The sequence below is a fragment of the Flavobacterium sp. B114r genome (genome assembly GCF_056824125.1).
Map to the genome: position 1 here is coordinate 403700 of NZ_CP124858.1, position 57671 is coordinate 461370.

The following is a 57671-nucleotide window of genomic DNA, read 5'->3' on the forward strand; positions in this document are numbered from 1 at the left end:
GACAATGGTGGCAAACCAATACTGACGTCCAAGCCCAGAAAGACGTTTATTTCGCTTCGGGCGGTCAAAACATAACATGGAACTGGACTGACCCAACAACCCCCGAAGGCCTTGTACCAGCATATTGGGACAATCCATACTTTACACGTTATCAAAATTATTCCTCAGATGACAGAACACGTCTATTTAGCTACGCCTCCTTAAACTATGAAATCACTCCTTGGTTAAGCGCCTTGGGAAGAGTCTCCCTAGATACTTACAAACAACTTCAGGAAGAACGAAGAGCAATAGGATCTGTTGCAACCGGATTTGGTCTTTCACCAGTAAACGAAGCATCAGGCTACCAAAGAAACGACATCAACTTTCAAGAAATCAACTATGATGTAATGTTGAATTTCAACAAAAAATTTGGAGATGACATCAGCCTAAACGGAGTCGTTGGTATGAACATAAGAAGAAATGACAGGGACAATGTTCTATCCTCTACAGTAGGTGGTTTAGTAGTTCCTGGAATATATGCATTATCAAACTCTCGTTTAGATTTACCTTTTCCTAAAGAAGCCAAAATATCTTCCGGCGTTAACGGTTTATATGCTCAGGGATCAATTGGCTACCTAGACACTTATTTTCTAGATGCCTCTGTTAGAAGAGACGTTTCATCAACATTACCATCAGACAATAACTCTTACGTTTATCCAGCGGTTTCAGGATCTTTCTTATTCTCAAACCTAGTTAAAGCCAGTTGGTTAAATTTAGGAAAATTCAGAATCAATTACGCTGAAGTTGGAAATGACGCTGATGCCTTACAACTCAACAATACTTACACAAGAGCTTCAAACTTTCAAGGACAACCTTTATACACGAATGCATTACTTAACCCATTCCGCAGTATCAACAAAAATCCAGACCTTAAACCAGAAAGAACTAAATCATTCGAAGTAGGTCTGGAAGCAAGTTTACTTGACAGACGCTTAGGGTTTGATGTTACTTACTATAAAACAAACTCCGTTGACCAAATTGTTTCGGCCGCAGTTTCTTCCGCATCCGGATACACTAATGGAGTTGTAAATGGTGGAGATATCGAAAACAGAGGTCTAGAGATTCAATTATACGGAACACCAATAAAAACAAAAGACTTCAGCTGGGAAATTATCATAAACTGGTCAAATAATAAAAGTAAAGTTATCTCTTTACCAAATGGACTAGACAACCTTCAATTAGGTTCATTCCAAGGAGGAGTAACTGTAAATGCAGCACCTGGTGAGGCATACGGAGCGCTTAAAGGAACAGATTACGTTTACACAAATGGCCAGCCAACAATCGACCAGGCTACCGGAAAGTATATGATAACTACTTCTGCAACTAACACAATCGGAAATGTTACTCCGGATTGGATTGGTGGACTTAGAAATAAATTCAATTACAAAAACATCTCTTTAGGATTTTTAATTGACACTCAAAAAGGAGGAGATATTTTCTCATTAGATATGTATTACGGACTTTCTACAGGATTATACAAAGAGACAGCAGTAGGCGATATTAGAGAGAATGGAGTCTTAAACCCTGGAGTTGCTCCAGACGGAACCCCAAATACTGTAAAAACAGGAGGAGGAAATACTGAAAACAGTTTTGGATACAAAGCTGCCCCTAACAAAGCTTTTGTTTATGATGCCTCTTTTGTAAAATTAAGAGAAGTTTCCATAACATATAATTTCCCTAAAAGCATGTTCGAAAATACATTCATCAATGCAGCTTCACTAAGTATCTTAGGTTCCAATCTATGGATAATCAGTAAAAACCTCCCTTACGCAGATCCTGAAAGTGGATTATCTTCAGGAAACAGCTCAAGAGGTTATTCTGTAGGATCTCTTCCAACCACAAGAGATATTGGATTTAACTTAACTTTCAAATTTTAATACAAAAGAAAATGAAAAAATTAATATACGTTTTAGGAATCTTCATCCTCACAGTTTCTTGTGACGATAATAGCCTAACAGATTTAAACGTCGACGAAAAAAACCCCTCTGTAGTTCCTGCAAGCACATTATTTACTAATGCTGAAAAAGACCTTACGGAACAACTCATTAATACGGACGTAAACAAAAACATATTCAGACTGGTAAATCAGCAATGGACTGAGACAACTTATCCTGACGAATCTTTCTATCAATGGGTATCCCGTAAAATTTCAGACAATCATTGGGACAGACTTTACGCAGGACCATTAGCCAGCTTAACGGATGCCAAGAAATTTATTGAGAAAGAAGTAATATCACCTACTGATGTAGAATTCACCCAAAAAACTATCACTAAGAAAAACCAATTAATACTAATTGACATCTTAACAGTTTATACCTATCAGATATTAGTTGACACCTACGGAGATGTTCCTTATAGTGATGCTCTAAAAGGATCAGCGAATTATCTTCCAAAATACGACAAAGCGATTGACATCTATAAAGATCTAATTGTTCGTTTAAATGCAGATATTGCAGGAATCGACACTTCATATCCTGGATTTGGAACCGCAGAAGTTATATATAAAGACGACTTAAATGCCTGGGTTAAATTCGCCAATAGCATTAAACTTAAATTAGGCGTAAATTTAAAAGCATCTGGTTTAGAAAGCGCAATCGCTGACGCCGCAATTATATCTGGTGCAGCAGGAGGATTTACATCTAATAGTGACAATGCCAAACTACCATACATGCTAAACCTACCAAATACCAACCCTCTTTATGTAGATATGGTATTCTCAGGTCGAAATGATTTCGTTGCCACAAAACCAATTGTTGATGCATTAGTAGCCTTAAACGACCCACGAAAAGAAGCTTATTTTTTCCCAACTTACAGAGCTGTTGACCCAGTAACCGGAGCGACAACAATAGTTACAGGATATCTTGGCGCGCCGGTTGGAGCAAAAAACATTTACGCGAGATTCACCCACATGAGCGATAAAATTAAAGCTCCGGATTTCAGCGGAACTATATTAGATTATGCCGAAGTGGAATTTTTATTAGCAGAAGCTGCCGGAAGAGGCGTTGCCGTAGGATCTATTGCCTCACATTACGAAGCGGGAATCAGAGCATCTATGGAGGACTGGGGCGTAGCGACAGCAAAAATTGACACATACTTACTTCAACCTAGTGTAGCATATGCTACAGCACCAGGAACCTGGCAGCAAAAAGTTGGAGAACAAGCATGGTATGCTTTATTCAATAGAGGTTTCGAAGGATGGACATCTACCAGAAGATTAAACTTCCCTGTATTGGTAGCTCCATCAAATGCAGATCCGGCTGCCGAAGGACAAGTGCCATCAAGAATGGCATATCCTATAAGAGAGCAAACACTAAATGCTACAAATTATAATGCTGCTTCTACTTCAATTGGAGGCGACAAATTAAGCACCAAAATATTTTGGGACAAATAAAACGTTAATCCTAACATAATTTAACAGAAAACCACTCCGTAAAAAAGAGTGGTTTTTTTATGCATAAGTTAAAAAAAAACACTCTTTTGTTAATTCCCAGAATCTGTATTTAAATAGTAGAAGTTATATTTCAAAATAAACCATTTCGATTTGAAAGACTAAATTCAAGCAGACGTAAAAAATAAAAAGAAATAATACCTACAAAAATATTTTAATTCTATCATGTACTATTAAATATAAAACTCTATCCATAAACGCAACAAACTAATCATCTTCAACCAGCACACGTACTGCTACCTCAAAATAATTAAGAACAGGGACCAATGTTTTTTATGCCCTTACAACAACTTAAAGATCCTTTCCAGAGAAAACTTTAAAAATCAACAACAAGAAAACATAAAAAAAATTCAATTTCAAAGAACCCGATCATAAATAGAACCCCTAAACTTGAACATTGAAACACTGGTCATTCCAATAATTTTGACATACCTACACCAATTACGCAGAAATTAACATTCAATTATTAAAAAGACAGAACAAAAAAAAGATATTCAGAAGTAATATATTAACACTTTTCGTCTAGAAAAATTAAAAACAAAAAGAACTATTTAACTAATTACCAAGTAAAGAAAAAACCTCATAAAAAAGCAATTATTCATAATTTAGCTATTAAAAAATTTAACAAAAATAAACTATATTCATAATTATATCATAAAAAGTGAGAAATATAAAAAAACGAATAATTGATACCAAAAACACAAATTAACTAAATTTACCAACATATTTAACAATAAACATAATATATCACACACAAAAAACATAATTTAACTAAAAAAAATACTCTACTTATTAGGTATATTAACAATTTATTAAGATTTTTGTTGGACTAATTCAAAATATTTAAAAATGAAACTAAAGTTCAATGAATTCTTAGTACTAGTATTAGTACTAGTTGCGCAAGTAACCTTTGCGCAAGAAAGAGTTGTTTCAGGAACAGTTTCCGACAATAGCGGAATGCCCCTACCAGGCGTTAGCGTGTTAGTCAAAGGAACAAAAACCGGAACACAAACAGATTTTGACGGTAAATTCTCCATCAAAGCATCTTCAACACAAGTTTTGGTATTTAGCTACATCGGGATGAAAACCCAAGAAATACAAGCAAGTACCGCAAAACTGAATGTAAAATTACTAGATTCAGGCGCACAAGAACTAGATGCCGTTGTTGTAACTACTGCATTTGGAATTAAAAGAAATCCTAAAAAACTAGGATATTCTGTAAGCACCATAAAAGCAGAAGAAATCACACAAAATTCTGAGCCAGATTTATCAAGAGCCCTAGCTGGTAAAGTTGCAGGGGTAAACATTAATACATCAACAGGTGTAGCAGGAGCTGCCAATCAAATTACAATTAGGGGTGTAAATTCCTTAACAGGAGAAACAGATCCTTTGATTATTGTTGACGGTATTGCCTACAGCAATGTATCAGTAACTAGTACAAGCCAAATAACTGGTGGTGGTGGTTACGAATCAGCATTATCTTCATTAGATCCAAATGACATTGCCAACATCAGCGTACTTAAAAGTACTGCTGCCGCTGCACTTTATGGCTCCAGAGCGATGAATGGTGTTATTGTGGTAACCACAAAATCAGGATCTTCAAAAACATCTCGAGCAGAAAAGCTCAGCGTAAATGTTGGTATCGGAACCTATTTTGAAACCATTGCGAATTTACCAGATTACCAAAACTCTTATGGAGCAGGATCAAACTTTGAATACTCAAATGCAAATGGTTCTTGGGGACCACGTTTCGGCACTATACAAACAATTCCAACCTGGCCGACACTTTTAGCAGCTTTTCCTGATCAATTTGGCGCAACTGTTCCTTATGTTGCAAAACCAAACAATGTAAAAGATCTTTTTAGAACAGGAACTGTACTTGACAAAACTATTGGTTTTAATTACGCTGGACCAGACGGTACTTTTAATGCCACTGTTTCAGACCTGCGTCAAGACGGCTACATTCCTTACAACACATACGACAGAACATCAATGTCTGCAGGAGGAAATTTTAAATTGAGTAAAAAATTCACAGTAGGCGCAAATTTATCCTACTCAAAAACAAAACAAGTTGGAGCATTTTTTGGAGAAAATCAATTCGACGGAGCTTCTTCTTCATTTGCGAGGACTTTATTTCTGGCAAGAAACTGGGATTTAAATTTACCATATGTAAATCCAGTTACTGGTGCTTCAGTTACTCCAAACGGAACACAATTCGATCACCCGCTTTGGTCTTGGCAACATGATCAGATTATCACCAATACAGAAAGAATTGTGACAGGTATCAATTTAAATTACGCTTTCAACGATAACATTTCAGCATCTTACAGAGCAGGTCTAAATAAATATTCATTAAATAGAATTCAAATTCGTGATCTTAATTCAAGAGCAAATAATGGTTTAGGAGATTTATTAAGTGACAACTATACAAACCAAGATATAGAATCTACTTTTTTACTGAACTTTAACTACAATTTAAATGATGACTTTAATTTAGTTGCCATCTTAGGTAATAACGTTCTACAAAATGAATACACACAAATTCAAAATGAAGGAAAAGAATTTATCGTACCTGATATTTTCACATTCCACAACGTTAAAAACATCTCTAACCTAATAGATCAAAGAGCAATAAAAAGAAATGTAGGTGTTTTTGCCGATGTAACTTTATCATACAAAGACTATTTATTTTTAAATGCTACAGCTAGAAACGACTGGAGTTCTTCTTTACCAAAAGCCAACAACTCGTATTTCTATCCATCAGTGAGTGCTTCCGCAATCATAACAGAGGCTTTCAACATTAAAAACGATGTATTAACATTTGCAAAACTAAGAGCCAGTTTTGCAAAAGTAGGTAGAGATGTCCCGGCAGAATTCCTAAAAATATCTTTCTTTCAAGAGCAACCCTACAATGGGAATCCACGTATAGGAAACAACACCTTTCTAGGAGATCAAAATGTAAAACCAGAATTCTCTGAAGAATTTGAAGTAGGTACAGATTTAGAATTCTTCAACAAACGTGTAATTGTAGACTTAAGTTTATACAACAAAAAAACTAAGGATTTGATTACCCCTGCAAACACACCTGCTTCATCAGGTTTTACTGAATTTAACACAAATGCAGGTTCAATTAGAAACAAAGGTATAGAGCTTGGACTAACAATAGTTCCAGTAAAAACTAATAATTTCAAATGGACTTTATTAACTCAATTTACAAAAAATGAAAATGAGGTACTAAGCTTAAATGCTGGTCAAGAAAGACTTCAATTGGACCCTAACTCAATTGCCTATGCTATTCCGGGACAACCTTTTGGCGTGTTTTACGGAACAAGGTTTGCACGAGATGCCAATGGTAACTACCTAATAAACAAACCAAATGGAGCCGTAATTATAGACCCTTCACCAGGCATAATTGGAGACCCTAATGCAAAGTTCAAGCTAAGTTTTGCAAATACTTTTATCTATAAAGCATGGAGCTTAAGAACCCAATTTGATTGGAAGCAAGGTGGAGACATTTCATCTTCTACAATTCAACAATTATTAGGTAGAGGAGTAACCAGAGACACTGAAGACAGAGAAAAAACTTTTATTATTCCAGGATATTATGGAAACAACGCAGACGGAACGCCAATTTTGGACGCAAGCGGAAACCAAATCCCAAATAGTACTCAAATATCAATGTTTGAAATGTATTTCTCACCATCTGGGGCAGGAAGTACTTTCGCAATAAACGGAGTTAACGAAGCTTCTGTTTATGACGGTACAACTTTTAGATTAAGAGAGGTAAATTTAACATACGACGTTCCTTCTAAAATTTTAGAAAAAACACCATTTGGAAAAATTAGCTTTAGCCTTTTAGGAAGCAACTTATGGTATTACGCACCTAACGTTCCTAAATATACCAACTTTGATCCTGAAACAACAAGTTATGGAAAATCTACATTACAAGGTATCGAAACATCTGCTGCACCAACAGCAAAAAGATGGGGATTCAAGATCAATTTAACATTTTAACACAAAAGACATGAAACTATACAACAACATAAAAAATAATAAAACCGTATTAGTTTTATTATCCCTAACTACCATTTTCAGTAGTTGCAGCAATTACCTGGATGTCGATAAAGATACTGATGATCCTACTATCGCCCCTTTGAACTACCTATTAACCAATATCGAAACTAACATTGCAGAAATAGGCGACTTTAACACAGGTACAGGCAGCATATACGCCACCTATACTCACCAAATGACTTCGAGGGAAGAACAGGATCAGTATGGAGTAAAAGTAGACAACATAGCTCTAAACAATGATTGGACTTCTATTTATTTATCTTTAACAGATATTGAAACATTAATCAAACAAGCACTCGAAAGTGGCGATTTAGCTTACGCAGGCATTGGTCAATTACAAAAAGCTTATGTTATGGCATATGCTGTTGACATGTGGGGAGATGTGCCATATACAGAAGCAACACAATTAGCAACAGGTGTAATTGCACCAAAATTCGACAATCAAAAAGCTATTTACGCGAGTGTTTTCGAATTGATTGATAAAGCAAAAGTCAATCTAAAACTTAACACCGGAACACAAAAACCAGGAACTGATGACCTTATCTACAAAGGTAACATCAGCAAATGGATTCGATTTGCAAATACGTTGAAGTTAAAACTTTATAATCAAACCAGACTTACCTCAGATTTTGACCAAACAGGTTTTAATGCATTAATCAACGAAAACAATTTCTTCACATCAAATGCAGATGATTTTCAACTGGACAGATTCAATAACATCTCTCCTACAAATGAAAAAAACAGATTGTTTAGAGAATCTTATGAAAGCACCCAATTTGGAACTTATCAAAGTCCATGGATGTATGAAATTTTAAAAGGTGTAAACCCTCTAATTCACAACGGAAATCCAGATCCCAGAATGAAATTTTACTATTTTAATCAATTAAAAGCTGGCGAATTTCCTAAGGATGGTAATACCACAACACAAAATCCACTTGCAGACTATTGGGACGAATCAACTGGATTCTTCAGTATAAGATTCGGAAGTACTGGCCCAGACCGAGACAAGAGCACAGAAACATCATACACATACCCAGGGATTTTCCCATCAGGAGGACGTTATGACGATGGAAAAGGTGCAGATTTATCCACTTTATCCTTAGCGTCAGGCACAGGTATTTCGCCCAAACGTATATTAACCTATGATGAATTTTTATACATTCAGGCAGAATTAATTCAAGTAGGTAAATTAGCAGGAAGCGCTGCTGCCAAACTAGATGAAGCCGTAAGAGCCAGTTTCGCTAAAGTTGATCAGGTTGTCTCCAACAATAAATCACAACAAATAGGAATTCCAACACTAATTGGCTCACCTGGCGTAAATACTTTTATGACAAAATTAGCGGCAGAATTCAACAGTGCGAGTCCAGAGAAAAAATTAGAAATTATTATGACTCAAAAATGGGTTGGTACTTTTGGAGACCCAACAGATCAGTACACTGACTACAGAAGAACAGGATACCCTGTACTAGCAAATCCAAATAGCACCACTAAAGAATATCAATTAAATAACGGCGATGCCTTTCCTTTAAATGATTCCCAAACGGTACTAACAAATCCTTTTCAAATATCAATGTTCTGGCCACAAAACGAATTGAACGCTAATAAAAATGCGCCAGCACAAAAAAACCCAGCGACCTATAAAATCTTTTGGGATAATTAATAATTAAAACTGATAAAATGAAAAACATAAAAATATTATTCACTTCATTGCTATTTATACTAATAGCAGCATCCTGTGATAACGATGGAGGAACTTCGGTTATTGATGTAATTGAAGGAGCTACTCCAGATTTCCGAAAAGAACCCACAACAGATCAAGGAATAAATATTATTGCACTTCAAAATAACGAAGACATAAATATAGGCCTAAATTTAAAAGTAGCAACAGGACAGGTTAAATCAATGAACATTTTAGGTTATTTTACCCAAAATGGGGTAGTCACAAAAGCAGTAATACAATCAAATGTATCTTCCTTCCCTGCAAAGTTAAACTACAAAACTGCTGATTTAGTTAAAGTCTTTCCCACTTTTACAAGTTTCGGACTTAATGACAAACTAACAATTAGCGCCGACCTAACACTTACAAATGGTACCGTAATTAAAATATTTAATGATGACGGAACACCAAATTATGGTGCCGATATCGCAAATTCAACGATATGGAAAGTTTCACAAACCTACACTGCTCTTTGCCCTTTAGACGACGCGTCTCTATTTAATGGCAATTACGAAGTTATTGCTGATGATTGGGAGGACTATAAACCAGGGACTATAATTCCTGTAGTGTACAATGGGACAGACGGAACATACACATTTAGAATTTTAGAAACCAAAAACCCAGCTATAGATAATCCAACAACCGCATATTTATTAGTTACTATAAATCCTGCAACTAATGCCGTTACAGTAAAATCAAATATAGATTTCGATTACGGAGGTGACACAACACCTGTAACCGGAACAGGAACTGTAGGCTCATGTACTGGAGACATTAACTTAAAATTAAATTTTCCAGGATTTGGTCAATCAGCCTTAAATTTTGATTTAGTAAAATCTAATTAAGCAAAAGAGATTTAAAGCTCAACATTTACTAAACCATCCCATTTATTTGGGATGGTTTTTTTATTGCATAAATAATATTACAAAACAAAAGCGCATTTAAATTTTCCAGAAACTACAATTACTTTAGCGCATTATTATAAAAAACTTAGAAAGAAAAACAAACAATTAACAAACATAAGAAAAGACCAAGAGAAGCCGAATCGACTATAGTTTTTTTTTAAGATGAGTAAAAGCAAAATCGCTAAACATTTAGCTCAATAAAGAAGACAAAACATCCCCGATAAAGTATTAATACGGTAGTAAACAAAACAATAACCAACTTAAAAAATACTCACATTCAAAGAGAACAATTAATTAAGTATTTTATTCTTAACTCATCTTTTAAATTACCACATTTTTAAACGCCATTTAAAATATAAAAAAGAACTAAAACTTACGTGATTTTTTATTTTTTAACCAATTTACACATAACAACACCCACCTCGTTAACAATTGTTTTTGTTAAAAAAGATAAGAAATTGCTAATTTTTAATTAATTAACAATTAAGTGGCAAAATGTTATAAATCTTAAAAACACTCGAATCTTACCTCAAAAAAAAAACAAAATATCCCGCTAAAAAAACACATAAATCACAGATATTAAAACTCTCAAATTCAAAAACTTAAAGAGCAAAAAAAAAACCAGAAAAACTTAAAAACCACGTTAAAAACACTGCCAAATCCAGAAAAATTTGCAACTAACATTATAACGAGAATAATGTTAAAGTTTAAACTATCATCAAAAAAAGCATCAAATCCATTAGGAAAGTTAACGAATAATTAAGAGTTTTGTCACACTAATTCAAAATATTTAAAAATGAAACTAAAGTTTAATGGATTCTTAGTGCTATTGTTAGTACTAGTTGCGCAACTTACTTTCGCGCAAGAAAGAGCTGTTTCTGGAACAGTTTCTGACAATACAGGAATGCCTTTACCGGGTGTTAGTGTATTAGTTAAAGGAACAAAAACAGGAACACAAACTGATTTTGACGGAAAATATTCTATCAAAGCAGCACCAAATCAAATATTAATATTTAGCTACATTGGGATGAAAGCCCAGGAGCTTCCAGCTAGTTCAGCTAGTGTTAATGCAAAACTAAAAAACGATTCAGTAGAACTGGAAAGTGTTGTAGTTACAGCATTAGGTGTTAAGAAAAGTACACGTGCACTTGGATACGCGACACAAGAAGTAAAAGCAGCGGACATTACAAGAGCAAACAACAACAGTCTTTCTGGTGCTTTGCAAGGTAAGTTAGCAGGGGTATCAATCACTCCTTCTAGTGGTGCTCCAGGAGCTTCTTCTCAGATCGTAATTCGTGGTGCTCGTTCTTTTTCAGGAAACAATACTCCTTTGTATGTCATTGATGGAATGCCTGTTGCATCACAACCAGATTTCAGCACACAAAATGGTGTTACCGGATCTGACATTGCTAACAGAGCTGTCGATATTGACCCGAACGAAATTGAGTCAATCAACGTTTTAAAAGGACAAGCTGCATCTGCGTTATACGGTTTAAGAGCTTCTAATGGTGTAATTTTAATTACAACGAAAAGCGGAAAAAACTTAGCTCAAAGCGGCAAGCCGGTTATTACTTTCAACACTTCTACAAGTTTTGAAACAATTTCAAAAAAGCCACAAACTCAAAATGAGTATGCGCAAGGTTCTTATGGAGATTTCATTCCAAACTCTTCAATGAGCTGGGGACCAAAAATCTCAGAATTACCAAACGATCCTAAGTACGGTGGAAATGTTGCCAATGCAAACAATGGCGGAGTATTAAGACCCGGTAAATATTTTGTACCACAAAGAGTAAAAGCTGGTCTAGACCCATGGGTAACTCCTGAGGCTCATAACAATATTGATGACTTTTTCAATACTGGAATCACGATTAATAATTCCTTGAATATTGCACAAGCAACTGAAAAAACAAATTACTCTTTCGGTATAGGAAATTCAAAACAAGATGGTATCATTCCTTCAACAGGTATGAACAGATATACTGCAAAAGCAGTTGTAGACACAAAATTAAATAATGAGTGGAAAACTGGTTTCTCTGTAAACTATGTACAAACTAAAATTGACAAAAGTACAGCTGGAAACGACGCTGCTATTATAGGTGTATTTGCTGCCCCAAGAAGTTACGACTTAAAAGGAAATGGTTACTCTAATCCGTTTAATGATTACGACCAAATTTATTTTAGAGATACTAACTTCAACAACCCTTACTGGGCTGCTAAACACAATGAATTTAGCGAGAAAACCAATCGTTTTTACGGAAATGGATACATTCAGTACTCTCCTATCATAAGCGAAAGCGGAAGACAGAAACTAACTGTTAAATACCAGGCTGGTGTTGACTCATGGACAACTAGCTACAGAGATATCTTTGAGTATGGAAACAAACTTGACTTATCAGGACAAAGTAGTAGCGCACACCTTTATGGTACAACAAATGATGTAATCAACTCATTATTTACTATCAACTACAACTTAAATATTACTGATGATTTTAATGTAAATGTTTTAGTTGGAAATGAATACAATCATCAAAACACTAAAGAATATGATGATCGTGGAACTGCTTTCAACATTGGAGGATGGCCTACAATTGCCAACGCAAGAACAGTAACGTCAGAAGAGTACCGCAGACAAACACGTACTGTTGGTTTTTTCAGTAACGTTGAATTCTCATACAAAAACATGATTTTCTTAGGTGGTACTATCCGTAAAGATATTGCATCTAACATGCCAAGAGGAAATAGAGATTTCGTTTACCCATCAGCCTCTTTAGGTTTTGTGGTAACAGAATTAGAAGGACTAAAAGGAAAATCTTTTCTTTCTTATGCTAAAGTTAGAGGATCGATTGCTGAAGTTGGACAAGCGGGTGACTACGTAGGTAATTATTACACAACACCTTCTTACGTTGGTGGATTTTGGTCTGGATCTCCTATAAACTATCCATTAGCAGGAGGAACAAGCTCATTTATCCCTAACAACTTATTGTATGACCCAAATTTAAAACCACAAAATACAAAATCGTATGAGGTTGGGGTTGATTTGAAATTTTTGAATAACAGAGTTGGAATTGATTATACTTACTCTGAACAAAATTCAACAGATCAGATTTTCGACGTTCCATTAGCAGGTTCTACAGGATCAGCTTTATACAAGACAAATGGTGGAAAAATGCTTAACAAAGTACACGAATTAACTTTAAGTGTTAATCCTGTACGTACTGCAGATTTTAACTGGACATTCAATGTGAACTTCTCTCAAATCGACGCTACAGTACTAGCATTAAAAGAGGGCGTAGACAATATCTTTTTAGGTGGTTTTACAACGCCACAACTTAGAGCTAGTGTTGGAGATCGTTTCCCTGTAATTTACGGCACAAGCTTTGCCAGAGATGACAAAAACAACATTATAGTAGACTCAGATGGTCTTCCTATGGCTGGTGAATTAAAAGCATTAGGAGAAGTTGCACCTAAATTTACTTTAGGAGGTTCTACTCAATTAACATACAAAAGAGTTTCATTAGGAGCTGTTGTTGATTGGAAAAATGGTGGTAAAATGTACAGTGGTTCAAATAACTTAATGGCTTTCTACGGTGTAGATGCCAGAACAGCAGACAGAACTTCTGAATTTGTATACCCAGGTGTTAAAGAAGACGGAACTAAAAATGACATTGTAATTGGAGGTTCAAATGCAGTTCAACAAGATTTACAGGCAGTATTAAATGGAATTGCTGAGGCTTCTGTTTTTGATGCAAGTTTTGTAAAATTAAGAGAAGTTACCTTAGGATACCAATTTCCTAAATTACTAAACAACACTGTAGACCTTAGAGCTTCAGTTTTCGCAAGAAACATTTTATTATGGTCTAAAATGCCTAACCTAGATCCAGAAGCATCACAAGGAAATAATAACTTTTCTGGTGGATTCGAACAATGGTCAATGCCACAAACTAAGAGCATTGGTTTTGGATTGAACTTTACATTTTAATTAAAAAAAAATCAAATGAAGAATATAAAAATAACAATAACAGCTTTAATGGCTCTATTCTTATTCCAATCTTGTTCTGAAGACAAGATGGATGATATAAATAAGAATGTAAACAATCCTGCGGATATAGTTAGTCGACTAATTATTACAGATGTAATGGTAAACTCTTCTTTCACTGTAACAGGTTCTGACGCCTCTTTTTATGGAGGAATCTACTCTGAATTAAATGCAGGAAGTCACAACCAAATGTATAGCGCGCAGATTAGACGTAATGATCCAGCATTAGCATCAACTTATAGTAATGGATGGGATAATCTTTACGAACAACTAAGAACATTAGGAATAATTATAGACAAATGTTCTACAGGTGAAGAAAAAGGAAACTACCAGACTTTAGGTATCGCTCAAATCTTAACAGCTTATAATTTAGCGGTTCTTACAGATCTTTATGGAGATGTTCCTTACACAGAAGCTGGAAAACCAGGTGTAATCTACCAGCCAAAAGTAGACAAACAAGAGATTATTTATGTTGACATCTTCAAAAGATTAAATGAAGGTATTGCCAATCTGAACAAAACATCAACTTTTCCAACTTTGGGAACTCAGGATGTTATTTATGGCGGAAATTCTGCAAAATGGATAAAAGCAGCCAATGGTTTATTAGCAAGATACACTATGAGATTATCTCTTAGAAAAGCTGATTATCAAGGTGTAATTAATGCCGTAAATGCTTCTTTTGCTAGTGTCGACGACGAACTAAAACTTGTAAACGGTAGCGTTCCAAATCCTTTCGCAAGATTTCAATTGGACAGAGCTGCAATAAGTGTAGCTAAAAGTTTTTACGATACTATGGTAGCTAATGGTGCTGCTGACGCTCGTACTGCTGCATTTTTCACAAAAATAAATGGCGTTGTTTTTCCTTTTGACAATTCAAAAGCAGACGTAGAAGCACAAGGTAGATATTCTATCTCAGCTATTATGAGTTCGTCAAACCCTATCTATTTGTTAAGCTACCACGAATTATTATTCCTGAAAGCTGAGGCACAAGCTAGATTAGGTTTACCTGAGGCGCAAGAAACTATGAATGCTGCAATAAAAGCGGCTTACGCTAAAAAACAAGCAGTTACATTTACATCTGCTCAGGCAGATGCATATATTGCTACTATACCAACCTTAACTGGTAACGCATTATTGAAAAAAATAATGGTAGAGAAACATATTTCTTTCTTCGAAAATGAAGGTATTGAATCTTATAACGACATCAGACGTTTACAAGCAATGGGTAATGGAGACCTTATCCCTATGGTAAACCCAAAACCTGAATTGTTCCCACAAAGATTCGCTTACGGTTTATCTGACGTTAGTACAAATGCTAACATCAAAGAACTATTCGGAGACGGTACTTATGTATATAAAGAAAAAGTTTGGTGGGCTGGAGGTACTAGATAATAGTATTCCTAATTCCAAATAACTTAAAAAAGGGCACTTATCTCACGATAAGTGCCCTTTTTACAATTAGCAAACTTAACAAACTTATTTATTAAGATATAAAACAAATGCTAAACCACTCTGTTCATTCAGTGTGGTTTTTTTTTGGAAACATTATTCCTATATTTGTGCCATGGAAAAAGAACATCAAATATTTGGAATTAGAGCCATTATAGAAGCAATTCAAGCAGGTAAAGAAGTTGATAAAGTATTTATACAAAAAGAGATTTCGGGAGAATTAATGAAAGACTTAATGAAAGTGATGAAACGCGCTAACATTAATTTCTCTTACGTACCTGTAGAAAAATTAAATCGATTAACACCAAACAACCATCAGGGAGCAGTTGCAACTATATCCCCTATTGGATTTATAGAGCTGGAACATTTAGTTGAATCAACCATTGCTTCCGGAACAAAACCATTATTTTTAATATTAGATCAGATTTCTGATGCCCGTAATTTTGGCGCTATTATAAGAACTGCAGAATGTACTGGTGTAAACGGAATCATTGTACAAAAATCAGGTTCTGCCCCTGTAAACGGAGACACTGTTAAAACCTCTGCAGGAGCTGTATTTAATGTCCCTATTTGTAAAGTTGAACATATTAAAGATGCAATTTTTTATCTTCAGGGATCAGGAATTAAAACTGTAGCTGCAACTGAAAAAACAGATCAAAACATTTATGACGTCGCACTAAACGAACCGTTAGCCATTATCATGGGATCTGAAGAAAGAGGAATAAACCCTTCTGTACTTAAAATCGTTGATGAAAAAGCAAAATTGCCAATGTTTGGATCAATAGGATCATTAAACGTTTCTGTAGCTTGCGGAGCATTTTTATACGAAACCGTTCGACAAAGAAGTTAAATAGTATTGAGGAATTAGGATGACAAATTAATATAACAATTGATGTCTTTAAACCCTACTCATAACATATCTCTTAAAAAGCCTGGTTTAATACTTGTAATTTTTTTGATTACAAGTATTAGCTACGGACAAACTACTACTTATAATCAATTTTGGAATGAAGTTCAGTTCACACGAACCATTAATGAAAAGTGGTCGACTGAATTGGATTTAGCAGCTGCATACAGCAGCACGGAATCCTCCTCTAATATTTTTCAACAAAACATACAAAGGTCTGCACGATTATGGGGACATTACTACTCTCCCCGTTGGAAATTCTCTTCATTCTTAGCCTACAATTTCAATAAGGACGTTCCTGAAATTGGACAATTTAAATCTCCCGAAATTCGTTTTGCTTTACAGGGAATCTACTACTTTCATAAAACAGGATATACTTTAAGCACCAGAATGAGAATGGAGCTAAGACATATGCGAAGTGAAGACGGAATCTATGACAATGTATTACGATATAGGCAACAAATAAAATACTTACAACCTATAATACAGTAAAGTTCTAAGAGAAGGTGTAGTTTACGGGGTCGCTTCAGATGAGCTTTTTTTTAAATCTGGAACTAAAGTAACTGGCCTAAGCTTTTTTGACCGAAACAGACTAAACATTGGAGCTGGTTACTTATATACTGATGACATACAAATTGAATTAACTTATGCCAATGAATACCTCCCAAGAGATGAGGAAAATCAAATTGTAAATGCCGCATCATTGACTGTAACTTTTAATAATCTTTTTAAAAATATAAATAAAAAATTATTACATAAAAGTGAACCGACTAAAGAGGATTAACAACTATTTACCTTCCTTTTCCATAAAACAAGCCAGCTGTTTTACGATAGCGTCTTTATGCAGCTTGAAAGTGTAGTTATGCACAAAATCAGTTTCTTCTAAACTGATTTCAGCCATTAAAGCTTCAAATTTAGAAAATTAAGCAAGATCTTTCGCATCAATTAAATATAAAACTTGCATCACTGAATCGTTACGCATATATTGCGTATCATAATCAACTTATAAACTTTATTATCCGCAAGATGCATTACTAAATCATTCTTGATCTTTTTCCCATCTTTTTTAGGCGGGAATGGCGTTGGCTGCAACGAAACAAAATAATGTTCTTTATCAGTAACTATATTAATTTTTAAAGATTTAGATTTTGTTGTATAAAAAAAAGCAGGATCAAAATAGTATACCATAGAACCATCAGCCTGGATTTTATTTTTGACATCACATTGTCCAATTGCTTTTGAATTAAACAAAAACATAAAAAGCAGGATTATCAAACTTATCTTTATCATAACAAACAAGTTAAAATTAAGGTGTTCAAACAAAAATAGTCAATTATTATCAAATCGAAATTTACAGGTCTATAACGTGTCTTCAGATTCTGTTTTTCTTACAGTATAATTAACAGAAACATCTGAATTATAATAAGTGGGAACAGTCACAAATTCTTCATCTTCAATTTCTGTGTTTACAAAGTTTCCATCTTCATCAAAATGTTTCATAAACGCATCTTCCTCCGGATTAAAATCTGGTTTCTGCCATTCATAAACAATAGGTTTAGCATATTCGGGTGTTTTATAAAAGAAAGACATTACAAGTCCAGTTATAAAACCAGCCAAATGACCTTCCCAAGAGATGGTTTTGTCAACTTCCGGAAAAACATACCAAATCATTCCTCCGTATAGCAAAATAACCGATAATGAAAGTGCAACCAAACGATAATACCTGGTTTGAATTCCTTTAAAAAAAATAAAGCTCACCAACACATAAATTAGTCCACTTGCACCTATATGATAATTTGAGCGGCCAATAGTCCAGGTTATTAATCCTGAAAACAAAATTCCGAAGACAATCACAGACAAAGATTGCTTTGGATAAAAAAATTGCATCGCTGCCAATAATACTAAAAGCGGAATGGAGTTATTATATAAATGGCTTAAATTTTCATGAATAAAAGGACTAAATAAAACACCTTGTAAACCTGAGAAATCACGAGGATAAATTCCATATTGATAAAAGTCGTAATCGAAACGGATTTCTACCCAATAAACAATCCACAAAAAAAGAACAAAAAAGACAGGAAGACCAATAACGGTATTCGAAAATTTAAAGTGGTTGTCGTTCATAATGCTATAAATAAGTTATTTGAAGTTATCAAAAAACTATCCAATTACAATTTACTGATAATTTGTCAGCTAAAAGAAAAAACTACACAATACGACTCTAACCCTGATGCAAGGAATATCTTTCTTAGTCACTTTGAATTGTTATCAATAGCAACAAAAAACATAGCAGGCAGCACGAATTAACTCTAAAAATATAGATTTAAAATTGAAAATAGTAATTTTACAAAATGGAAGCACCTTTAGCCGAGCGTATTCGCCCACAGCAATTAGAAGACTACATTAGTCAAAGCCATTTAGTTGGACCAAACGGTTCGTTGACCCAACAAATTTCGAAAGGACTTATTCCTTCATTGATCTTTTGGGGACCGCCGGGAACAGGAAAAACAACCCTGGCCCAAATTATTGCCCAGGAATCTAAACGTCCGTTTTATATATTGAGTGCCATAAATTCAGGCGTTAAGGACATACGTGATGTAATTGAAAAAGCAAAGCAAAGCGGCGGATTGTTTACTGCCAAAAATCCTATTTTATTTATTGATGAGATTCATCGCTTTAGCAAATCGCAACAAGATTCGCTTTTGGCAGCGGTCGAAAAAGGCTGGATTACTCTTATTGGAGCAACAACAGAAAATCCCAGTTTTGAAGTTATTCCTGCATTATTGTCACGTTGCCAGGTTTACATTCTAAATGCTTTTACAAAATCAGACTTAGAAGCTTTGCTACATCGTGCTATGAAAAAGGACAGCTATTTAGCTTCAAAAAACATTACCCTAAAGGAAACAGAAGCTTTACTCCGACTTTCTGGCGGAGATGGCAGAAAATTATTGAATATTTTTGAACTTGTAATAAATGCTTCCGATGGAGACGAAATCATCATTACAAACGATCGTGTTTTTGAATTGGTGCAACAAAATACTGTTTTGTATGACAAAAGTGGCGAACAACATTATGATATCGTTTCGGCATTTATAAAATCAATTCGAGGCAGCGATCCTAATGGAGCTGTTTATTGGTTAGCAAGAATGATTGAAGGTGGTGAAGATGTAAAATTTATCGCCCGAAGAATGCTTATTCTATCCAGTGAAGATATCGGAAATGCAAATCCAACAGCTTTTATAATGGCTAATAACACGTTTCAGGCTGTGACCACTATTGGATATCCGGAAAGCCGTATCATATTAAGTCAATGTGCTATTTATCTGGCGACTTCTCCTAAAAGCAATGCTTCTTATATGGCGATTGGTAATGCACAGCAACTGGTAAAGCAAACGGGCGATCTGCCTGTTCCTATTCATTTAAGAAATGCACCAACCAAACTGATGAAAGAATTAGGTTATGGAGATGAATACAAATATTCGCACGATTATGCCAATAATTTTGCAGAGCAGGAATTTTTACCTGAAGCTGTAAAAGAAACGGTTCTTTATAATCCGGGAAGCAACTCTCGAGAGAACAGCAACCGCGAATTTTTAAAGAACCGTTGGAAAGATAAATATGGTTATTAAAACCATATTTTATTTTTAGAATTTTACTGAAACTTTTTCAGAAACTAATTGATCATTTTTATAATACTCAAAAAACCATTGATTGTCTTTTGCATTTAATGATCCCTGAATACCATCTTTTATAGCAATAAACGAATCCGGACGTGATGTTTTCAACAATTTCATCACCACTTTTGGCGTTTTATCGATTAACTGATATCCATTTTCTGTTGGCTGAGCAAACAATAAGTTAGGATCTTTCAAATCAGCAGTTGGAGTCGAAATTGCCGTAGCAGGTACAATCTGAGCTGCCGGAATCGAAGTGGTTGGTGCTTTTGTAGAATTTACAGTTTTACCATTATATTTATAATGCAAAGCGTTGATAGAAGCAAATGCCAAATCAAGACATTCTCTATAAGCTACTTCATATTCTTTTTCTTTACTTTTTCCTATATCTGAAGTATAAATTACTTTACCGTAGCAATCTTTAAATTCCACGAAAAGTTTAGTAACTAAAAAACCATTGTCTTTTTTTACATCAACGTATAAAAATTCACAACGATCACCCAAACCTGCCGGAATTTCTTCATTACCATAAAAAGCCTGAAAACCCGCTTTTACTAAATTTGCTTTAGTCATTGTTGCCGTTCTATATTGATTTTCCGACTTAAGGAAATCGTACTTTAGAGGTACAATAACGGCTTTGTAATCATTAACAGATTGCGAGAATCCAATAATAGAAGTAAGAAGCGCAATCAATAAAAATTTTATTCTCATAATTATAAATATTTTTTAAGTTCTAATAAATGGTTTATTTGTTTAATATTTTCCGGAGCTTCAACTTTTTTATCATTAAAAAAAATAGCATCCAAACCAGCGTTTAATGCACCGTTTATATCGGCATCAAGACAATCGCCAATCATTATACTATTCTCTTTTGAAGCCTTGGCTAAGTTTACAGCGTAATCAAAGATAATACTATTTGGCTTTTTTACGCCTGCTAATTCAGAATTTGTTATTGTATCAAAATAACCTGAAAGTGCAGCGTTATTAATTTTCTTATCCTGAGCGTTTGCAAAACCATTTGTGATGATATGTAATTTATATTTTGGTTTTAAATATTCTAAAACTTCTATAGCACCATCAAAGAGATGATTATTATCTGTCAAAAACTCAATATAATCAATTGCAATCTGATTGATATCTTCATCAGAAATTTCAATATTTAAAGCATCAAAAGAAAACTTCAATCTATTGTAACGCAGTTCGACATGCGTGATTTTATCATGTTGATACAATTTCCAGCACTCCTGATTTATTGGAGCGTACTTTGCAATAAAGTCTTGTATTTTAATTTCGGGGAACCTACTTTTAAAAATTCGGTCAAAAGCCATCTCAGAGTTTTTATCAAAATCCCAAAGTGTGTGATCCAAATCAAAAAAAACGTCGGTAATAGTGGTATTCATAAGCTAAAAAATTCCTTCATCTACAAAACTATAATATTTTGTTTCAGTAATAATCAAATGATCTAAAACTTTAACATCTAAACTATGTCCCGCTGCTTTTAATTTCTTTGTTATTAGTTTGTCAGCATCACTTGGCTGCAATGTACCTGAAGGGTGATTATGGCACAAAATCAAGCTTGTAGCGCCAATTTCAAGCCCTAATTTATAAACATGACGCACATCGACAATTGTGCCTGTGATACCACCCTTGCTTAATTGTGCTTTTTAAATCACTTTATTCGAATTATTAAGAAAAAGCGCCCAAAATTCCTCATGAGATAATTCGCCATTAATAGGCTGCATCATTTCCAAAACCATTTTACTGGAAGTAATTTTTCCTAATTTCGAAGCATCCTCTGTCCTTCTTCTGCGGCCTAATTCTAAGGCAGCAATAATTGTTATAGCTTTCGCTCGTTGTTTTTACAACTTTTATTTTTGAATTCATCTTTCTATAGTCTAAAAGGCTAATATATCTAAAAATAAGAAAAATCACTCATAAATAATAAAATAGTATTTCAAAAAAAAATGCCAATCACAAAACTGTAATTGGCATTTCAGAAATTTTTTAATTATCAAATTTTCTAAAGAACTAATTCTTTAACTTCATCAAAGTTTAAGCCTCCGTAATTTCCGGAACTCATCAATAACAAAGCCGAATTATCAAGATTTAAATTGAATAAATACTCCTTGAATTCAGTTGGATTGGTGTAAATAATTAAATCTTTACGATTAAAAGCCGTTGCAATCTGATCGTATGTAACTTCTTCTAATTGTTTAATTTTTACGGCATCCGGAGAATAAAAGACGACCGCAACATCTGCATATTCTAATGCTCCTTCATATTCTTTGAGGAACTCAGCATTTAAGCTACTATAAGTATGCAACTCTAAACAAGCTACTAATGTTCTGTTTGGGTATTGTTCTTTTACTGCTTTTGTTGTTGCAGCTACTTTACTTGGCGAATGAGCGAAATCTTTATAAGCTACTTTGCCTTTTCCTTCGGCTATTTTTTCTAGTCGTTTAGAGGCTCCTTTAAAACTGGCAATTGCTTCGTAGAAATCAGCTTCGTCAACCCCCATATTTTGGCAAATCCATTTTGCTCCGGCAAGATTATTTAAATTATGCGCACCAAAAACTTCGATTGGCATATCGCCTTCCGGAGTTTCTAATAAAGTTACGCCATCGCTTACAGTATATTTTGGAGTTGTATAAGCCAATTTACGAATTGGGTTTGTAGCAGCTTCAGCAACACGTTTTACTTCAGGATCTTCTTCGTTATAAACCAGGATTCCACCATTTGTAATTTTAGCAATGAAAATTTCAAATTGTTCCACATAATTCTCATATGTTGGAAACACATTAATATGGTCCCACGCAATTCCGGAAATTAACGCAATATTAGGTTGGTACAAATGAAATTTAGGACGTCTGTCTATCGGAGAAGACAAATACTCATCGCCTTCCAAAACCATAAAATCATTTTCTTCGGTAAGATGTACCATGGTATCAAAACCTTCCAGCTGTGCTCCTACCATATAATCGACTTCGATATTATGATAATGCATAACATGCAAAATCATCGAAGTAATTGTTGTTTTTCCGTGAGAACCTCCAATTACAACGCGTGTTTTATTTTTAGACTGTTCGTATAAAAATTCAGGATAAGAGTAAATCTTCAAACCCAATTCCTGCGCCTTCAACAATTCAGGATTATCTGCTTTTGCGTGCATTCCTAAAATTATTGCATCAATATCAGCAGTTATTTTTTCAGGAAACCAACCTAATTCAACAGGCAAAATTCCTTTTTTATCCAATCTTGATTTTGATGGTTCAAAAATAGCATCATCACTACCCGTTACCTTATATCCTTTATTATGTAATGCTAATGCTAAATTGTGCATGGCACTTCCGCCTATTGCGATGAAATGTGTTCTCATTTAAAATGTTTGATCGTTAAACTGTTTAATCGGTTAATCGAAATAGCAAATAACTAATAAAACCCGCTAATTATTTTTCAAAAATAAGGAAATATAAAATGTCTCATTTGGTTTTAGAGATAAATTAGTAATTTGTACGAAATTTATTTTTAAAGCTTCCCAACCTTTATCAAAAAATAACACTCTATATATTAAAATTGATTTATGAAAAATATTTTATTTGTTTTCCTTTTGCTTTCAACAGCATTATTTGCACAACAAAATGATAAGAAATGGAATAAGGTTATTGCCTATGAAAACGAAGGCAAAATAAAATCTGCTAACGAGATAGTATATAAAATCTACAAAAAAGCTGTTTCGAATAAAGATGAAGTACAAATGATAAAATGTTTTTTTTATCACTCTAAATATTTACAGGTAGTTGATGAAAATGCAAAAACTAAAATCTTAAGCAATCTTAAAACCGATATTAATAGGGTTTCAATACCGTCTAAAGCAATTTTGAATTTGGTGTATGCAAAATGCTTAAATAATTATTCTAATTATGATGATGCTGTCACAGTTGTTGATAGTGCTGCCGCAGTTGTAGACGAAGCAGCATATGCCGCAGCAGATAGTGTTGAAGTTCCTTCATCTGAGGATTATCAAAGTCCATCAACAGAATTTACATCTGAAAAGGAAGTTATTGCTGTTATGGAAAAAACACTTGAAAACGAATCAATTCTAAAAAATACTCCACTCTTAAATTATCAGGCTATTTTTGATTTTTTGTCTTTAGAAAAATTAAAAACGGAAAACTTATATGATTATCTAGTTAAAGAAAACATCGGTTTTTTTACTGAAAAAATACAAAGATGGCAAATTCAAAATAGTGAAATAGCACTACATAAAAACGAACTTTTAGGAAATTCGGAAGCATTTTTGAAACTTGATTTAAGTTTTATAAAAGATGAAAACCTAAGAAAAGTTATTGCTTTATATCAAAAGTTAGAATCAAGCAATCCTTCTTTAGAAAATCAATTTAACCGAGTTACATTCTGTAGTGATTTCATACCAGAATCTACGGAAGCTTTAACGAAGTTTTTAAATGATCTTCAACAACAGACAAAAGACAAAATTCTTACTCAAAAAATTCTGGTAAAAAAGGCCGAACTTCTACTTTCTCAAGCTTCAAAAGAATTACATCCGGATTATAAAATTGACGCTGTCAAAATGTATGACGATATTATAAAGATCAATGATAAAACGAATGAATCCCAAAACGCCTTACAGCAAAAACAAAATGTTATTTCTAAATCATTGGACATTCGACTTAAAAAATACAGTTATATAAAAGAGAATACCAGAGCTTTTATCAACTATAAAAATATTGATAACTTAAAAATATCATTCTATAAAATAGATCAAAAAAACCTAAAAAAATTCTCAGACTCACAAGTATTCGACAAACAAGATAGTTTAACTGAGATAATTATAAAAAATCAAAGTGCAATTGCCTCTAACGAGTACAAACTTCAAAACAAAAATGACTATTTTGACTATAGCACAGAAGTTCTATTGCCGCAATTAGAAACAGGAAGTTATTTAGTTTATTTCGAAAGCGATTCCGGATTAAAAGACAAAAAAGCTTCTACGTTTGAAACTATAACGGTTTCAAACTTAAGTATTCTGGCATCTCAAGGAGATAGTAAAGAAAACTTTCAGGTTTTGGATCGAAAAACAGGAAAGCCTCTGGAAAATGTGTCTATAAAATCGTCCTATTATACACTTAAAACAGATACAAACGGCCTTGCATCCTATGTTGGACGTATCAATCATTCTTATAATGATCATACTGAGTTTTCATTAGAGAACGATACCATTTTGCCACTCCAAAATTATATTCGATATACAGAGCGATACAATACAAACGAATACAAGACTTTAAAAGCAAAAGTCGAATTTTATTTGGATCGTTCTATTTACCGTCCCGGGCAAACTGTTTACTACAAAGGAATTGCAATTCAAAAGCAAGAAAACAAAACGAGCATCGTTGCTAATACTTCTTTTAAAATTATGATTAAAGATGTTAACTATCAGAATTTTAAAGAATTTGAAGTTACTACAAATGAATTTGGCTCATTTTCAGGCGAATTTGTTTTGCCAAAAAGCGGTTTAACTGGTAATTATAATATTTATGCTGTAAGACCTGAAGATTCTACAAACGGAAATTTTGATATAAAAAACAGTCCAAATGAATCTTTCTGGAAAGCGGTAATACTTGAAAGCGCAGGAATTAATTTTAGAGTTGAAGAATACAAACGTCCAAAATTCAAAGTAGATTTTGATCCTAAAAAAGAAAGTTTTCAGGTAAATCAGTCTATTAAGGTAAACGGAATTGCAAAAGCATTTGCAGGCAGCAATATTTCTGATGCAAAAGTGACTTATACTGTGAATCGATTTACAAGTTATTTTAGAAATTATTACGGTCAGGAACAAAATGAAACTATAGCAACTGGTGAAACCAAAACAGATGCTTCAGGGAAATTTGTAATTGAATTTAAAGCCGAACCTTCGAAAAATGCAATCAAAGAACAATTACCCATCTTTAATTACAGAATAACGGCTGATGTTATAGATATCAATGGAGAAACTCACACCTCAGAAACCATCATAAAAGTAGGTTATCATGATTTGATTATCAATGCAAGCATTCCAAGTCGTATTGAAACTAAAAACAAAAATGAAATCACCCTTACAAGTACCAATTTAAACGGAGAGTTTTTAGCAGCAAAAGGCGAAATTAAATTATATTTCGTACGCCCATTTTCTAATAAATTCAAAGAACAAGTTTGGCCAAAACCAGAAATCGAAACCATTTCGACAGCTGATTTTGAAAGATTGTTTCCTTATGAAATCCGTGAAATTAAAACCGAAAAACCTAGCAAAACTTTATTATTCTCAAAGAAAATAGATACCGAAAAAGATAAAAAAATAGCGCTGGATTTTATTTCAAATTATAAATCCGGAAATTATAAAATTGTTTTTTCAGCAAAAGACACTTTTAATACTCCGATAGAATCTGTTTCGACTTTTGAAATCAAACAAAGCAAAGACAAGTTTAATCCCAGTAAATTATTTACGGCAGAACAAATTAATAGCAATCCTAAAAAAGATGGTTTTGTCGAAGTCAAACTATCTTCTGTAATTCCGGATCTTTATATCATTACAAACGGAAATTATGGCAATCAAACCTATTTTGAAAACACATATCATTTACAAAACAATGAAGTCACAATCAAAATTCCGTTAAAAAATGAATTTGAAAATTCAATGCGTTTGGGTTTTCAAAGCATTTTTGAGAACGAAATTTTTGAAGATGAAATAAACGTTCCACTAAAAACAGAAGAATCTAAACTAGAATTCACTGTGGAGAGTTTTAGAAATAAAATCGAACCCGGAAGTACTGAAAAGTGGTCATTTAAACTAAAATCAATCAATGCCAAAACCGAAGCAGAAGTGTTGGCATCTATGTATGACAGTTCTCTCGATCAGTTTACAATAAGAGATTGGAATATTTTAAACATAAATAATTACCATTACAACTCCTCCAATTTTAAATCTGGTTTAGGTTTTGAAAGTATAAACGCTTCTTTAGAAAACTTAGATGAAGATCTGTCTATAGATAAATTCTATAAAGAAGAAACAAAATTAAACTGGTTTGGTTTTGACTTTTACAATAGTAGATATGGTGATTCTCTTAATTACTCTATAACTGAAATTAAAGACAAAAAAGTAGGTTCTGAAACTATCAAAGGAGATCCTGATGCTGTTTTAACAGTTGATTCTCCTGTTGGTGCTGGGGCTGCCGCTATGGTAGTTCAGGAAGATAATCAAGTCTATAATACCGCGGCAATACCCAAAGTAGACAGTGTTCGATTTGTAAAACCTGTGGTAGCCAAAGCTTCAGAAACTACAAATGATGCTGAATACTATTTTCAAACAAATAAAATCAAATTTATACCTGGAAAAAAAATCGTCAGCGGCTTAACCTCAATGGTTGTCAATGAATCAACTTTATATATAATTGATGGAGAAATCTCTTCTGAAAGTAATTTCAAAAAAATAAATCCTGATGATCTTTTAGACATAGAGTTTCTAACTGGAGATAAAGGCAAAGCATTGTACGGGAGCAAAGGCTCAAACGGGGTAATAATCATTACAACCAAAAAAGCCCTAGAAGTCTTAACACAAGTCAAAGCAAGAAAAAATCTTTCAGAAACTGCCTTCTTTTATCCTAATTTAAGAACAGATGCAACTGGAAAAGTAAGTTTCAATTTTACTTCTCCGGAAGCTTTAACTTCTTGGAAACTTCGTTTATTCGCGCATAATAAAAAGGCTGTTTCCGGTCTTTTAGAGAAAAGTGTTGTGACTCAAAAAGAGTTAATGCTTTTGCCGAATTTCCCACGTTTCTTTAGAGAAAAAGATACAATTGCAATCTCTGCTAAAATTTCGAATATAACAGATAAAGCCAAAACAGGAATTGCGATTTTACAGTTTTTTGATGCTGTAACAATGCAACCTATTGATACCAAAATCCTGAACACAAAAAACGTTAGAAACTTTACTGTTGGAGCTTTTGGAAATACAACAGCAACTTGGACAATCTCTATCCCTGATGGTTTACAAGGTGTGCAATATAAAATTCTGGCTAAATCAGGTAATTTTTCTGACGGAGAAGAAAATATACTTCCTGTACTTACCAATAATATATTGATTACAGAAAGTATCCCAATCTGGGTTCGTGAAAATTCTACTAAAGAATATACGTTTGAGAATTTAAAAAATAACACTTCTACTACTTTAAAAAATCATCAGCTAACATTTGAATATACTTCAAATCCTTCATGGATTGCAATTCAGTCTTTGCCTTATTTAATGGAATATGAACACGAATGTGCCGAACAGACTTTTGCGCGTTTTTATGCCAATGCTTTAGCTTCAGAAATCATTTCAAGTAATCCGAAGATTGCAACTGTTTTTGAAGACTGGAGAAAGAACGGAAAACCAAATTCAAAATTAGAAGAGAACGAAGAATTAAAATCGATCATTCTGGCAGAAACTCCCTGGTTAAATGACGCTCAAAGCGAAGATGAAAAGAAAAATAATCTCGCACTTTTATTTGATTTAGAAAAAATGAAAACTTCTCAAGAAGCTACTTTCGAAAAACTGAAACAAAAACAACTACCATCAGGAGGTTTTTCGTGGTTTGGAGGAAACTATGAAAGCGAATATATTACCAGACATATTCTGGCTGGTTTAGGTCATCTATCGAAATTGAATAAAACAAAAGACAATGAGGATAAAATTGATGCAATTGCTAAAACCGGAATTCCGTTTCTGGACAATAAATTCTTAGAATACTATAAAGGTCAGACAAAAAACTTAAAAACAACAGATAAACTAATTTGGAATAATCCTTATTCTGATTTGCATTTTTTATATACCAGAAGTTTTTATTTAGAAAAATATCCGTTATCAGATACTTTGAAAAAAGCAACTAAATTGTATTTGGAAACAGCCAAAAAAGATTGGTTAAAGTATTCTCTTTACGAAAAAGGATTGGCTGCTTTGACTTTAAACCGTTTTGGAGAAATTGAAACGGCTAAAAAAATAATAGAAAGCCTAAAAGAAACCTCTTCAAACAACGAAGATTGGGGCATGTACTGGATTGCCAACAAAGCAGGCTGGTATTGGTATCAAGCGCCTATAGAAACTCAGGCTTTATTGATTGAGGCTTTCGCCGAAGTGAATCACGACACAAAATCTGTAGAGGCAATGAAAGTCTGGTTATTAAAAAACAAGCAAAGCAAAAACTGGCCAACCACAAAATCGACGACTGAAGCTATTTATGCTTTATTGATGCAAGGAAATGATTGGTTATCCGTAAAAGACAATACTATCATTAAAATTGGAAACGAAAAAATCCTAACCAAAAAGTTAGCCGAAAACGAAAAAGAAGCTGAAACAGGTTATATTAAACTGAACTGGAAAGCGGATGAAATCAAAAAAGAAATGGCCTCTGTGAGCATTCAGAATAAATCGAAAGTTCCTGGTTTTGGTGGAGTTTATTGGCAGTATTTTGAAGATTTGGATAAAATCAAAACCAATTCGGGAGCAGTTTTATCGGTTTCAAAAGAATTATATCTTAAAATGAATACTTTAAAAGGGAATGAATTAGAAAGAATAACAACTAAAAATCCTTTGAAAATTGGAGATTTAGTTACGGTAAGATTAATTATAAAATCTAAAGAAGATATGGAGTTTGTTCATCTGAAAGATATGAGAGCTTCGTGTTTTGAACCTGTCAATGTACTTTCAGAATATCAATACAAAGATCGACTGGGTTATTATATGAGTACCAAAGATGCCGCAACTCATTTCTTTTTTGATACTGTCAACAAAGGAACTTATGTTATCGAATATGTCATTAGGGTAAACAACAGTGGTGAATTCTCAAACGGAATTACAACTATTGAAAGTATGTATGCGCCAGAATTTGCAAGTCATACAAAAGGAATTCGGGTAAAGGTGAATTAAAAACAGTATATAAAATTCAAAAATGAACCATTATTTCGTTTCGTTTTGTTCATTTCGACGCAAGGAGAAATCACATACGTTGAGAATATCCTATTTTTTAGGCACAAAAAAACCCGAGAGATCTAAAATCTATCGGGTTTACTTTTATAAATAAATTGAGATTATTTTACAATAGTCAACTCATCAATAATATTCTTAGCTCCTGCGTATTTGTCAATAATCCAAAGTACGTAACGAATATCTACGTTAATCGTTCTTTGTAATTTAGGATCAAAAATAACATCTCCGGCCATAGCTTCGATGTTTCCGTCAAAAGCAATACCTATTAATTCTCCTTTTCCGTTTAGAACCGGTGAACCAGAATTCCCTCCTGTAATATCATTGTCTGTAAGGAAATTTACCGGCATATATCCTTCTTTGTCAGCATATTGCCCGTAATCTTTTTTCTTATTTAATTCTAACAAACGTTTTGGCAAATCAAATTCCTGATCTCCTGCTTTATACTTTTTTACCATACTTTCCATGGTTGTATAATTGTTTATTTTCGCATCGTTGCGAGGGTCAGCAGGCAAAGCACGAACTTTTCCGTAAGTCAGTCTCAAAGTAGAGTTTGCATCCGGATATTGAATCGTATTTAATTTTGACTCTCTTAAACCTTCAACCAATTCGCGGTAAGCAGTTGCAAATCCGTCATCAGCTTTTGACTGATCATCAGTTTTAGAACGGTATTTTGTCATTAAATCATTAGAAATAATATACAAAGGATCGTGTACAATTGCCAATGGTTTTGGATCAGCCATAAATGCTAATACTTTTTCTTTAGTCGTAAAGTAACTGATCTCAGTTGCCTTTGCTACATCAGCAGCAAAATTACCATTATTCTCTGATTTCATTTTGGTAATTTGCGTACCTAAACCATATTCTGCACCTTTTGAAGTATATAAATTCAATTGTGCTGCGAATATATCTTTTTCAAGCGGGGCATAAAATTCACCGTAAATATTATCGATCAATGTGTTAATCTTAGGAAGCATCTCAGCTTTTTTAGCATCATTCTCATTATAATAAGCTATCAATGCATTTCCTAAATTTGCCGGTCCTGCAGCATAACCTGAAGTACGCAAAAGTTGCATTAAGTAATTATCGTGAGTCGCTTTTAGATTTGTTGATCTGTAATAATCATTAATAGTTGGAATTACATTTTCGTACTTCTCTTTATTGGCCGGTTTAGTTGCCCACTCATAGAATTTATCTTCTTGTGCCGTCTTAACATCAACTGTTCCTGCTTTTGTTAAAGCATCAATCATACCCTGACGGTTTTTCCAATAGTTTGCTGTCGAAGCATATTTAGACGCATATTGCAAACGAACTGTTGCATCTTTGTCCATGTACTTTTTCATTACATCCATTCCGGCTTTAGCACCTTCAACCCATGCAGGATATGCATATTTAATGTTTTGTTCGATTCCGCCAGCTGGCATCCAACGGTTTGTTCTACCCGGATATCCTAAAATCATAGCAAAATCATTTTCTTTTACACCTTTAATACTTACAGGCAAGTAATGTTTAGGCTGCAAAGGCACATTGTCTTTAGAATAAGCTGCTGGATTTCCGTCTTTATCAGCATATACTCTAAACATAGAAAAATCACCGGTTTGACGTGGCCATTCCCAGTTATCAGTGTCTCCACCAAATTTACCAACACTTTCCGGCGGTGTTCCCACTAAACGAACGTCGGTATAATCCTGATAAACGAAATAATAATATTCATTTCCCTGAAAGAAAGGACGAACGGAGACAGTATATTTTCCACCTTCATTATTTTCTTTTTCGATCAGGCTTATTTCTTGCTGAATGATTTTGTTTCTTTCAGTCTCAGTCATTTTATCATTTACTTTAGATAAAATTCTTTTAGAAACATCATCCATACGAACGAAGAAACGAACATATAATGATTTTGGTTTCATCTCAGCACTTTTCTCTTTTGCCCAGAAACCATCTTTCAGATAATTTCGTTCTGCCGAAGAAAGTTCTGCAATAGCATCATATCCACAGTGGTGATTTGTTAAAACTAAACCATTTTTAGAAACAATTTCTGCCGTACAACCTCCATTAAATTGTACAATCGCATCTTTTAAACTATGATGATTAATGCTGTAAATTTCTTCGGACGTTAATTGTAAGCCCATTTTTTCCATATCTCTATGGTTCAATCTTTCGATAAACATCAAAAACCACATTCCTTCATCAGCTTTTACAGGAAAAGCCATTAAGCACATGGTTAAGAATAAAACTATTTTTTTCATGTTATTTTGTTTAAGTTCTGCGAATATAACTCATTTTCATAATTATACCATTCTAATCATAATCAAAAATAAATATGATCCCGAATTTTTAGCATTTCATTACGAATTTAACATTTTGAAAAACAAAAAAAAGGTGCTCTATTTAAAGAACACCTTTTGGTATACAACTAGTATTTTATTATTCATTTAACATTTTCCAAAGCTTATCCTTGAGCTCCGTTAATCCTTGTTGAGCAACAGACGAAATAAACATATAAGGAATATCCTTGAAAGCGACATCCAATTCAACTTTCAGTTCTGCTTTTAGTTCGTCATCGAGCATATCACATTTTGAGATTACTAATAAACGTTCTTTATCAAGCATTTCAGGATTGTATTTAGTAAGTTCATTTACCAATATATCATATTCTCCTTTAATGTCCGGCGTATCAACAGGAACTAAAAACAACAATGTTGAGTTACGCTCAATATGACGCAGGAAATAATGTCCTAAACCTTTTCCTTCAGCAGCTCCTTCAATAATACCAGGAATATCAGCGATTACAAAAGATTGAAAATCTCTGTAAGCTACAATTCCTAAGTTTGGTTTTAGAGTTGTAAAAGGATAATCAGCAATTTTTGGTTTTGCAGAAGTCAACACAGATAATAAAGTTGATTTTCCTGCATTAGGAAAACCTACTAAACCAACGTCTGCCAAAACTTTCAATTCAAGAATCACATCCATCTCTACACCCGGTAAACCAGGTTGAGCATATCTTGGTGTCTGATTCGTTGAACTTCTAAAATGCCAGTTTCCTAATCCACCCTTTCCACCTCTTGAAAGAATCTGTTTTTCACCATCTTCGGTAATTTCGAATAAGGTTTCTCCGGTTTCTTTATCTTTTACAACAGTACCTAAAGGCACTTCGATAAATTTATCATCTCCATCAGCACCTGTACTACGATCTCCTCCTCCATCACCACCGTGACCAGCTTTAATATGACGAGCAAATTTTAAATGAAAAAGTGTCCAAAGCCCTTTATTTCCAACTAAATATACGTGTCCGCCTCGACCACCATCACCTCCGTCCGGGCCTCCTTTTTCAATAAATTTCTCTCTATGTAAATGCGTAGATCCTTTTCCTCCCTTTCCGGAAGAAACATATATCTTAACATAATCTACAAAATTTCCTTCTGTCATTTTCTTTTTTTGTTTATGTATAGTTTAAAGTTTAAAGTTTGAGATTTCAAGTTGGCGCAACACACTTAACTTGAAACCTGAAACAGAATAAAACCTGAAACAAATTTTTATTCTCAGCCGCAGTATCAGTTTTTAATGCATACTGCAACTAAAAACAGAAACTGAAAACTATTTTATTTTTACTCTTTTAGTGCTTTTACCAGCACTTTATCAATCTTTACGCCATCCATATCGATGACTTCTAACACAAATTTTTGCCAGATTAATTTTTCGCCTTCTTTCGGAATATGAGAAAGCTCAGTCATAATCATTCCGCTTACTGTGTTAACTTCGTAATCATTTGTTAATTCGTCTAACTCAAAATACGTTAGAAAATCATGTAATGAATAATGTCCGTCAACCAACCACGAACCATCTTCTCGTTCTACTAATTTAAATTCATCTTTATAAAAATCAGATGCATCTCCAACCAGAGCTTCGAGAATGTCATTTAATGTAATTATCCCTTGAAAAACACCATACTCATCAGATACTAAGGCGTAATGAACGCCTGTTCTTTTAAAATTTTCAAGTGCTTTATAAGCTGTTGTCTGCTCCATTAAATAGGGAGCATCTATCATTATTGCTCCTAGATCGAAATGATCATTTTCGATATTCGCAAATATATTTTTTAAGGTTACAATCCCTACTATATCGTCATAATTATCTCTGTAAACCGGGTAAATGGTATGTAAATCCATTAAAACCAATTCTTTTATTTTTGCTTTGTCTGCATTAAAAGGCAACATATCTACCGATTTGCGGTGTGTCATTAACGAACTTACTTTTCTGTCTCCAATATGAAAAACACGCTCTACGATATCTTGTTCAATTTCCTGAACTTCTCCGCCTTCAGTTCCTTCTTTTATTATGGCTTTAATTTCTTCCTCGGTTACTTTACCGTCAGCCGAAGGTTTGATTTGCAAAACATTCAATAAAAAATCAGTCGAAGTGGTAAGCAGCCATATAAACGGCGCTGTAATAATCGAAACAATCTTCATTGGCAATGCTACCATTTTTGCAATCGATTCTGGATAATTCAAACCAATTCGTTTTGGTAATAGCTCTCCTAAAACTAATGAGAAAAATGTCAAAACTACTACGACAATCCCAACTGCAACTGAATGTGCATAGGGTCTGAAAATCGCAAATCCGTTAACAAATGCCTCTACATCTATTGTGATTTTATCCCCACTGTAAATACCTGTCAAAATCCCGATCAAAGTAATTCCGATCTGTACCGTAGACAAAAACTTATTTGGCGAATTAGCCAAATCAAGTGCAATTTTCGCACTTTTATTTCCTTTTTTTGCAGCAGTTTCAAGTCTGTTTTTTCTTGCTGAAATAAGTGCAATTTCAGACATAGAGAAAACTCCATTTAATAGTATTAGAAAAAATATTATTAGTATTTCCAATTTGAGGGTTATTCGTTATTTAATAGTTCGTTAATGCAATTTGTTCTTAATATTTCATACCAATCCCATTGGGAGAAGAAAAAAGTCCGGAGCTAAAAAAACTAATTTTTCATTTCTTAAAACAATTGACTCCTAAAAGTATCAGAAGAAGTTTTGTTTTATCCCGAAACATTGGGATAGAAAAATATTTTTTTTAGTTTTGGACTTGAAACGGCAGCTGGAAAAGCTTCTACAAATTATCTATAACTGACGTTAATCGTTCTGTAATTTCTTCGATAGTTCCGATACCATTTACAGCATGAAACTTATTTTGTTCTTTATAATATCCAATTAGCGGAGCAGTTTTCTCATTGTATTCCTGATATCTTACACGAATTTTTTCTTCGTCCTGATCGTCTACTCTTCCACTTGTTTTTCCTCTTTCTAACAAACGCGCTACAAGAATTTCATCATCAGCTTCTAATGCGATTGTAGCCGTAACACTTGTCCCAATAGTTGGCAAGAATTTATCCAGGGCTTCTGCCTGATCTAAAGTTCTTGGATAACCATCAAACAAAAATCCTTGTGTATTAGGGTTTTTATTTACCTCATCTATTAACATTGCAGTTGTAACTTCGCAAGGAACCAATTCTCCATTGTCCATAAAAACCCTTGCTTTCTTACCTAAATCTGTATCATTTTTTAAATTAAAACGAAAAATATCTCCTGTTGAAAGGTGTGTTAATTTGTATTTTTCTTTTAAAAATTCTGCCTGAGTTCCTTTTCCTGCTCCCGGCTTTCCAAATAAAACAATGTTAATCATAATATGAGTGAGTGTTGTTACTTCTGTTTTTACAAGAAGTTTTAAATGAATATATAGTTGTGTGTGTTTGTAATTATTCTGCCAATTTATATACTTCGGCTAAATTTCGTCCCAAACCATCGTAGTCCAAACCGTAACCAACGATAAATTTATTTGGAATCCTGATTCCGATATAATCTATTTTAATATCTTTTTTATAGGCATCCGGTTTAAAAAACAAAGTTGCAATTTTAAAATGTTTTACATTTTGTTCTTTAAATATGCGTTTCAATTCTTCGATTGTATTTCCGGTATCGATAATATCTTCGATGATAATCACGGTTCTACCTGTCAAATCCTGATTAATCCCTATTAATTCTTTTACAGCATTAGTAGTTTCAGTTCCTTCATAAGATGCCATTTTTATAAATGAAACCTCGCAAGGACTTTTGTATTTTTTCAGAAAATCGGCAACAACCATGAATGCACCATTTAAGACACCAATAAAAATTGGGGTATCGTCTCCAAAATCATCTTCTACCTGAGCAACTATTTTAGTTAAAGCAAAATCAATTTCTTTGGCCGAAATAAACGGAACAAATTGTTTATCGTGAAGTTGTATCATTATTTTTATGTTTAAAATAATGCGCAAAGATACAGAATTACAACCAAACTGTAAGTATCAAAATAAGCTGGACACATATTTTTTTAAGAATGTTAAATATCACATAATATTTACAAATATTTTCTTGCAACTATTTTTAATTTTACTAAATTGTTGTTCTATAAACATTTAACCCTAAACCGAAATGAGAACTACTGCACAAATATTTTCGATATCCCTATTGGCAATAATGACAGCCTGCAACGGGCAGGTAAAAAAAGAAGAAAAAGAAGCTCTGGCAAAACAACCTGATATTATTGTAAAAACTGCTATTGGCGACCTCACTTTACCTCCACCGTACGCAACCGAATCGAAAACGAATAATAGCAAAGTGATTGGCTGGCCGGAAGGCAAAACACCAATTGCACCGGAAGGTTTTACAGTTACGAAATTTGCTGATGGTTTTGAGAATCCACGTTGGACCTACATTGCACCAAACAACGATATTTTTGTTGTGGAAAGCGGCACGAGAACAAGTAAAAATCAAATTATAATTCTTCGCGATAAAGACAAGGACGGAAAATTTGAAACTCGTGAAGTTTTTCTAAAAGACCTCAACAGACCATTTGGAATGTTAGTTCTTAAAGACTTTTTTTATGTTGCCAATACTGACGGCTTATATCGTTATCCTTATAAAAATGCTCCTTTAAAATTAGAAACAAAAGGAACCAAAATTCTTGAACTTCCTGCCGGAGGCTACAACAATCACTGGACAAGAAATATAATTGCTAATCCTGAGGGAACAAAAATTTACGTTTCGGTAGGTTCCGGAAGTAATGTTGGTGAAAACGGAATGGACAAAGAGGTGCGCCGTGCTGATATCTTAGAAATTAATCCTGACGGAACCGGTGAAAAAATCTATGCTGCCGGTCTTAGAAATCCTGTTGGAATGGATTGGAATCCTGTAAATAAGGAACTTTGGACTGCGGTTAACGAACGTGATGAATTGGGTGATGACTTAGTTCCTGATTATATTACAAGTGTAAAACGAGATGCTTTTTATGGCTGGCCATATTCTTATTACGGAAACAATCTTGATCCAAGAATGAAAGGTGAGCGCAAAGATCTTGCGGCCAAATCTATTGTTCCTGACGTTCCGGTTGGCGCTCATACAGCATCTTTGGGATTGGCATTTTATAACAAAACTGCTTTTCCTGAAAAATATAGAAACGGGGCTTTCGTAGGACAACATGGTTCCTGGAATCGTGCTAAAATATCAGGATATAAAGTTGTTTTCGTTCCTTTTGCTAACGGAAAACCTTCCGGGAAACCGGAAGATTTCTTAACTGGTTTTATTTCTAATGCTGACAAAGCTGAAGTTTACGGACGTCCGGTTGCGGTAACTGTTATGCAAGACGGGTCTCTTTTGGTTAATGATGATAGCGGAAATACAATTTGGAAGGTAACGGCTAAAAAATAAATTCCAAATTAGGTTTCTTAGAAACATAATTAATTTTACCGTAAAGAACGCTAAGTTTTTTTGTAGTTTTATAAAATGAAAAGTTCGCAAAGCTTTGTATCGAACTAGCTTTGCGAACTTTGTGTTTTATAAAGTTAACATAGGGTATAAATCTTAACGTTCTTTGCGGTTAATTTTTTTTTCATCCAGAAACTGCTCAACAAACTCTTTTATGATTTTAAAAAAATATTGTTTTCTTCTTCTTGTGTTTTTATGTTTCCATAACATCGAGGCACAAAAAAGAGAAAACAAAACTATTGATTCTTTAAAAACCCAAAAACTGGATGAAGTTGTCATTAGTTCACTTCATGTTAATGATCGATTGCAAAACACTCCTGCTTCTATTGGAATTTTATCTAAAAAAGACCTTTTGCAAAATAATGCCACAGATATTAGCACAGTCATCAATACAATTCCAGGAGTTTTTATGCAATCTTCTAATTTTACTACAACCCGAATTTCGATTCGGGGTATTGGCGCAAGATCTCCTTATGGAACTAATAAAATCAGGGCTTTTTATGGCAGTATTCCCCTGACTTCCGGAAATAGCGAAACGGTTATTGATGATATTGATCTGGAAAACATCGGACAAATTGAAGTTATCAAAGGTCCGCTTTCTAGTATTTACGGAGCCGGTTTGGGCGGTGCAATTTTGATCTCACCTCAACTTTCAAAGTCAAATGGAGAAAATGCCGGTGTCAGCAGTGTCTTTGGTTCGTTTGGATTACTCAAAAACAGCTTGAATTACAGCCTGAATGAGAAAAGTTCTAGTTTGAATATCAGTTATCATAATCTTAAAACGGACGGATGGCGAGAAAACAGTTCGTATAATCGGGAAGGTATAACGCTCGCCGGAGAATTATTTAAAAAGAAAAATAGCAAGTTGACCTATTTTTCGAATTACACATATTTGAAAGCTTTCATTCCAAGTTCGATTAGTAAAGAAGTTTTTGATAATAATCCAAAACTAGGTGCTCCAACATGGGTAGCTTCAAAAGGATATAAGGAATACAAATCGACTTTAGGTGGATTGGCTTATGATTTTAAAATTAATGATCATCTGCGCAATTCAACTTCGGTTTTTATTAATTATAAGGATAGTAATGAACCTCGTCCTTTTGATATTTTACGTCAATATACTTTTGGAACTGGCGGAAGAACGCAATTTTCGGGAGATTTTAAAATTAGTAAAATCGAGAATCAATTTATTGCCGGAATTGAATATTTCACAGATAATTATAACGGAAACACTTTTGAAAATCTATACAAAACCAATAATGGTCAAGGAAGTTTACAAGGCAATCAACTTACTGAAACAGACCAAAAAAGACATTTTTATAATATTTTTTCTCAAATCAGAACTTTGCTTTCGGATAAATTCGAATTACAAGCCGGATTGAATTATAATGAAACTCATTTTGAGCTAACGAATTCTCTTCCTAACAATATCTCTTCAACTGAAAAATACAGTTATGACGGAATCTTTTCGCCACAATTGTCTTTTCTCTTTAAACCCAATGAGCAAAAAACTTTGTACTTTTCGATAAGTCGGGGATTTTCATTGCCGGCCACCGAAGAAACACTTACAAGTTCAGGCAATATTAATCCGGATATAAAACCTGAAAGCGGTTATAATTTTGAAGCGGGTGGAAAATTCTATTTCTTCAATAAAAATCTCTATACAGAATTTGCTGTTTATCGAATGGAAATAAAAGATTTATTAGTGGCAAAAAGAATTGGTGATGACCAGTATGAAGGTATAAATGCCGGTAAAACATTTCATGAAGGAATCGAAATTTTAGCAAAACACAATTGGCCTATTAATCGGTTTTTCAATTTAAACTCTTACATCACTGCTTCCCTGGGGAAATATGAGTTTAACGATTTTGTCGATAACGGAAATGATTATTCAGGAAATAAATTAACCGGGGTCGCCGCAAATAAAGTAAATGCAGGAATAATTTTAAATACTGTTTTGGGCTTATATTTTTCTGCTGATTTTCAGTTTACAGATAAAATCCCTTTAAATGATGCTAATTCTCTTTATTCAGATTCTTATCGTATTATTAATTTAAAAACAGGTTATCGTTTTCAAATTCTTCCTAATCTAAACACAAACCTGGCTTTTGGCATTAATAATGTCACTGACGAAAAATATGCCTCTATGATTTTGCCTAATGCCGTTGCGGTTGGAAACGCAAGTCCAAGATATTATTATCCCGGACTTCCAATAAATTATTACGGAACTATTGCATTAAATTATTTATTTTAGATGTGTATTAAATGTAAAAAAATGTCGTCCGAACTTCATCTAAAACTGGATTATGTAAATGCTTACCGAGAAAACCGGCTAATGGGAGCTCAGTACATTTTAGAAAATCAACATTTATTTGATGAATTGGTTCAAATTTGTTTTTCTCCCTTAGATAAAAACAATCATAAAGCATGCTGGATTTTAGAATTTATATCTTACGAAGAATTAATCTGGCTGCAACCTTATCTTAATTTTTTCTGTTCTAGTCTGAAGGTTTTAAAAGATGAAAGTTCTATCAGGCCAATTGCAAAAGTGGTTCAGCTTCTGGTAAAATCACATTATAAGAAAAACGAAAACAGCATTTTACTTTCAGAAGAAAACCTGCAAGATTGTATTGAAGCTTCTTTTGACTGGCTAATTAATGATGTAAAAGTGGCGACAAAAGCCTATTCGATCAGAACTTTATATATATTAGGAAATCACTACGATTGGATTCATCCCGAATTGCAAATTATCCTGAACAAAGATTATGCAGATCATTCTGCAGCTTATAAAGCTGTCGCAAAAGAAGTTTTAAGAAAAATAGAAAGGCCTTAAATGATTTATATAAAATCAAAAGAGGACATCTGCAGATAGATGTCCTCTTTTTTACTACTCAAAAAAATAAAAAAAACGTTGTTTCAATTATTGTATTTTCCTTTTATTAAAATTTAAAGCGAAGAAAAAACTCGTTTGATTGTTTAGCACTTGCCATTACTTTACCCGTACTGGTTTCGTAAGCATAACCAATTGTCAGATGGCCACTAATTGTTAAACCTGCTATTGCGGCATAAGCGTTATCAACTCTGTAACTTGCCCCTATTTCCAAAAATTTCTCTATCTGAAGCATCAAATTAACATCTACTGAAAGTGGTGAACCATTTACATAACGCATCATAAATGATGGTTTTAGCACCAATTCTGTAGCTGTATTAAAATCATAATCATAACCACTACTCAAATAAACATGTGCTCTGTCTGTTGCAACAGAAGTATAACCGTCTTTGTTTTTTGCACGCTCCGTATTTAACATTCTTGGAACAGAAAGGGATACAAAAAATTTATCATTTTTCAATAAAGCTCCAATACCTACGTTTGGATTAAAATGATTTATTGTAATCAAAGATGGATCTGATTGAGGCGAATAAGTCTCAAGTCCAGAGGTATTTACATTGTAGAAATTACCTCCCGCTTTTATTCCTAAATACAAATCAGTAAGAGCCCCAACCTGAATTTTGTATGAAAAGTCAATTCCTAATTGTGTTTGTTTTTCGATAAAAGTTTTATCATAAACCATAGAAACCCCTAATCCCAAATGATTCCCTACCGATGTACCAAAAGAGACTGCTTGCGTTTGTGGTGCATCTTTAATCCCTGTCCATTGCTGGCGAATTGTGCTCATTAAAACAGTTTCTCCATCAACACCTGCATAAGCTGGATTTACAACATTCATATGGTAACGATACGTTGTAAAAAGGCTTTCTTGCTGGGCAAAAAGCATACTACTAAAAAGTAGTAATGCTCCCGCCAATATATTTTTAATTATTTTCATTTCTAAAATTTTATTTTATTTCAATTACCTGTTAATGTAGATCCATCCTTGTCTTTCGATAGTACCATCACCATCTAAATCAATTTGATAGTAATATGAACTTGACTCTGGCAGAGAACTGGAACTTCCTTTGTAATGTCCATCCCAATCATTTTGGTAATTTTTAGCAACAAACACTTCTGTTCCCCAACGATTAAAAACACGTACAATTGAATTAGGATGATTTTCGATATTCGAAATAACCCATGTATCATTGATACCATCTCCGTTTGGAGTAAAAGCTTCAGAAATATTCATCTGGTCTTTATCGCAGGCATCACCAATACCATTATTATTGCGATCTTCCTGATAAGGATTAGCAGTAATTGGACAGTTGTCTAACCAATCTTTGATTCCATCATTGTCATCATCATCGTCACAATTGTCTAAAATTCCGTCATTATCATTATCTCCAAATTTATTTACAACTGTAACTTTCGCAGTAGCTGTTGCCGTATTTCCAGCTTTGTCTTTTACAGTCAGAAGAACCGTGTTGATACCAACATTGGTACAATCAAAAGAAAGCTTATCAAGACTTACTGATACCACACCACAATTATCAGAACTTCCGTTATTGATTTGATTTACTGTAATTGATGCATTGCCTGACGCATCAAGTTCTACTGTGAGATCTTTAGTTTTAGCTGTTGGGAGAACATGATCCTGAACCGTCACGATTGCGATTTCTGTAGAAATATTTCCGTGCACATCGGTAACCGTAAGCGTTACTTCATTTTCTCCGATAGCATTACAACTAAAACTATTTGGACTAACTGTAAGTGAAGCAATTCCGCAAAAATCAAAACTTCCGTTATCGATTTGGGCTGCGGTGATTGACGCATTCCCGGAAGCATCCAGCTGAACGGTTACATCTTTAGTAAGTACAGTCGCCGCAACTTTATCTTCAATGGTTACTGTTGCCGCTTTTACTGAAACATTACCGTAGGCATCTGTAGCAGTCAACGTGACATTATTGATCCCAATATTAGCACAGGTAAAGACATTTGGAAAAACTACCAAAGTTGGAGTTCCACAAGCATATATTGATCCATTATCAATATCAGATGCAACAATAGATACATTTCCTAATGTAGTAAGTTGTCGTGTAATATTCTTTGTTAATACTTTTGGTACAATTTTGTTTTCTACAGTTATAATAGCTTCTTTAACATCAAAGTTTCCGTTTTTGTCTGTAACTTTTAGTTTAACCGTATTAGGTCCGATATTAGCACAAGTAAATTCTGTCTTATCTAACTCTCTTACTGCGATTTCGCAATTATCAGTTGAATTATCATCAACATCAGAAGCCTGGATTGTAGCAACACCAGAAGCATCAAGAAGAATGGTGATATTTTTTGTAATTACGATTGGTTTGATATTGTCTTCAACTATTACAGTTGCCTCCTTAGTATCAAAATTCCCGTTCTTATCTGTTACCGTAAGTTTTACAATATTTGATCCAATATTAGTACAAGTAAATGATGTTTTATCAATTTCGATTGTATCGATTGTACAATTATCAGATGAATTATTATCAACGTCAGAAGCGTGAATTATAGCATTTCCTGTTGCATCAAGTTGCACTGTTATGTTTTTTGTAATTACTGTTGGTACAATATTATCTACAACTGCTACTGTTTGAATTACCTCAACTGCATCATTTCCGTTAACATCTTTTACATTCCATTTGATTTCTGTAATTCCTACAGGATAAACATCTGTAAGTAATTTTGCGTCATTTCTCACTCCTATTGGAGTTCCAACTGTGCAATTATCTGTAGCCGTTGCCGAAACTGTTACGTTTGCACCACAGACATCTGTGTCGGCATTTACATTTTGATTTCCATTTGCAGTAATTACCGGAATTTGGTTATCGATTACTGTTACGGTTTGAATTACCTCAACAGCATCATTACTATTTACGTCTTTTACATTCCATTTGATTTCTGTACTTCCAACTGGATAAACATCTGAAAGTAATTTTCCATCATTTCTTACTCCTGTTGGTGTTCCAACTGTACAATTATCCGTTGCTGTTGCCGAAACCGTTATGTTTGCACCACAAGTAGCGGCATCAACATTTACGTTTTGATCACCATTTGAAGCAATTACCGGAATTTGGTTATCTACAACTGCTACTGTTTGAATAACTTCAGCAGCAGCATTTCTATTCACATCTACTACATTCCAAGTGATTGTTGTAGTTCCTACAGGATAAACATCTGTAAGCAATTTTGCATCGCTTCGTACTCCTGTTGGATTTGCAACTGTACAATTATCAGTAGCCGTTGCTGAAACTGAAACAACTGCGCCACAAATACCTGAATCAGAATTTACTGTTTGATCTCCGTTTGAAGCAATTACAGGAATTTCATTATCTGTTACTGTTACAGTTTGAGTTACTGTAACTGCAGCATTTCCATTAGCATCGTTTACATCCCATGTTATGGTTGTTGCTCCTAAAGGATAAACATCTGTCAATAATTTTGCATCACTTCTTATTCCTGTTGGAGTTCCAACTGTACAATTATCAGTAGCCGTTGCTGAAACTGAAACAACTGCGCCACAAATACCTGAATCAGAATTTACTGTTTGATCTCCGTTTGAAGCAATTACTGGAATTTCATTATCTGTTACTGTTACAGTTTGAGTTACTGTAACTGCAGCATTTCCATTAGCATCGTTTACATCCCAAGTTATTGTTGTTGTTCCTACAGGATAAAGAGCTGTAAGTGCTTTCGCATCACTTCTTACTCCCGTTGGAGTTCCTACTGAACAATTATCTGTAGCTGTTGCAGAAACGGTTACGTTTGCACCACAAACTCCTGAATCAGAATTTACTGTTTGATCTCCGTTTGAAGCAATTACTGGAATTTCATTATCGGTTACGGTTACGGTTTGAGTTACAGCAACTGCTGCATTTCCATTAGCATCGTTTACATCCCATGTTATGGTTGTTGCTCCTACAGGATAAACATCTGTAAGCAATTTTGCATCACTTCTTACTCCACTTGGAGTTCCAACTGTACAATTATCAGTAGCCGTTGCTGAAACTGAAACAACTGCGCCACAAATACCTAAATCAGAATTTACTGTTTGGTCTCCGTTTGAAGCAATTACAGGAATTTCATTATCTGTTACGGTTACGGTTTGAGTTACAGCAACTGCTGCATTTCCGCTTGCATCACTTACATTCCACGTTATGGTTGTAACTCCTATTGGATAAACATCTATAAGCAATTGGGCATCGCTTCTTACTCCTGTTAGAGTTCCAACTGTACAATTATCTGTAGCTGTTGCAGAAACGGTTACGTTTGCACCACAAACTCCTGAATCTGTATTTACATTATGATCTCCGTTTAAAGCAATTACTGGAATTTCATTATCTGTTACGGTTACGGTTTGAGTTACTGTAACTGCAGCATTTCCATTAGCATCGTTTACATCCCATGTTATGGTTGTTGCTCCTACAGGATAAACATCTGTAAGCAATTTTGCATCGCTTCGTACTCCTGTTGGAGTTGCAACTGTACAATTATCAGTAGCCGTTGCTGAAACTGAAACAACTGCGCCACAAATACCTAAATCAGAATTTACTGTTTGGTCTCCGTTTGAAGCAATTACTGGGATTTCATTATCTGTTACTGTTACAGTTTGAGTTACTGCAGTTGCTGCATTTCCGTTAACATCACTTACGTTCCACGTAATTGTTGTAGTTCCTACCGGATAAGGAGCCGTAAGCAATTTTGCATCACTTCTGACTCCACTTGTAGTTGCAACTGTACAATTATCCGTTGCTGTTGCTGAAACAGCAACGGTTGCGCCACAACTATTTGCACTAACATTTATAGTTTTATTTCCATTTGAAGCAATTACAGGAATTTGATTATCTGTGACTGTTACAGTTTGAGTTACTGCAGTTGCTGCATTTCCGTTAACATCACTTACGTTCCACGTAATTGTTGTTGTTCCTACAGGATAAATAGCCGTAAGTGCTTTCGCATCACTTCTTACTCCCGTTGGAGTTCCTACTGAACAATTATCTGTTGCAGATGCCGAAACTGTTATGTTAGCCCCACAAACTCCTGAATCTGCATTTACACTTTTATTTCCGTTCGAAGTGATTACAGGGACAATATTGTCCTGAATTGTTATTGTTGCATTTACTAACGAAACATTTCCACTATTATCAGTAACAAATAATACAACATTTTTTACGCCTACATCAGCACAAGAGTATGTTATTGAAGTCGTTTCTGCCGTTGCCGGAGCATAGTTAGCTTCTACGGCTAGTCGCTTTTGTGTTCCATTGCAAGGGTCTCCAAAAGTATCATTGCTAGAATAAATAATTCCGCTATTGTTATTAAGGAAAGCAGCTGTTACTAAACTTAAACTATTTGATGCACTACAACTACCATTAACAAAATTCCCACAAGTTCCTGTAGAGTTTCCATAATTAGCATAAACTATATTTTTAAAAACACTTCCCGCAGGTGCATTAAGTCTTAAAAAAGTTCCTTCACCGGCAACATTACAAACTGTGCCTACACTTCCGGCAGAGAATTTGTAATTATTAATTCCGCAATTATCGGTACTTCCATTACTTAGCTGACTCGCATTTACAGTTACACTTCCACTTGCGTTCAATTGCACTGTAATGTTTTTCGAGATTGCAGTTGGCTTTACATTATCTACTACGGTTACTGTTTGATTTACCGCAACTGCAGCATTTCCATTAGTATCTGTTACATTCCAAGTGATTGTTGTGGTTCCCAAAGGATAAGCATCTGAAAGTAATTTTGCATCACTTCGTAATCCCACTGGAGTTCCAACACTACAATTATCCGTAGCTGTTGCAGAAACTGTTACAGTTGCATCACAAACGCCTGGGCTTGTATTTACATTTTTATCTCCGTTTGTAGTAATAACTGGAGCCGTATTATCTGAAGGAACAATGGTAAAAGATGCAGTCGTTGTTAAACTATTTCCATCGGTTACTATTACACTATAAGTTCCTTTCCCAAGATTAGACGCAGTTGCACTGGTACTAACATTTGGTGACCACGCATATGTATAAGGAACAGTACCTCCATTTACAGCAACAGAAAGTGCCCCTGTTAAATCACCACTGCATACAACATTTGCAGTTTGAGATATAGATGCGGAGTATAGATTTGTTATTATAACAGATCCATTTCCTGAATTAACACCAGCAACATTGGTTTGATTTCTTCCAGAGTTGTATGAACCGCCGCCGCCGCCGGCCGTAGCATTGTTTGCTGCGCCATGTGTTCCCGCTGCGCCACCGGAATAGCCGCCACCGCCAGCACCGCCAAAGCCGCCGCCGCCGCCGCCGCCAAAGCCACCGTTTCCACCGGCATTAGAGTTAAAGGTCCCGCCTGTCCCTCCAGTACCATTATTTGAAAAACTCAATCCTCCTAAACAAGTCATTCCACTTGTCATATTACCACCGTTTGATAACCAGCCTGCGCCACCGCCACCGCCATAATAAGCGGAGGCTGTTCCGCCATTTCCGCCACTCCCTGGAGTACCGTTGGGCCTACCATTAGTCCCATTGGCCGTGTTCCCACTTGTTCCTGATAATGCTGGATTACCATTAAATCCGTTCAAATTACTCTCGCCTACACCCGCACCGCCGCCGCCGCCGGCTGCCATAAGAAGTGCAGAATTTAAAGTAATATAAGAGCCACCACCGCCGCCGCCGCCAAGATAATAGCCATCGTCGCTGCCGCCAGTAATACCAGCTTGTCCCACCAATACTTTAATTACATCCCCTGCTGTTAATGTAAACTCCCCGGTCATGTTGGCACCAAATCCACCAACATAAGTATTGGCGGATGAATTCCCTCCTCTTGCGCCGGAAGCATTGATACGGTAATTACCCGTCACCGGTACGATCCAGGACTGAATTCCTCCGGTCACTGTTACACTTCCGTTTAAATTAGTTGAAGCATAGGACGTATTTATTTGTGATTGAGTAGGTCCTGCAATTCCGGACGCCCCAGCAGCCGTAAATGTATAAACGGTTTGCGAAAAAGATATTAACGGAAATAGCAGCGCTAACATCGTAAGTATCAAATATTTTTTTATCGGTAAATGTTCTATAGAAATCTTTGACCAATAAGTTGTCTTTTTTTTCATTAATTGTTTGGTTAATTAATTATTATCACTTTATTTCAAACTTTTGATAAACAGCAATATTTATTTATTCCAAATTGTTAAAAACAATGGAATCTTTATTCATCAGGAGATAAATTATGTACTAAAAGGAAAATTAAAAACTGCTGAAATAATTATTCGCATCATTTAATATGCAAATTGGCAATAAAGAGTTTTTTGAAAATTGCGAAACACATTCGCGAAGTAAAGTAGTTTTGTTATCATTTGGCTGGTTTAGAATTACCAAACAAAATTATATCGAAATCCAAACGTCGAATAGCCCATTCGGACACATCTATAGCCCGAAACGACCAATACAATTTACTATGCAAAAAACAATGTTTAAAACTTGAAGAACAACACGATTAAAAAACTAAAAAACAACAAGTTAAAAACAAAAACAGGTATAAACACGGTGTTAATAAAAACATAAAAAAAACACAAAAAAGAAAACTTAAACAGCTGAAAAGAAAGAATTTTACACTGATTACAATCGAATTTCAGAAGGCATTTTTCCAAAACGTTTTTTGAAATTCGCCGTAAACTTGCTGGAACTTTTATAACCGGTTGCCAAGGCAATATTTTTTATCTGCATATCGGTATTTTGAAGCAGCTGCATGGCGAGAAGTAATTTTTTCTCTTTATGGTATTGCATCATCGAAATACCGTGAACCAATTTAAAAGTTAGTTTGAGTTTTGTTGGAGACATATCTACCTTTTTGGCAATATAGTCTACTCCTAAAAAAGGATTTGTTACTGTATCCAAAAGCAACTTTTCGGCTTCAGCTATTTTTTTATAATCAGGAGTTTCTTTTGGAGTATAATTACCAATAGGTTGCTCTATGTAAGCATTTTTAAAAAAGGTAGAAATCAATTGAAAAGTCTGCGTTTTTAAAATTGCTTTACTCAACAAATCGTGATTGTTCTTTTCTAAATTAATCAAAATTTCTTTAGATAATTCCGCTGCATTAGGCACAATATCCTGATAAGTAATAAAACCTTCATCAGAGGTAAGAACCTTTTTAATCTGATTCTCTACCGGTAAGCTTTCAAAAGAAAAATTGCGTTCTGCCCATTCTTTGCTAAATCCGTACAAATAAAATTCGCACACAGAACCTTTATAAAAATAAGCACCAAGTTCTGTTCCCGGTCTTTTGAAACCCCAATATTTACTTAAAAAAGGACTTTTATTGGCAAATGTATTTTGAAGTTTTACGTTGCTTTCAAAAACCGAATATGTAAGCATATAATAGTCAAGTGGAAATTCCCGATCATAAATAGCTTTAAGCATAACATTTTTCTTAAAAGTGATACTTGTAGCAACAATCCAGAAACCTTCTTCGATTTCACGATATCGCATAACTCCATTAGAAAAAGGATTATTGATATAAACAGCCTGTTCTTCTTCGACATGTTTAGCAGAAGGAGAGTTCACGATACTTTGCACGACTATCTGAGGAGAATTGTACAAATAAGGCAATTCGAAAAAACCATCTTTATAAAAGGTACTATTTCCTTTTATAAAATCAATCCACCTACCTATATTCATACTATGCTGCTTCAATTTAATTCTCCCTAAAAACAGAAGGTAATAAAGCAAATCGTTTCTTAAAGGCAGCAGTAAATTTACTGGCACTTTCATAACCTGTAATTGCCGCAATAATCTGAATTTCGACTTCAGAGTTTTGAAGTAATTGTTTGGCAAGAAGCATATTTTTTTCTTTATGGTATTGCAGCATCGAGAAGCCAAATACAATTTTAAAATTAGTCTTTAATTTTGTTGGCGATGTATTTACCTCATACGCGATTTGATCTATACCTAAAAAAGAAGACTGGAGATTGTGCAGAATCATTTTCTCTGCTTTGGCTACATTATAGTAATCTAAATTACTCAACGAAATATTATCTGTAATACGACTGTCTTCAAAAGAGTTATTGAAAAATTCCGTAATCAATTTCACGCAGTTTTTTTTTAACTCCAAAGTATTAAACTGAATATCATCTTCAGCTTCTAATATTTTTGATATTTTTTTAGATAAAGCATGTGCATTTGGAGCAATATCCAGCCAGGTATAAAATCCTTTTTGAGCATTAAAAAAACTTTCCAACACTCCTTTCCCACAGAATTTACCAGACTTAATATTTTGATCTACCCATTCCTTATTTATGGCGATATTAAAAAATTTGCCCTCAGTTCCTTTATAAAAATAAGTAGCGACTTCAGTATCCGGTTTATAAAAAGTCCAACATGTACTTAGTAAAGTAATAGGTTCAGAATCCTTAAAAGGAAATTTATATTCAAAAACTGAAAACGATAAAATATAATAGTCTCTTAGATGGTCTTTTGTATAAGTTGCTTTTGCAAGAACATTTTCTTTTAGATGAATGTTCGTTTCTAAAATCCAGAAACCCTCCTCTATTTTTCTGTAACGCATTTTACCTTTCCAAAAAGCATTGTCTGAAGAAATTACTTGCTTCAGAGCATTATGTTTTATTATAGGGATTTTTATAAGACTGTCTAACATCACCTGAGGAGAATTAGACAGGTATGGTAATTCGAAAAAGTCATCTTTTAACAGAAAAAGAAACTTTTGAATATGTTTTGCCCAATCGTTTGTGGTCATGTACCTTATTAAAATGTATGGATGTTAAAATTCTGGTCAAACCTACGCAATTCATATCCACAAAACAAAATTTTAAAACTAGTTATTTTAAAAATTTTAACATTTGAATCAATCCTTTTTTTCAACCTTACTTATATGAAAAAATAGCAATTCAATAGACAATAAATTGGCATTTCTATTTTATCAAGTATCTTTGCAAAAACACATCTACAATGAACTATTTTTCTTCTGATTTTAAATTGGGAATATTAGGTGGCGGACAATTAGGCAAAATGCTATTGTCTGACACTCGAAAATTTGACATACAAACTTATGTTTTAGATCCAAGCGACGAAGCTCCCAGTAAAATTGCATGCAATAAATTCTTCAAAGGCGATTTGATGGATTATGAAACAGTTTATAATTTTGGGAAACAAGTCGACGTTCTGACTTTCGAAATCGAATTGGTCAATCTTGAAGCTTTAACGCAGCTTGAAAAAGAAGGTCTAAAAGTATATCCTTCTCCAAAAACCCTAAAGGGAATTCAGAATAAAGGAGTTCAGAAAGATTTTTATACAGAAAGTAAGATTCCAACAGCCGCTTATTTAAGATTTGACAGTCCTGCACATTTGCAAAAATCTGTTGGAGATAATGAAATCACCATTCCGTTTGTATGGAAATGTACCGAATTTGGTTATGACGGAAATGGCGTAAAAGTTATTCGTCAGATTTCAGACATGGATGATTTACCAAACGTAGAATGTATCGCTGAAACAATGGTTCCGTTCAAGAATGAATTGGCCGTTATTGTAGTAAGAAACCCTTCAGGAGAGATTAAAACTTATCCGGTTGTCGAAATGGAATTTCATCCTGAAGCCAATCAGGTAGAATACGTAATTTGCCCAGCCAGAATCGATGAAAAAGTTGCCGAAAAAGCCAGAGCTATTGCCTTGAATGTTTCGGAAAAATTTAATCATGTTGGTCTTCTTGCCGTTGAAATGTTTCAAACCCATGAAGATGAAATCTTGGTAAACGAAGTCGCTCCTCGCCCACACAATTCTGGTCATTATTCTATCGAAGCCAGTTATACCTCACAATTCGAAAATCATTTACGCGCTATTCTTGATCTTCCGTTAGGAAATACAGATAGTAAAGCAGCCGGAGTTATGGTAAATTTAGTAGGCGCCGAAGGATTCTCGGGAGATGTTGTTTACGAAAATATCGAAACCATTTTAGGCTGGAACGGTGTTACACCACATATTTACGGTAAAAAACAAACACGTCCGTTTAGAAAAATGGGTCACGTTACGATTGTTAATGAAGACATGACCGAAGCAAGACGAATTGCTGAGGATGTTAAGAATACAATTAGAGTGATTAGTATATAGTTTTCAGTCGCAATCACAGTTACAATTTAAAACCTGAAACAAAATAAACAGTCGCAGTTTTCAGTCTCACCAAAAACCTGAAACCTCAAACTTGAAACAAAAACAAACAAAAACCTATGAGCAAAGTAGCCATTATAATGGGAAGTATCTCAGACATGCCAGTCATGCAGGATGCCATCGACATACTAAAACAATTTAATATCGAAACCGAAGTTGATATCGTTTCGGCACACAGAACACCTGAAAAATTATTCGATTTCAGTAAAAATGCACATACTCGCGGTATTTCTGTAATTATTGCCGGAGCCGGAGGCGCTGCACATTTACCTGGAATGGTCGCGTCGATGTCACCGCTTCCTGTAATTGGAGTTCCTGTAAAATCAAGTAATTCTATAGATGGCTGGGATTCAGTTTTATCGATTCTGCAAATGCCAGGCGGAGTTCCGGTTGCCACTGTAGCTTTAAACGGAGCGAAAAATGCGGGTATTTTAGCCGCACAAATCATCGGAAGCCATGACAAAAAAGTACTAGATACTATTATTTCTTATAAAGAAGAGTTGAAAGCAGCGGTCAACAAAGCGGCAGAAAGTTTGAAATAGTTTTCAGTTTTCAGTCGCAGTTTTCAGTATAAGCTGCAACTGAATAGAATACAAAACAAGAAAGGCTTCCCATTACAGAAGCCTTTCTTGTTTTTATAGCTTTTTAAAATTACGCTTCCTCTTCGATATCCTCCAGAACAGCTTCAAATTCAGAATCTGTAATATCATCGTTATTTATCCAGTTTTCTGAAGTAACCAGATCATAATTTATATTATCTTTTGTTGTTAATTCCCAAACAATTCCTTCGGCTTCAGGAAATGGAATATTTCCTGAAATCTGATTTTCAAACAATCTCTTAATAAGATTTCTGTCAGATAAGCCATTGTTCAATAATTTTAGCACGTTTTCAGCTGACAGCTTCTGTACCTCACCATTTGTTGGCGTCATTGAAAAATGAACGATAGACGCTTTTGCGTTTGGAAATTTTCCGTTGTATGCTTTAAAAAGCAATTGATTGATATGAAACAAAGTTCCCTGCATATCTATTTCAGGATATTCCTCGCAAACCTTATCAATTAACATATTGTGTGCTATTTGCTCTATTTGCCCATCGCCTAATCGATCAGCAAATTTATATTTCAAAACGATTTCTGCAGCTTCATTAGGCTCATAATCAGAAATAGCCATTTCCAGTAATTCCGGTAAACTCGCTTTGTCTGCTGTTGCTCCGTCAGGATAATTGAATTTTTCTAATAATTGAACAAAATCTTCATCAGACCAATATCCTTCAACTTCATTCACAGTATCAATACGTTTTATTATAACTTGGTAGTTCATCCTATTTTTATTTTACAATTATTTTTGATTAGTTTTCTTTCAGTTGTAATCCTGTTTTTCACAATTTAAGATTATTAAATCTCCTGCACCAATAAATAACATATCTATAACACATTTTAAGAAGGTTTTAATACTGAGAACCAACCTTGTTTAGGTCGTTGGATTTTTATAAATTGCTATCTTTGGGATTCGAAAATATCGACTTCAATTAATAAAAATAAATTACATCATAATGAACGTTTTACTTTCAAAATTCACAACCAAACATAATACTGCTCCTTTTTCTCAAATTAAAATCGAAGATTATCTTCCTGCTTTTCAGGAGGGAATTACTTTGGCTAAAGCTGAAATCGATGCTATCGCAAACAATCCTGAAGCACCAACTTTTGAAAATACCGTTGTAGCTATGGATTTTTCAGGAGATGTTTTAGATCGTCTGTCAAGTGTTTTCTTCAATTTGAATTCAGCAGAAACAAGTGACGAAATGCAAAAGATCGCTCAGGAAGTTTCGCCTTTATTATCAGAATTCGGGAATGATATTACGCTAAACGCTGCTTTATTTGCTAAAATAAAAACTGTTTACGATCAAAAAGAAACATTAAATCTAAATCCGGAGCAGACTACTCTTTTAGATAGAAAATACAAAAGCTTCTCTCGAAATGGTGCCAATTTACCAGAAGACAAAAAAGATAAATTACGCGAAATAGACAAGGAATTATCGAAGATAAAGTTACAATTTGAAGAGAATATTTTGGCAGAAACCAATGCCTTCGAATTGCATTTGACTGACGAGAAAGATTTAGCAGGTTTGCCGGAAGGAACCATCGAAGCTGCAAGGTTATTGGCTAAAAACCAGGAAAAAGAAGGTTGGATTTTTACTTTAGATCATCCAAGTTATCTTCCGTTTTTGACTTATGCCGATAATCGCGAATTGCGTAAAAAGATGGCAATCGCTTTTGGAGCAAGATCGTTTCAGAATAATGAATTCGACAATCAGGAAAATGTCTTGAAAATTGCCAAATTACGTTTCGAAAGAGCCAACTTGTTAGGATATAAAACCCATGCAAATTTTGTGTTAGAAGAAAGAATGGCCGAAAGCCCGGAGAAAGTTTTCTCTTTCCTGAATGATTTATTAGCAAAAGCAAAACCGGCAGCTCAAAAAGAATTTGCCCAATTAACTGCTTTCGCAAAAGAACTAGACGGAATCGAACAATTAGAAAAATGGGATGGTGCATATTATTCTGAAAAACTAAAACAACAGCTTTTTAATTTAGACGATGAAAAACTGAAACCTTATTTTCAATTAGAAAAAGTATTAAATGGCGCTTTTACAGTGGCCAAAAAATTATACGGATTAACGTTTACTGAAGTTTTTGATATCGAAAAATACCACGATGAAGTAACAACTTATGAAGTAACAGATTCTGAGAACAATCTAGTTTCAGTTTTCTACGCAGATTTTTTCCCAAGAAAAGGAAAAAGAAACGGCGCCTGGATGACTTCATTCAAACATCAATATAAAAAAGACGGCGTTAACGAAAGACCACACATTTCGAACGTTTGTAATTTTACCAAACCAACAGAAACGAAACCATCGTTATTGACTTTTAATGAAGTAACTACTTTGTTTCACGAATTTGGTCACGGATTACACGGTATGTTAGCCAATACGGTTTACCCAAGTTTATCAGGAACTTCAGTATTTTGGGATTTCGTAGAATTACCAAGTCAGATTATGGAAAACTGGTGTTACGAGCCTGAAGCTTTGGCTTTGTTTGCGAATCATTACGAAACCGGAGAAATTATCCCAATTGAGTATGTTCAGAAAATTAAAGAAAGTGCGAGTTTCCAGGAAGGTTTGGCCACTTTGCGCCAGTTGAGTTTTGGATTATTAGATATGGCGTGGCACGGACAAGATCCAACAAATATTACGGATCTAAAAACTTTCGAAACAGAACAATTTGCCAATACGCAATTGTATCCTGATGTAAAAGAAAATGCAATGAGTACGGCTTTTTCTCATATTTTTCAAGGCGGATATTCTTCCGGATATTACAGTTACAAATGGGCTGAAGTTCTGGACGCTGATGCTTTTGAATATTTTCAGGAAAAGGGAATTTTCAATCACGAAGTGGCAACAAAATTCAAAGACAATGTACTTTCAAAAGGAGGAACAGAACATCCTATGATTTTATACAAACGTTTTAGAGGCCAGGAACCTAAACCGGAGGCTTTATTGAAAAGAGCTGGACTTCTTTAATTATTTGATACCTTTGTTTAATATTTAAATCTATTGAAAGATAAAAATCTATATATTATTGCAGGTTGTAATGGAGCTGGTAAAACAACAGCTTCATATACAATTCTACCCGAAATTTTAGACTGTAAAGAGTTCGTAAATGCCGATGAAATTGCTAAAGGGCTATCACCTTTTCAACCTGAAAAAGTAAGTTTTGAAGCTGGTAGAATAATGCTTCATCGTATTGATGAATTATTACAGAAAGAAGCTGATTTTGCTTTTGAAACAACTCTTTCTGCAAAAAGTTATATTTCGATTGTAAAAAAAGCTCAAAGTCAGGGTTATTTTGTAACATTGGTTTTCTTTTGGTTAAACTCTATTGAACTTGCAAAACAAAGGGTCCTAATAAGAGTAAGTGAAGGTGGTCATAATATTCCTGAGGATGTGATTGAAAGAAGATATATCAGAGGAATTAAAAATTTTTTCAAAATTTATTTAAACGAATGTAACAATGTGATGTTATTTGATAATTCAAACAAGTTACCTGTTCTTATCTTAGAAAAAGAAATTAATGAAGAACCAATAATTATAGATGAAACTTTATTTAATAAGATAAATAATTTACAACATGACAAAAGATAAAATAAAAGAATTACAACATAAAATAATTGAAGGTCTTAAAGTTTCATCAAAGAAAATGATTGAAAATAAAAAGAAAATCAATGGAAAAATTGTTGTTTATGCTGATGGAAAAATTCAGACAATAAACGCAGTTGACATAAAAGATTAATCCTACACTATCTTGAAAAAATATCTTAAAATATTCCTTTGCCTTTCACTTTTTGGATTACTAGCAATTATTTCAGTAAACTATTACGTGAAGTCTTCTACCAAAAAAACATCTATTATTCCCTGAAAAAATTCCCTAAAAACGATGTGGGAATTATATTTGGTGCCGGAATAAATGGAGATCAGCCAAGTAAATACTTAAAGGATCGATTGGATGCCGGAATCTTATTATACAAAGCAAACTGAATTAATAAAATTTTACTTTCAGGAGATAATGGTCGTGACGAATATGACGAATTAACGGTAATGAAAAACTATTGTTATAAACACGGAATTGATACTACTAAAATATTTATTGACTATGCAGGTTTCGATACGTATTCGACAATGTATCGCGCCAAACATATTTTCAACATCAAAAAAGCGACATTAATCTCTCAGGAATACCATTTAAACCGAGCAATTTACATTGGACAAAAACTTGGAATAAAATCTGCCGGATACTCGGCTAATAAGGGTGAGTATTTGGGATACCAATATGTTACTTTTAGAGAATATGGTTCTATTTTTAAATCATTCTTTGATCTGTTACGAAATAGAGAACCTCGTTTTTTAGGAACTCCCATTGATATCAACGGTCCTTCTAACTATTCTAAAGAAGACAAACGATAAAAAAAGCCTGCAAAAATATTTTTGCAGGCTTTTTTTCTTCCGGTCAAATAATTTTAAAGATAAAAAACCTTCATTTTCTACTCTTCATTCTATTCTATTTATTCTATTTTCTTTATTCTATTTTCTACTCTTTCTCTAAAACCTTTTTCGCTAATTTTCCAACCGTCAGTCCTTGTACCACAATTGAAAATAGTACGACAATATAAGTTACTTCCAGCAACAGGTTTTTATATTCTCCTTCCGGCATAGAAAGCACTAATGCAATAGAAACTCCTCCTCGAATTCCTCCCCAAACCAATACCATCAAAGAACCTTTGCTATAGGCAGATTTTATACCGAAAATCTTAAATATATCGAAGAATTTCCAGGGTAAAACTATAGACGCAATTCTTGCAAACAACACTATAAAAATAGCCACAAAACCAGTTAGCAATTGTTTGTTTAAATCTGGCAATAATAACAACTCAAAGCCAATAAACAAGAATAAAATA

Annotated in this window: 37 protein-coding genes and 2 pseudogenes (2 of these 39 running past the window's edge); 22 read left to right on the forward strand and 17 right to left on the reverse strand. The window is 34.2% G+C overall.

Features of this window, described 5'->3' with window-relative positions:
- From QLQ94_RS01970 to QLQ94_RS02015, 10 genes and pseudogenes are all read left to right on the forward strand, one after another.
- Nucleotides 1-1916 carry the 3' portion of a SusC/RagA family TonB-linked outer membrane protein gene (locus QLQ94_RS01970; protein ID WP_482499038.1) on the forward strand. It extends 1297 nt beyond the left edge of the window, so the window shows 1916 of its 3213 coding nt (coding positions 1298-3213); its start codon lies off the left edge, out of view; the stop codon is at nt 1914-1916.
- An 11-nt stretch (nt 1917-1927) separates the two neighbouring features.
- Nucleotides 1928-3430, forward strand: coding sequence for a SusD/RagB family nutrient-binding outer membrane lipoprotein (locus QLQ94_RS01975; RefSeq protein WP_271334608.1), 1503 nt, complete (start codon nt 1928-1930; stop codon nt 3428-3430).
- Nucleotides 3431-4336: 906 nt separating this feature from the next.
- Complete coding sequence (locus QLQ94_RS01980) at nt 4337-7501, forward strand: SusC/RagA family TonB-linked outer membrane protein (RefSeq protein ID WP_271334607.1); 3165 nt, start codon at nt 4337-4339, stop codon at nt 7499-7501.
- A 10-nt stretch (nt 7502-7511) separates the two neighbouring features.
- A complete protein-coding gene (locus tag QLQ94_RS01985; protein WP_271334606.1) occupies nt 7512-9221 on the forward strand; it encodes a SusD/RagB family nutrient-binding outer membrane lipoprotein in 1710 nt (569 codons plus the stop codon).
- A 17-nt stretch (nt 9222-9238) separates the two neighbouring features.
- Nucleotides 9239-10123, forward strand: a complete 885-nt coding sequence (locus QLQ94_RS01990) for a hypothetical protein (protein ID WP_427401745.1) — start codon at nt 9239-9241, stop codon at nt 10121-10123.
- Nucleotides 10124-10979: 856 nt separating this feature from the next.
- Nucleotides 10980-14162: a SusC/RagA family TonB-linked outer membrane protein gene (locus QLQ94_RS01995; protein WP_482499041.1), complete on the forward strand. Its 3183-nt coding sequence runs from the start codon at nt 10980-10982 to the stop codon at nt 14160-14162.
- 15 nt (nt 14163-14177) lie between these two features.
- Entirely contained in the window at nt 14178-15611 is a 1434-nt protein-coding gene (locus tag QLQ94_RS02000) for a SusD/RagB family nutrient-binding outer membrane lipoprotein (protein WP_482499043.1), read from the forward strand.
- Nucleotides 15612-15783: 172 nt separating this feature from the next.
- The gene (rlmB, locus tag QLQ94_RS02005; protein ID WP_271334602.1) at nt 15784-16518 is read left to right on the forward strand and encodes a 23S rRNA (guanosine(2251)-2'-O)-methyltransferase RlmB; all 735 of its coding nucleotides are present in this window, start codon (nt 15784-15786) and stop codon (nt 16516-16518) included.
- A gap of 105 nt (nt 16519-16623) precedes the next feature.
- Nucleotides 16624-17067: a DUF2490 domain-containing protein gene (locus QLQ94_RS02010; RefSeq protein ID WP_482499045.1), complete on the forward strand. Its 444-nt coding sequence runs from the start codon at nt 16624-16626 to the stop codon at nt 17065-17067.
- A 67-nt stretch (nt 17068-17134) separates the two neighbouring features.
- A pseudogene (locus tag QLQ94_RS02015) lies at nt 17135-17359 on the forward strand (DUF2490 domain-containing protein); the annotation flags it as partial.
- A 179-nt stretch (nt 17360-17538) separates the two neighbouring features.
- Here QLQ94_RS02015 and QLQ94_RS02020 read toward each other — a convergent pair.
- Together QLQ94_RS02020 and QLQ94_RS02025 are read right to left on the reverse strand one after the other, a co-directional pair.
- Nucleotides 17539-17865 (reverse strand): hypothetical protein, encoded by a 327-nt coding sequence (locus QLQ94_RS02020; protein WP_482499047.1) that lies wholly within the window; start codon nt 17863-17865, stop codon nt 17539-17541.
- A 69-nt stretch (nt 17866-17934) separates the two neighbouring features.
- Nucleotides 17935-18699 (reverse strand): rhomboid family intramembrane serine protease, encoded by a 765-nt coding sequence (locus QLQ94_RS02025; protein ID WP_482499049.1) that lies wholly within the window; start codon nt 18697-18699, stop codon nt 17935-17937.
- A 227-nt stretch (nt 18700-18926) separates the two neighbouring features.
- Here QLQ94_RS02025 and QLQ94_RS02030 point away from each other — a divergent pair, with 227 nt between their 5' ends.
- The gene (locus tag QLQ94_RS02030; RefSeq protein ID WP_482499051.1) at nt 18927-20204 is read left to right on the forward strand and encodes a replication-associated recombination protein A; all 1278 of its coding nucleotides are present in this window, start codon (nt 18927-18929) and stop codon (nt 20202-20204) included.
- Between the two features lie 15 nt (nt 20205-20219).
- Here the strand turns inward: QLQ94_RS02030 and QLQ94_RS02035 are convergent, their stop codons facing one another.
- The 4 genes and pseudogenes from QLQ94_RS02035 to QLQ94_RS02050 form a co-directional block, all read right to left on the reverse strand.
- The gene (locus QLQ94_RS02035) at nt 20220-20960 is read right to left on the reverse strand and encodes a hypothetical protein (protein ID WP_271334597.1); all 741 of its coding nucleotides are present in this window, start codon (nt 20958-20960) and stop codon (nt 20220-20222) included.
- A 2-nt stretch (nt 20961-20962) separates the two neighbouring features.
- Nucleotides 20963-21649 (reverse strand): YjjG family noncanonical pyrimidine nucleotidase, encoded by a 687-nt coding sequence (locus QLQ94_RS02040; RefSeq protein WP_482499053.1) that lies wholly within the window; start codon nt 21647-21649, stop codon nt 20963-20965.
- A gap of 3 nt (nt 21650-21652) precedes the next feature.
- Nucleotides 21653-22099 (reverse strand): annotated as a pseudogene (locus QLQ94_RS02045) (JAB domain-containing protein); the annotation flags it as partial.
- A 170-nt stretch (nt 22100-22269) separates the two neighbouring features.
- Complete coding sequence (locus tag QLQ94_RS02050; RefSeq protein WP_482499055.1) at nt 22270-23625, reverse strand: UDP-N-acetylmuramate--L-alanine ligase; 1356 nt, start codon at nt 23623-23625, stop codon at nt 22270-22272.
- A gap of 204 nt (nt 23626-23829) precedes the next feature.
- Between QLQ94_RS02050 and QLQ94_RS02055 the strand changes: the two genes are divergently transcribed.
- A complete protein-coding gene (locus tag QLQ94_RS02055; RefSeq protein ID WP_482499057.1) occupies nt 23830-30204 on the forward strand; it encodes an alpha-2-macroglobulin family protein in 6375 nt (2124 codons plus the stop codon).
- A 161-nt stretch (nt 30205-30365) separates the two neighbouring features.
- Here the strand turns inward: QLQ94_RS02055 and QLQ94_RS02060 are convergent, their stop codons facing one another.
- The 5 genes from QLQ94_RS02060 to hpt all read right to left on the reverse strand — a co-directional run bounded on the left by QLQ94_RS02060 (nt 30366) and on the right by hpt (nt 36550).
- Nucleotides 30366-32510, reverse strand: a complete 2145-nt coding sequence (locus QLQ94_RS02060; RefSeq protein WP_271334593.1) for a S46 family peptidase — start codon at nt 32508-32510, stop codon at nt 30366-30368.
- 178 nt (nt 32511-32688) lie between these two features.
- Entirely contained in the window at nt 32689-33690 is a 1002-nt protein-coding gene (obgE, locus tag QLQ94_RS02065; protein WP_271334592.1) for a GTPase ObgE, read from the reverse strand.
- Between the two features lie 179 nt (nt 33691-33869).
- Nucleotides 33870-35144: a hemolysin family protein gene (locus QLQ94_RS02070; protein ID WP_271334591.1), complete on the reverse strand. Its 1275-nt coding sequence runs from the start codon at nt 35142-35144 to the stop codon at nt 33870-33872.
- A 229-nt stretch (nt 35145-35373) separates the two neighbouring features.
- Nucleotides 35374-35946 (reverse strand): adenylate kinase, encoded by a 573-nt coding sequence (locus QLQ94_RS02075; RefSeq protein WP_271334590.1) that lies wholly within the window; start codon nt 35944-35946, stop codon nt 35374-35376.
- A gap of 73 nt (nt 35947-36019) precedes the next feature.
- Complete coding sequence (hpt, locus tag QLQ94_RS02080) at nt 36020-36550, reverse strand: hypoxanthine phosphoribosyltransferase (protein ID WP_271334589.1); 531 nt, start codon at nt 36548-36550, stop codon at nt 36020-36022.
- A gap of 184 nt (nt 36551-36734) precedes the next feature.
- Here hpt and QLQ94_RS02085 point away from each other — a divergent pair, with 184 nt between their 5' ends.
- The 3 genes from QLQ94_RS02085 to QLQ94_RS02095 all read left to right on the forward strand — a co-directional run bounded on the left by QLQ94_RS02085 (nt 36735) and on the right by QLQ94_RS02095 (nt 40899).
- On the forward strand, nt 36735-38009 hold the full coding sequence (locus tag QLQ94_RS02085; protein WP_482499060.1) for a PQQ-dependent sugar dehydrogenase: 1275 nt from the start codon (nt 36735-36737) through the stop codon (nt 38007-38009).
- A gap of 211 nt (nt 38010-38220) precedes the next feature.
- The gene (locus QLQ94_RS02090; RefSeq protein WP_482499062.1) at nt 38221-40320 is read left to right on the forward strand and encodes a TonB-dependent receptor; all 2100 of its coding nucleotides are present in this window, start codon (nt 38221-38223) and stop codon (nt 40318-40320) included.
- A 21-nt stretch (nt 40321-40341) separates the two neighbouring features.
- Entirely contained in the window at nt 40342-40899 is a 558-nt protein-coding gene (locus tag QLQ94_RS02095) for a hypothetical protein (protein WP_427401734.1), read from the forward strand.
- A 106-nt stretch (nt 40900-41005) separates the two neighbouring features.
- Here QLQ94_RS02095 and QLQ94_RS02100 read toward each other — a convergent pair whose 3' ends face one another.
- From QLQ94_RS02100 to QLQ94_RS02115, 4 genes are all read right to left on the reverse strand, one after another.
- Nucleotides 41006-41893 (reverse strand): PorP/SprF family type IX secretion system membrane protein, encoded by an 888-nt coding sequence (locus QLQ94_RS02100; protein WP_482499064.1) that lies wholly within the window; start codon nt 41891-41893, stop codon nt 41006-41008.
- Between the two features lie 24 nt (nt 41894-41917).
- Nucleotides 41918-48094, reverse strand: a complete 6177-nt coding sequence (locus QLQ94_RS02105; RefSeq protein ID WP_482499066.1) for a T9SS type B sorting domain-containing protein — start codon at nt 48092-48094, stop codon at nt 41918-41920.
- A 505-nt stretch (nt 48095-48599) separates the two neighbouring features.
- Entirely contained in the window at nt 48600-49661 is a 1062-nt protein-coding gene (locus QLQ94_RS02110; protein ID WP_427401731.1) for a helix-turn-helix domain-containing protein, read from the reverse strand.
- Nucleotides 49662-49677: 16 nt separating this feature from the next.
- On the reverse strand, nt 49678-50736 hold the full coding sequence (locus tag QLQ94_RS02115) for a helix-turn-helix domain-containing protein (RefSeq protein WP_427401730.1): 1059 nt from the start codon (nt 50734-50736) through the stop codon (nt 49678-49680).
- A 212-nt stretch (nt 50737-50948) separates the two neighbouring features.
- On the opposite strand from QLQ94_RS02115, the gene QLQ94_RS02120 reads away from it, so the two are divergent.
- Nucleotides 50949-52103: a 5-(carboxyamino)imidazole ribonucleotide synthase gene (locus tag QLQ94_RS02120; RefSeq protein WP_427401729.1), complete on the forward strand. Its 1155-nt coding sequence runs from the start codon at nt 50949-50951 to the stop codon at nt 52101-52103.
- 116 nt (nt 52104-52219) lie between these two features.
- Nucleotides 52220-52702 (forward strand): 5-(carboxyamino)imidazole ribonucleotide mutase, encoded by a 483-nt coding sequence (gene purE, locus QLQ94_RS02125; RefSeq protein ID WP_427401728.1) that lies wholly within the window; start codon nt 52220-52222, stop codon nt 52700-52702.
- Nucleotides 52703-52811: 109 nt separating this feature from the next.
- On the opposite strand, the gene QLQ94_RS02130 is transcribed toward purE, so the two are convergent.
- A complete protein-coding gene (locus QLQ94_RS02130; protein WP_482499069.1) occupies nt 52812-53480 on the reverse strand; it encodes a hypothetical protein in 669 nt (222 codons plus the stop codon).
- A 232-nt stretch (nt 53481-53712) separates the two neighbouring features.
- On the opposite strand from QLQ94_RS02130, the gene QLQ94_RS02135 reads away from it, so the two are divergent.
- Genes QLQ94_RS02135 through QLQ94_RS02155 form a run of 5 tightly spaced genes read left to right on the forward strand, consistent with a single transcriptional unit; the run spans nt 53713 to nt 57180 of the window.
- Nucleotides 53713-55740 (forward strand): M3 family metallopeptidase, encoded by a 2028-nt coding sequence (locus QLQ94_RS02135; RefSeq protein WP_427401726.1) that lies wholly within the window; start codon nt 53713-53715, stop codon nt 55738-55740.
- Between the two features lie 33 nt (nt 55741-55773).
- A complete protein-coding gene (locus tag QLQ94_RS02140) occupies nt 55774-56361 on the forward strand; it encodes an ATPase (RefSeq protein WP_427401725.1) in 588 nt (195 codons plus the stop codon).
- Nucleotides 56348-56509 (forward strand): hypothetical protein, encoded by a 162-nt coding sequence (locus QLQ94_RS02145; protein ID WP_427401724.1) that lies wholly within the window; start codon nt 56348-56350, stop codon nt 56507-56509. The genes QLQ94_RS02140 and QLQ94_RS02145 overlap by 14 nt, the downstream gene beginning before the upstream one ends.
- Before the next feature lie 38 nt (nt 56510-56547).
- Nucleotides 56548-56754 (forward strand): hypothetical protein, encoded by a 207-nt coding sequence (locus QLQ94_RS02150; protein WP_482499072.1) that lies wholly within the window; start codon nt 56548-56550, stop codon nt 56752-56754.
- Between the two features lie 60 nt (nt 56755-56814).
- Nucleotides 56815-57180, forward strand: coding sequence for a SanA/YdcF family protein (locus QLQ94_RS02155; RefSeq protein WP_482499073.1), 366 nt, complete (start codon nt 56815-56817; stop codon nt 57178-57180).
- 124 nt (nt 57181-57304) lie between these two features.
- On the opposite strand, the gene QLQ94_RS02160 is transcribed toward QLQ94_RS02155, so the two are convergent.
- Nucleotides 57305-57671, reverse strand: partial view of a cation:proton antiporter gene (locus QLQ94_RS02160; protein ID WP_271334576.1) — the final stretch only. The gene runs 896 nt beyond the window's last position; only the last 367 of its 1263 coding nucleotides appear in the window; the start codon falls outside the window, past its right edge; it ends in the stop codon at nt 57305-57307.

What these genes read in the sequence shown, in the direction of transcription:
- QLQ94_RS01975 (WP_271334608.1), top strand. Translation starts at nt 1,928, where the DNA reads ATGAAAAAATTAATATACGTTTTAGGAATCTTCATCCTCACAGTTTCT.
- QLQ94_RS01980 (WP_271334607.1), top strand. Translation starts at nt 4,337, where the DNA reads ATGAAACTAAAGTTCAATGAATTCTTAGTACTAGTATTAGTACTAGTT.
- QLQ94_RS01985 (WP_271334606.1), top strand. Translation starts at nt 7,512, where the DNA reads ATGAAACTATACAACAACATAAAAAATAATAAAACCGTATTAGTTTTA.
- QLQ94_RS01990 (WP_427401745.1), top strand. Translation starts at nt 9,239, where the DNA reads ATGAAAAACATAAAAATATTATTCACTTCATTGCTATTTATACTAATA.
- QLQ94_RS01995 (WP_482499041.1), top strand. Translation starts at nt 10,980, where the DNA reads ATGAAACTAAAGTTTAATGGATTCTTAGTGCTATTGTTAGTACTAGTT.
- QLQ94_RS02000 (WP_482499043.1), top strand. Translation starts at nt 14,178, where the DNA reads ATGAAGAATATAAAAATAACAATAACAGCTTTAATGGCTCTATTCTTA.
- rlmB (WP_271334602.1), top strand. Translation starts at nt 15,784, where the DNA reads ATGGAAAAAGAACATCAAATATTTGGAATTAGAGCCATTATAGAAGCA.
- QLQ94_RS02020 (WP_482499047.1), bottom strand. Translation starts at nt 17,865, where the DNA reads ATGATAAAGATAAGTTTGATAATCCTGCTTTTTATGTTTTTGTTTAAT.
- QLQ94_RS02025 (WP_482499049.1), bottom strand. Translation starts at nt 18,699, where the DNA reads ATGAACGACAACCACTTTAAATTTTCGAATACCGTTATTGGTCTTCCT.
- QLQ94_RS02030 (WP_482499051.1), top strand. Translation starts at nt 18,927, where the DNA reads ATGGAAGCACCTTTAGCCGAGCGTATTCGCCCACAGCAATTAGAAGAC.
- QLQ94_RS02035 (WP_271334597.1), bottom strand. Translation starts at nt 20,960, where the DNA reads ATGAGAATAAAATTTTTATTGATTGCGCTTCTTACTTCTATTATTGGA.
- QLQ94_RS02040 (WP_482499053.1), bottom strand. Translation starts at nt 21,649, where the DNA reads ATGAATACCACTATTACCGACGTTTTTTTTGATTTGGATCACACACTT.
- QLQ94_RS02050 (WP_482499055.1), bottom strand. Translation starts at nt 23,625, where the DNA reads ATGAGAACACATTTCATCGCAATAGGCGGAAGTGCCATGCACAATTTA.
- QLQ94_RS02055 (WP_482499057.1), top strand. Translation starts at nt 23,830, where the DNA reads ATGAAAAATATTTTATTTGTTTTCCTTTTGCTTTCAACAGCATTATTT.
- QLQ94_RS02060 (WP_271334593.1), bottom strand. Translation starts at nt 32,510, where the DNA reads ATGAAAAAAATAGTTTTATTCTTAACCATGTGCTTAATGGCTTTTCCT.
- obgE (WP_271334592.1), bottom strand. Translation starts at nt 33,690, where the DNA reads ATGACAGAAGGAAATTTTGTAGATTATGTTAAGATATATGTTTCTTCC.
- QLQ94_RS02075 (WP_271334590.1), bottom strand. Translation starts at nt 35,946, where the DNA reads ATGATTAACATTGTTTTATTTGGAAAGCCGGGAGCAGGAAAAGGAACT.
- hpt (WP_271334589.1), bottom strand. Translation starts at nt 36,550, where the DNA reads ATGATACAACTTCACGATAAACAATTTGTTCCGTTTATTTCGGCCAAA.
- QLQ94_RS02085 (WP_482499060.1), top strand. Translation starts at nt 36,735, where the DNA reads ATGAGAACTACTGCACAAATATTTTCGATATCCCTATTGGCAATAATG.
- QLQ94_RS02090 (WP_482499062.1), top strand. Translation starts at nt 38,221, where the DNA reads ATGATTTTAAAAAAATATTGTTTTCTTCTTCTTGTGTTTTTATGTTTC.
- QLQ94_RS02095 (WP_427401734.1), top strand. Translation starts at nt 40,342, where the DNA reads ATGTCGTCCGAACTTCATCTAAAACTGGATTATGTAAATGCTTACCGA.
- QLQ94_RS02100 (WP_482499064.1), bottom strand. Translation starts at nt 41,893, where the DNA reads ATGAAAATAATTAAAAATATATTGGCGGGAGCATTACTACTTTTTAGT.
- QLQ94_RS02105 (WP_482499066.1), bottom strand. Translation starts at nt 48,094, where the DNA reads ATGAAAAAAAAGACAACTTATTGGTCAAAGATTTCTATAGAACATTTA.
- QLQ94_RS02110 (WP_427401731.1), bottom strand. Translation starts at nt 49,661, where the DNA reads ATGAATATAGGTAGGTGGATTGATTTTATAAAAGGAAATAGTACCTTT.
- QLQ94_RS02115 (WP_427401730.1), bottom strand. Translation starts at nt 50,736, where the DNA reads ATGACCACAAACGATTGGGCAAAACATATTCAAAAGTTTCTTTTTCTG.
- QLQ94_RS02120 (WP_427401729.1), top strand. Translation starts at nt 50,949, where the DNA reads ATGAACTATTTTTCTTCTGATTTTAAATTGGGAATATTAGGTGGCGGA.
- purE (WP_427401728.1), top strand. Translation starts at nt 52,220, where the DNA reads ATGAGCAAAGTAGCCATTATAATGGGAAGTATCTCAGACATGCCAGTC.
- QLQ94_RS02130 (WP_482499069.1), bottom strand. Translation starts at nt 53,480, where the DNA reads ATGAACTACCAAGTTATAATAAAACGTATTGATACTGTGAATGAAGTT.
- QLQ94_RS02135 (WP_427401726.1), top strand. Translation starts at nt 53,713, where the DNA reads ATGAACGTTTTACTTTCAAAATTCACAACCAAACATAATACTGCTCCT.
- QLQ94_RS02145 (WP_427401724.1), top strand. Translation starts at nt 56,348, where the DNA reads ATGACAAAAGATAAAATAAAAGAATTACAACATAAAATAATTGAAGGT.
- QLQ94_RS02155 (WP_482499073.1), top strand. Translation starts at nt 56,815, where the DNA reads ATGAAAAACTATTGTTATAAACACGGAATTGATACTACTAAAATATTT.